The 44,776-nt window shown below is 47.0% G+C and carries 45 protein-coding genes and 1 pseudogene (1 of these 46 running past the window's edge); 43 read left to right on the plus strand and 3 right to left on the minus strand.

What is annotated here, in order from left to right:
- A protein-coding gene (locus BUA56_RS13965; RefSeq protein WP_072852773.1) for a trimeric intracellular cation channel family protein crosses the window boundary here: on the minus strand, positions 1-406 show its 5' portion. 260 nt of this gene lie to the left of the window's left edge; only the first 406 of its 666 coding nucleotides appear in the window; its start codon is at positions 404-406; its stop codon lies beyond the left edge, outside the window.
- A gap of 208 nt (positions 407-614) precedes the next feature.
- Between BUA56_RS13965 and BUA56_RS13970 the strand changes: the two genes are divergently transcribed.
- The 30 genes from BUA56_RS13970 to BUA56_RS14115 all read left to right on the plus strand — a co-directional run bounded on the left by BUA56_RS13970 (position 615) and on the right by BUA56_RS14115 (position 31,585).
- A complete protein-coding gene (locus BUA56_RS13970) occupies positions 615-1,166 on the plus strand; it encodes a DUF2284 domain-containing protein (RefSeq protein ID WP_072852774.1) in 552 nt (183 codons plus the stop codon).
- 21 nt (positions 1,167-1,187) lie between these two features.
- Positions 1,188-1,466: a YabP/YqfC family sporulation protein gene (locus tag BUA56_RS13975; RefSeq protein ID WP_072852776.1), complete on the plus strand. Its 279-nt coding sequence runs from the start codon at positions 1,188-1,190 to the stop codon at positions 1,464-1,466.
- 15 nt (positions 1,467-1,481) lie between these two features.
- Entirely contained in the window at positions 1,482-2,720 is a 1,239-nt protein-coding gene (gene yqfD / locus BUA56_RS13980) for a sporulation protein YqfD (RefSeq protein WP_072852778.1), read from the plus strand.
- Positions 2,713-3,711, plus strand: a complete 999-nt coding sequence (locus BUA56_RS13985; RefSeq protein ID WP_072852780.1) for a PhoH family protein — start codon at positions 2,713-2,715, stop codon at positions 3,709-3,711. The genes yqfD and BUA56_RS13985 overlap by 8 nt, the downstream gene beginning before the upstream one ends.
- Before the next feature lie 18 nt (positions 3,712-3,729).
- The gene (gene ybeY / locus BUA56_RS13990; protein ID WP_072852782.1) at positions 3,730-4,227 is read left to right on the plus strand and encodes an rRNA maturation RNase YbeY; all 498 of its coding nucleotides are present in this window, start codon (positions 3,730-3,732) and stop codon (positions 4,225-4,227) included.
- Positions 4,228-4,241: 14 nt separating this feature from the next.
- Positions 4,242-5,399 carry a DUF3048 domain-containing protein gene (locus BUA56_RS13995; RefSeq protein WP_072852784.1) on the plus strand — a complete coding sequence of 386 codons (1,158 nt, stop codon included), beginning with the start codon at positions 4,242-4,244 and terminating at the stop codon, positions 5,397-5,399.
- A gap of 60 nt (positions 5,400-5,459) precedes the next feature.
- Positions 5,460-5,942 (plus strand): hypothetical protein, encoded by a 483-nt coding sequence (locus BUA56_RS14000; RefSeq protein WP_072852786.1) that lies wholly within the window; start codon positions 5,460-5,462, stop codon positions 5,940-5,942.
- A 103-nt stretch (positions 5,943-6,045) separates the two neighbouring features.
- The gene (gene proB / locus BUA56_RS14005) at positions 6,046-6,891 is read left to right on the plus strand and encodes a glutamate 5-kinase (RefSeq protein ID WP_072852788.1); all 846 of its coding nucleotides are present in this window, start codon (positions 6,046-6,048) and stop codon (positions 6,889-6,891) included.
- Positions 6,892-6,910: 19 nt separating this feature from the next.
- Positions 6,911-7,132, plus strand: a complete 222-nt coding sequence (locus tag BUA56_RS14010; protein WP_072852790.1) for a DUF896 domain-containing protein — start codon at positions 6,911-6,913, stop codon at positions 7,130-7,132.
- Positions 7,110-7,658: a 5-formyltetrahydrofolate cyclo-ligase gene (locus BUA56_RS14015; protein WP_072852792.1), complete on the plus strand. Its 549-nt coding sequence runs from the start codon at positions 7,110-7,112 to the stop codon at positions 7,656-7,658. The genes BUA56_RS14010 and BUA56_RS14015 overlap by 23 nt, the downstream gene beginning before the upstream one ends.
- Before the next feature lie 22 nt (positions 7,659-7,680).
- The gene (locus BUA56_RS14020; protein WP_242946775.1) at positions 7,681-8,937 is read left to right on the plus strand and encodes a glutamate-5-semialdehyde dehydrogenase; all 1,257 of its coding nucleotides are present in this window, start codon (positions 7,681-7,683) and stop codon (positions 8,935-8,937) included.
- 128 nt (positions 8,938-9,065) lie between these two features.
- Positions 9,066-9,956 (plus strand): M14 family zinc carboxypeptidase, encoded by an 891-nt coding sequence (locus BUA56_RS14025; RefSeq protein WP_072852794.1) that lies wholly within the window; start codon positions 9,066-9,068, stop codon positions 9,954-9,956.
- Positions 9,957-10,027: 71 nt separating this feature from the next.
- Positions 10,028-11,467, plus strand: a complete 1,440-nt coding sequence (gene miaB, locus BUA56_RS14030) for a tRNA (N6-isopentenyl adenosine(37)-C2)-methylthiotransferase MiaB (protein WP_242946776.1) — start codon at positions 10,028-10,030, stop codon at positions 11,465-11,467.
- A gap of 5 nt (positions 11,468-11,472) precedes the next feature.
- Positions 11,473-14,142, plus strand: a complete 2,670-nt coding sequence (gene mutS, locus BUA56_RS14035; protein WP_072852796.1) for a DNA mismatch repair protein MutS — start codon at positions 11,473-11,475, stop codon at positions 14,140-14,142.
- 4 nt (positions 14,143-14,146) lie between these two features.
- Entirely contained in the window at positions 14,147-16,108 is a 1,962-nt protein-coding gene (gene mutL / locus BUA56_RS14040) for a DNA mismatch repair endonuclease MutL (RefSeq protein WP_072852807.1), read from the plus strand.
- 9 nt (positions 16,109-16,117) lie between these two features.
- Positions 16,118-17,071 (plus strand): tRNA (adenosine(37)-N6)-dimethylallyltransferase MiaA, encoded by a 954-nt coding sequence (miaA, locus tag BUA56_RS14045; protein WP_072852809.1) that lies wholly within the window; start codon positions 16,118-16,120, stop codon positions 17,069-17,071.
- Positions 17,068-18,369, plus strand: a complete 1,302-nt coding sequence (locus tag BUA56_RS14050) for a methionine gamma-lyase family protein (protein WP_072852878.1) — start codon at positions 17,068-17,070, stop codon at positions 18,367-18,369. Before miaA ends, BUA56_RS14050 begins: the two co-directional genes overlap by 4 nt.
- Before the next feature lie 40 nt (positions 18,370-18,409).
- Positions 18,410-19,648 carry a BaiN/RdsA family NAD(P)/FAD-dependent oxidoreductase gene (locus tag BUA56_RS14055; RefSeq protein WP_072852811.1) on the plus strand — a complete coding sequence of 413 codons (1,239 nt, stop codon included), beginning with the start codon at positions 18,410-18,412 and terminating at the stop codon, positions 19,646-19,648.
- On the plus strand, positions 19,645-21,237 hold the full coding sequence (locus BUA56_RS14060; protein ID WP_072852813.1) for an NAD(P)/FAD-dependent oxidoreductase: 1,593 nt from the start codon (positions 19,645-19,647) through the stop codon (positions 21,235-21,237). Before BUA56_RS14055 ends, BUA56_RS14060 begins: the two co-directional genes overlap by 4 nt.
- 99 nt (positions 21,238-21,336) lie before the next feature.
- Positions 21,337-22,041 (plus strand): RadC family protein, encoded by a 705-nt coding sequence (gene radC / locus BUA56_RS14065; protein ID WP_072852814.1) that lies wholly within the window; start codon positions 21,337-21,339, stop codon positions 22,039-22,041.
- A gap of 14 nt (positions 22,042-22,055) precedes the next feature.
- Complete coding sequence (locus BUA56_RS14070; RefSeq protein WP_072852816.1) at positions 22,056-23,045, plus strand: rod shape-determining protein; 990 nt, start codon at positions 22,056-22,058, stop codon at positions 23,043-23,045.
- Positions 23,046-23,061: 16 nt separating this feature from the next.
- Positions 23,062-23,919, plus strand: coding sequence for a rod shape-determining protein MreC (mreC, locus tag BUA56_RS14075; RefSeq protein WP_072852818.1), 858 nt, complete (start codon positions 23,062-23,064; stop codon positions 23,917-23,919).
- Position 23,920: 1 nt separating this feature from the next.
- Positions 23,921-24,448, plus strand: coding sequence for a rod shape-determining protein MreD (mreD, locus tag BUA56_RS14080; protein ID WP_072852820.1), 528 nt, complete (start codon positions 23,921-23,923; stop codon positions 24,446-24,448).
- The gene (locus tag BUA56_RS14085; RefSeq protein WP_072852822.1) at positions 24,433-27,324 is read left to right on the plus strand and encodes a penicillin-binding transpeptidase domain-containing protein; all 2,892 of its coding nucleotides are present in this window, start codon (positions 24,433-24,435) and stop codon (positions 27,322-27,324) included. Before mreD ends, BUA56_RS14085 begins: the two co-directional genes overlap by 16 nt.
- 77 nt (positions 27,325-27,401) lie before the next feature.
- Positions 27,402-28,190: a septum site-determining protein MinD gene (minD, locus tag BUA56_RS14090; protein ID WP_072852824.1), complete on the plus strand. Its 789-nt coding sequence runs from the start codon at positions 27,402-27,404 to the stop codon at positions 28,188-28,190.
- Between the two features lie 18 nt (positions 28,191-28,208).
- A complete protein-coding gene (gene minE / locus BUA56_RS14095) occupies positions 28,209-28,469 on the plus strand; it encodes a cell division topological specificity factor MinE (RefSeq protein WP_072852826.1) in 261 nt (86 codons plus the stop codon).
- Between the two features lie 17 nt (positions 28,470-28,486).
- Positions 28,487-29,617, plus strand: a complete 1,131-nt coding sequence (locus tag BUA56_RS14100; protein ID WP_072852828.1) for an FtsW/RodA/SpoVE family cell cycle protein — start codon at positions 28,487-28,489, stop codon at positions 29,615-29,617.
- Positions 29,614-30,009, plus strand: coding sequence for a methylglyoxal synthase (locus tag BUA56_RS14105; protein WP_072852830.1), 396 nt, complete (start codon positions 29,614-29,616; stop codon positions 30,007-30,009). Before BUA56_RS14100 ends, BUA56_RS14105 begins: the two co-directional genes overlap by 4 nt.
- Positions 29,993-31,036 (plus strand): D-alanyl-D-alanine carboxypeptidase family protein, encoded by a 1,044-nt coding sequence (locus BUA56_RS14110; protein ID WP_072852832.1) that lies wholly within the window; start codon positions 29,993-29,995, stop codon positions 31,034-31,036. Before BUA56_RS14105 ends, BUA56_RS14110 begins: the two co-directional genes overlap by 17 nt.
- A gap of 120 nt (positions 31,037-31,156) precedes the next feature.
- Complete coding sequence (locus BUA56_RS14115) at positions 31,157-31,585, plus strand: twitching motility protein PilT (RefSeq protein ID WP_072852835.1); 429 nt, start codon at positions 31,157-31,159, stop codon at positions 31,583-31,585.
- Between the two features lie 57 nt (positions 31,586-31,642).
- On the opposite strand, the gene BUA56_RS14120 is transcribed toward BUA56_RS14115, so the two are convergent.
- On the minus strand, positions 31,643-31,855 hold the full coding sequence (locus BUA56_RS14120) for a DUF378 domain-containing protein (RefSeq protein ID WP_072852837.1): 213 nt from the start codon (positions 31,853-31,855) through the stop codon (positions 31,643-31,645).
- Positions 31,856-32,013: 158 nt separating this feature from the next.
- Between BUA56_RS14120 and BUA56_RS14125 the strand changes: the two genes are divergently transcribed.
- The 8 genes from BUA56_RS14125 to BUA56_RS14160 all read left to right on the plus strand — a co-directional run bounded on the left by BUA56_RS14125 (position 32,014) and on the right by BUA56_RS14160 (position 38,842).
- A complete protein-coding gene (locus tag BUA56_RS14125) occupies positions 32,014-33,396 on the plus strand; it encodes a biotin/lipoyl attachment domain-containing protein (protein ID WP_084067954.1) in 1,383 nt (460 codons plus the stop codon).
- Between the two features lie 11 nt (positions 33,397-33,407).
- Positions 33,408-34,106 carry a YggS family pyridoxal phosphate-dependent enzyme gene (locus tag BUA56_RS14130; protein ID WP_072852840.1) on the plus strand — a complete coding sequence of 233 codons (699 nt, stop codon included), beginning with the start codon at positions 33,408-33,410 and terminating at the stop codon, positions 34,104-34,106.
- 18 nt (positions 34,107-34,124) lie between these two features.
- On the plus strand, positions 34,125-34,727 hold the full coding sequence (locus tag BUA56_RS14135) for a cell division protein SepF (protein WP_072852842.1): 603 nt from the start codon (positions 34,125-34,127) through the stop codon (positions 34,725-34,727).
- Positions 34,728-34,736: 9 nt separating this feature from the next.
- The gene (locus tag BUA56_RS14140; protein WP_072852844.1) at positions 34,737-35,537 is read left to right on the plus strand and encodes a YlmH family RNA-binding protein; all 801 of its coding nucleotides are present in this window, start codon (positions 34,737-34,739) and stop codon (positions 35,535-35,537) included.
- Positions 35,538-35,548: 11 nt separating this feature from the next.
- On the plus strand, positions 35,549-36,640 hold the full coding sequence (gene aroB, locus BUA56_RS14145; protein ID WP_072852846.1) for a 3-dehydroquinate synthase: 1,092 nt from the start codon (positions 35,549-35,551) through the stop codon (positions 36,638-36,640).
- A gap of 16 nt (positions 36,641-36,656) precedes the next feature.
- Positions 36,657-37,175, plus strand: a complete 519-nt coding sequence (gene lspA, locus BUA56_RS14150; protein WP_072852848.1) for a signal peptidase II — start codon at positions 36,657-36,659, stop codon at positions 37,173-37,175.
- A 7-nt stretch (positions 37,176-37,182) separates the two neighbouring features.
- On the plus strand, positions 37,183-38,097 hold the full coding sequence (locus BUA56_RS14155) for an RluA family pseudouridine synthase (protein WP_072852850.1): 915 nt from the start codon (positions 37,183-37,185) through the stop codon (positions 38,095-38,097).
- 112 nt (positions 38,098-38,209) lie between these two features.
- The gene (locus BUA56_RS14160) at positions 38,210-38,842 is read left to right on the plus strand and encodes a cytidylate kinase-like family protein (protein ID WP_072852883.1); all 633 of its coding nucleotides are present in this window, start codon (positions 38,210-38,212) and stop codon (positions 38,840-38,842) included.
- Between the two features lie 43 nt (positions 38,843-38,885).
- Here the strand turns inward: BUA56_RS14160 and BUA56_RS14165 are convergent, their stop codons facing one another.
- Complete coding sequence (locus BUA56_RS14165; RefSeq protein WP_072852852.1) at positions 38,886-39,620, minus strand: tRNA 2-thiocytidine biosynthesis TtcA family protein; 735 nt, start codon at positions 39,618-39,620, stop codon at positions 38,886-38,888.
- A 162-nt stretch (positions 39,621-39,782) separates the two neighbouring features.
- Here BUA56_RS14165 and BUA56_RS14170 point away from each other — a divergent pair, with 162 nt between their 5' ends.
- The 5 genes and pseudogenes from BUA56_RS14170 to BUA56_RS23360 all read left to right on the plus strand — a co-directional run.
- Positions 39,783-41,072, plus strand: coding sequence for an AI-2E family transporter (locus BUA56_RS14170; protein ID WP_072852854.1), 1,290 nt, complete (start codon positions 39,783-39,785; stop codon positions 41,070-41,072).
- Between the two features lie 7 nt (positions 41,073-41,079).
- Positions 41,080-41,529 (plus strand): D-aminoacyl-tRNA deacylase, encoded by a 450-nt coding sequence (dtd, locus tag BUA56_RS14175; RefSeq protein ID WP_072852856.1) that lies wholly within the window; start codon positions 41,080-41,082, stop codon positions 41,527-41,529.
- Positions 41,530-41,546: 17 nt separating this feature from the next.
- Entirely contained in the window at positions 41,547-43,961 is a 2,415-nt protein-coding gene (locus tag BUA56_RS14180; protein WP_072852858.1) for a peptidoglycan DD-metalloendopeptidase family protein, read from the plus strand.
- 41 nt (positions 43,962-44,002) lie between these two features.
- Positions 44,003-44,461, plus strand: coding sequence for a MarR family winged helix-turn-helix transcriptional regulator (locus BUA56_RS14185; RefSeq protein WP_072852860.1), 459 nt, complete (start codon positions 44,003-44,005; stop codon positions 44,459-44,461).
- A gap of 102 nt (positions 44,462-44,563) precedes the next feature.
- A pseudogene (locus BUA56_RS23360) lies at positions 44,564-44,776 on the plus strand (IS1182 family transposase); the annotation flags it as partial.

Genomic DNA, 44,776 nt, shown 5'->3' on the forward strand with positions numbered 1-44,776 from the left:
AAGCCGCCAGAAACCGATAGTCTCCGTACCCGGCTTCTATGGCTGTGTTAATGCCTACAACGGTGAATGCGCCCAAACCTACCGCGTCAAAAATATTCATGACCTTTTCATAAGTGGATCGGTATCTGCCCTCCATAATTCTGGGATGAAAACGGATCACCAGAAAGAGCAGAAGTACCGTAATCAGGGACATCCATACATATACAGGATTGCGGAACAGACTGGGCGGAATATTGCCAATAGTAATATCCCTTATCATCCCCCCGCCTACCGCGGTTATGACTCCAAGTACAATAATTCCCAAAAGATCCAGGTTTTTTTCTATAGCCACCATGGCGCCGGAAGAGGCAAAAGCAATGGTGCCTGCGGCCTCCAGAGCAAAGAGCATTGTCCAGTGAATTTCCATCCGTACTTCCTCCCAAACTGTGTTACTAGCAGAATTATGATTACGTTCACACCATATCCGCACCTGGCAAATAGTCCCGGAGGGCAGCACTGTGTGAACAGTACCATTATTTTACCACAGGAGAAGTCTCAGAGCTACCGGTTCTTGCAGTTTTATAACAATTCAGATACAATAGCCTTAAGGTACAATGGAAGGAGATTTTTATACAATGAATATGGAAGCATTTGAGACTTTTATCAGCCAGTTTCCCATCTATCAATATGTGTTTATCCCCACAGAGGAGCTGGCGTTTTCTCCCAGAATCCGTACGATATGCCGGCAGGAATGCCAGCGGTATGGAACTACCTGGGCCTGTCCTCCCGGAGTAGGTACTCTGGAAGCGTGCCGGGAGCGGTGCCTGTCCTATCCCCAGTGTTTTTTCTTTTCCACAGTGGCCGAGGTCGCTGATATTATGAATATGGAGGAAACCCTGGGTACCAGGAGGGAACATGAGGATATTGTTGCACAAATAGAAGCCTGGATCAAAGAACAGGGGAACCGCTGCATGGCCCTGTCCACAGAATCCTGTGACATCTGTGACGAGTGTGCCTATCCCGACAGCCCCTGCCGTTTTCCGGAGCTGATGCACCCCTGTGTGGAAAGCCATGGAATTGTAGTGACTGAGCTGGCAGAGCGTTTTGAGATGGATTACACCATCGGCTACAATCAAATTCTCTGGTTTGGCATTATTTTCCTTGAGGATACATATATTAGAGAATAATAACCACAAGGGAGGCTTTTTGTGAAGCATAAGAAGCCTAAAAAATTAGCCGGCGACATAGTGAACACTCTGCAGATTCCAAGGGACTTGGCTTACCGCGATGTGGTGGTTACTATTGTGGGAAGTTCAGAGCTATACATAGAAAATTATAAAAGCATTTTGGAATATGAAGACTGGGGGATCCTGGTTCAGACAAAAAAAGGAAAAATCCGGGTGGAGGGAAGAAACCTGAAAATAGAGTATTATACCAGCGAAGAAATGAAGATACAGGGATGTATTCTTCACGTATATCACGAATAAACGGAGGTATGATATTTGAAAAAATGGAAATATTACGGAAAGGGTTATCTGCATATCCGGCTGATGAGCAAGGAACCGGAACGCTTTTTAAATCTGTGTGCCAATCATAATATTCCCATCTGGGATCTGACCCATGTGGAGAATTACTATGAAATGAATATAACGATTCAGGGCTTTTACCAGCTAAAGCCGCTTTGCAAAAAAACAAAGACCAGAATCATGATTAAGGGAAAATATGGACTGCCTTTCTTTTTTTACAAAAACAAAAAGAGAAAGGCCTTTTTTATTGGGATTGCCCTCTGTCTGTTCCTGCTCTACGGCATGTCTTTATATATCTGGAACATACATGTGGAGGGGAACCTGTCCAACAGTACCCAGTCCATTCTCCTCTATCTGGATGAGCTGGATGTCCATCACGGAATTGCCAAAAGAAAACTTGACTGCGCCTGGATATCTGCCCAGATACGAAAGGAATTTCCAGATATTATCTGGGTATCTACGAAGATTCAGGGGACGCGGCTGATTCTCCATGTGCAGGAAAATACAGACCGGTATGTGGAGGAGGAGGCGGCAGATACCTCCCCCTGCGACCTTGTTGCTGAGAAGGGAGGCACCATTGTTTCAATGGTCACCCGCCAGGGAACGCCGCAGATGGCCAAAGGTGATGTATGCAAAGAAGGAGATATTCTTGTACTGGGCCGGCTGGATATAAAAGACGACAGCGGAGAGACGGCCCAGAGAGAGTATGTGCACTCCGATGCCGATATCTATGTGCGGACACAGTATCAGTATTACCAGGAGTTTCCGCTGTCCTACGATAAAAGGGTTTATACCGGGAAGACAAAAAAGCACTATATACTGCAAATAATGGACACTTACTTTTCCACCAGAGGGCGTGCTCCGTTTACGGATTACCACAGCGTATCATCTACGAACAGAGTGAAGCTTACGGAGAATTTTTATCTCCCCATCACGTACGGAACCATTACAGACTATGAATATACGCCGGAAACCTTAACATACACCAAGGCAGAGGCGGTTAAGAAGGCACAGCGGAAGCTTACTTCTTTTCTGGATAAATTATCTGAAAAAGGGGTAGAAATTTGTGACAATCGTGTTAAAATAGAGATAAATTCCACTTCCTGTATTTCAAAAGGATCCATCGAAGTGATAGAAAAGATAGGAAAGGAAGCTCCCACAGAAGTGGTGGCGCCTCCGGAAGCAGAAGAAAGGACAGCAGAAACGGATGAGTAATATCGTTGAAACCCTGATGGAAATACCCATCGATCATGAAAGAAATGTGTTCGGACAATTTGATGAGTACGTAAAAAAGATAGAAAAGACACTGAATGTAACCGTTATCTCAAGGGACGGCAATCTTAAGATTCTTGGGAGAGAACAGAATACCAGACAGGCGAAAAAGGTATTTGAGCAGCTCACAGAGCTTTCCAGAAGAGGGAATACTATAACGGAACAACAGGTAAACTATACCTTATCTCTTTCTTTTGAAGAGAAGGAGCAAAATGTTGTGGAGATCGACAGAGACTGTATCTGCCATACCATAAACGGACGCCCTATCAAGCCTAAAACCTTGGGGCAAAAGCAGTATGTGGATCAGATTCGGAAGAACATGATCGTATTCGGACTGGGCCCTGCAGGTACCGGTAAGACATATCTGGCCATGGCCATGGCAATCACAGCCTTCCGGAACAATGAAGTAAGCCGCATCATTCTCACCCGGCCGGCCATCGAAGCCGGGGAGAAGCTTGGCTTTTTGCCGGGAGATCTGCAGAGCAAGGTAGATCCTTATCTGCGCCCCCTCTACGATGCGCTGTACCAGATTATGGGGGCGGAAAGCTTTGCCAAGAATATGGAAAAAGGGCTGATTGAAGTAGCTCCCCTGGCGTATATGCGGGGGCGGACTCTGGACAATGCATTTATAATTCTGGACGAAGCACAGAATACTACGCCTGCGCAGATGAAGATGTTTTTGACACGCATTGGATTTGGCTCGAAAGTAATTGTCACAGGAGATCTCTCCCAGAAGGATCTCCCCAGCGGAGCCCGTTCAGGGCTGGATGTGGCCCTGCAGGTGCTGAAAAAGGTTGAGGGTATTTCCTTTTCCCAGCTGACCAGCAAGGATGTGGTTCGCCACCCGCTGGTGCAGAAGATTGTACAGGCCTATGATACGTATGAGAAAAGGCAGAAGCCACAAAAGAATACCCGCAGAGAACGGGAGAGATAAAGGACAGAGGATAAGCGTATGACATTAACAATAGAAAATGAACAGGAACAGGAAATTTCTTTTGATTTTGAGACGATTGCCAGGCAGGTTGCAGAGGCAGCTCTCGACCGGGAAGTGTGTCCCTATGAGGCGGAGATCGGCCTGGTTCTCACCGGCGCGGAAGAGATTCGCCGGGTAAACCGGGAGTTCAGAGGACTGGATAAGGAGACAGATGTTCTGTCTTTTCCCATGATCCCATTTTCATCTCCGGCAGACTATGGTATAATTGAAGCCATGGGAGATGACTGCTTTAATCCCGATACGGGGGAGCTTATGCTGGGAGATATCATGATATCTGTTCCCCGTATGAAGGAGCAGGCAGAGGCCTACGGACATACCCAGCTTCGAGAGTTTGCCTTTCTGATTGCTCACAGTATGCTGCACCTTTTGGGATATGATCATATGACCCCCGGGGAAGCAGCTGTAATGGAAGAAAAGCAGGAAGCAATCCTGTCCGGTTTACAAATCAAAAGATAAATGGAGGAAGTCACATGAAGCGTTATAAGGTGGTTTTGGCCTGTGTTCTTGCATCAGCAGTGCTGTTTGGATGCGGCAAGAAGGAAGAGCCGAAGGAACCGGAGGTAAAGGAAGAAGAACCTGTACAGGAGGAGGAGCCGGAAGAAATTGTTGAAGCAGAAGTGCCTGACAAGGAACAGATTCCAGACGGTATGGTAAAGAGTTACCTGACCGGAGAATACGTTTCTGAAGCCATCGGTACAAGGCGGCCGGTTGCCGTAATGCTCAACAATATCAAAAAAGCTGTTCCCCAGGCAGGAATAGCCAATGCCGGGGTAGTATACGAGGCGCCTGTAGAGGGAGGAATCACCCGTTTGATGGGGATCTTCGAGGACTACGACAACCTCACCAAAATAGGCTCTGTCAGAAGCTGCCGGGATTATTATATATATTATGCCCTGGAGTTTGATGCCATTTATGCCCACTACGGTCAGGCAGCGTATGCCCTGCCGTATCTGGACCTGGAGAATGTCAACAACTTAAGCGGACTATCGGGTTATGGAAGCCAGGTGTATTACCGGACAAAAGACAGAAAAGCTCCCCACAATGCCTATACAAGTTTTGAGGGCCTTCAAAAAGGAATAGAGATTAACGGATATACGCAGGAGTATTCTTCTGATTATACAGGACACTACCAGTTTGCCAAGGTAGGTGAGACTGTTTCTCTGGAGAACGCATCCCCTGCAGCTTATGTGAGACTGCACTATAAGGTTAATGACCCCTGGTTTGAGTATCACCAGGATGACGGTCTTTACTACCGTTTCCAGTATGGGGAACCGCAGATTGATGAACTGACCGGGGAACAATTAGCCTACAAGAATATTCTTATTGAGTATTCTCCCTGGGAATATTACCCGGATGGTTCTTATCTGAATGTGGATACCTTATCCGGGGGCAGCGGCAAGTATATTACCAACGGGCAGGCCATAGATGTGACCTGGACGAAAAATGGCAATGAATGGGGTCCCACCCGTTATTATGACGCATCCGGAAACGAGATTACGCTGAATACCGGAAAAACATGGGTATGTATTGTACAGGATACAGAAGCAGCCAATGTAGAAATCAATGACGGAACCGGTACAGAGCAGCCCGCTCCTTCAGAGGTGGACGAGAATCTGGACGCAGAATAGACGCAGCTGAATAATTAGCAAAATCTGGTCGATACTATAGTCAAAAAGGAGTGATATCTCATGCGTAAAGCATACTATAGTATCGGCATTTTTATTGCCGTATTCTTTCTAAGTGCAGGATTCTATACAAATTACCAGGTCAGTTCTCTCAAAGACAGGCTGATGGTCCTGAACCGCACCGTAGACAGGCTGAATGCCCAGGAGACGGATGCGTCCGGGAGCTTTCCCAGAAAGGATGCCCTGTATACCTTTGAAATCTACGATGCAGCTACCGGAAAGCTGGATCAGCAGCAATTTCAGGTGGTAAGCTATTCTTCTGACCATATAGTTTTAAGACAGAGTCAGGAGGAAGAGAAGAATTTTCTTATCAAAGATACTGATAATTCCGTAACCGTATATCTGGAGGACGGCGAGACGGTTTACGAATACACAGACATAGCCACAGACAGTCTCCCACAAGAGCTCCAGGCAGAAATTAAAGAAGGAAAGACCATCCCAACAGTGGACGAACTATACAGTTTTTTGGAGAATTACTCCAGCTGAACCGGGTCTTCTCTCTGTACTCCGGTCTAGACCGCGCTCCTCTGGACGAACAGAAAAAAATGTTGTAATATAAGAGCGATATGACTTTACAGGGAGAAAAGCTATGAATATACGTGAACGTTTAAAAGATAAAAAAAGAATTGTGATTAAGATAGGTTCCTCCTCTCTGACCCATGCAGAGACGGGGAGACTGAATCTCACAAAGATGGAAATTTTGGTAAGGGAATTAAGCGATCTTCACAATCAGGGGAAGGACATTGTGCTCGTCTCTTCCGGTGCAATCGCTGTGGGCAGCCGGGTAATGGGCATTGACAGAAAGCCGAATTCTGTATCGGAAAAGCAGGCATGTGCAGCGATTGGGCAGGCCCGTCTGATGATGATCTATCAGAAGCTTTTTTCTGAGTATAACCAAACCGCGGCCCAGGTGCTAATGACAAAGAACACTATGGTGGATAACCTGAACCGCCAGAATGCCAAGAATACGTTTAAGGAACTGCTGCACATGGGGGCAATCCCTATTGTCAACGAGAATGATACTATCTCTACCTATGAAATTGAATTCGGGGATAACGACAATCTCTCTGCCGTAGTTGCGGCTCTGATCGGAGCGGATCTTCTGATTTTGCTCTCAGATATTGACGGTTTATTTACCGATGATCCCAATGCAAATCCTAATGCACGTTTTATCGAGGTGGTTGAGACCATTGATGATACCTTACTGGGTATGGGCAAATCCAGCACCGGAAGCAATGTGGGGACCGGAGGGATGGCCACGAAGCTTTCCGCCGCTACCATAGCAACCAGTGCGGGGGCGGATATGGTGATCGCCAATGGAAAGGATTTCCATATTATTCACAAGATAATATCTGGCCGCAATCACGGCACCTTATTTCTGGCCAATGCCAAAGAAGAATTTTATCTGATAGACTATATAGAAAAATTATTGTAAAAGGAGAACACAGTAAACTATGGATCCAATGAAACTAAACCGAATCAATGAACTGGCAAGAAAGGCCAAAGCAGAAGGCCTCACGGATGCTGAGAGGGAAGAACAGGCTAAGCTTCGCCAGGAGTATATCGCACTGGTGCGGATGAATCTCAGATCTCAGCTTGATTCAATTGATTTGGTAGAAAAAGACGGAAGCGTCGTTAATCTGGGGGAAAAGTATGGAAGCAAAAAAGGTCATTAGAAAAGAGATATTTAAGAAGAGAAGTGAAGCGACAGAGGAACAGGTACTGGCAGACAGCCATTTGATTATGGAGAAGCTGTTTTTGCTCCCTGAATTCCAAGAAGCCTCCTGTATCTATGCGTATGCAGACTACAATCATGAGGTTTCCACAAAAGAGCTTATCACCCATGCCTGGGAAATGGGGAAAAAGGTGGCGGTACCGAAAGTACACGGCAAGGATATGATTTTTTACCAGCTGGACTCCTTTGATCAGCTGGAACCAGGATATTTTCAGATTCCGGAACCAGCCAGAGGGGAAGCCGTGGAGTGGGAGGACGCTCTGATGATAGTCCCGGGAGTTGCCTTTGACCGGGCGCGCCACCGGGTGGGGTACGGACAGGGATTCTATGACCGGTATCTCAGCAGGCACACCAAACATCCCACTGTTGCAGTGGCTTTTGATTTCCAGCTGGTGCCCGAAGCACCTTACGAAGAGACGGATATCCTTCCGGATAAACTGGTGACGGAAAAAGAGATCATAGAATAGCAGTAAGCAGGGGGAAAGAACTATGGCGAACACAATGCTGGAACAGATAGGAAGAAAAGCCAGGGACGCAGAAATCATGCTGCGGGGCCTGGAGACATCAGTTAAAAATGAAGTGCTTGTAAAAGCAGCTGATGATCTGCGTACATATACAGATATTATTCTGAAAGCCAATGCGGCTGATGTGGCCAGGGGAAAAGAAAAGGGAATGCCGGAAGGGCTCCTGGATCGTCTGACACTGACCGGGGAGCGGATTCAGGGTATGGCTGAGGGGCTGTACCAGCTGGCAAAGCTGGATGATCCTGTGGGGGAAGTACTGGGAATGAAAAAGCGTCCCAATGGTCTGCTCATCGGACAGAAAAGAGTTCCTCTGGGGGTTGTGGGCATTATCTATGAGGCAAGACCTAATGTTACGGCAGATGCCTTCGGACTTTGCTTCAAAACCGGAAATGCGGCCATATTAAAGGGCGGAAGCGATGCCATAGAATCCAATCAGGCTATTGTAGCCTGTATCCGCAGAAGCCTGGAGTCCTGCGGAGTCACTCCGGATGCATTATCTCTGATTACAGATACTTCCAGAGAGACGGCGGCGGCCTTCATGAAGCTGAATCAATATGTGGATGTGCTGATTCCCCGGGGAGGTGCAGGTCTGATTCGCACCGTGGTAAATGAAAGCACCATTCCTGTGATCGAGACAGGTACCGGGAACTGTCATATCTATGTAGATGAGTCTGCTGACCTCTCTATGGCGGCGGATATTGTCACGAATGCCAAAACGCAGAGAGTTGGTGTCTGCAATGCCTGTGAATCCCTTCTGGTGCACGGCAGAGCGGCCAAAGCTTTTCTCCCTCTTCTGGCAGCCCGCCTGGCCCGGACCCATGAAGTTGAATTGCGCGCCGATGAACGGGCGCTCTCTCTTCTGCCTGGCGCGGTGCCTGCACAACCGGATGACTGGGGCAGAGAATATCTGGATTATATCCTGTCCGTAAAGATTGTAGACTCTCTGGATGAGGCCATTGCCCATATAAATAAGTACAATACCAAGCATTCAGAGGCTATCATCACAAATGATTATGCACATGCGCAGAAATTCCTGGATGAAATAGATGCGGCCGCGGTGTATGTGAATGCCTCCACTCGTTTTACAGATGGCTTTGAGTTCGGTTATGGAGCTGAGATTGGCATCAGCACACAGAAACTGCACGCCAGGGGCCCCATGGGTCTTCTGGCGCTGACCACAACCAAATATATCATCTATGGAAACGGACAGATACGTCCATAGGTGTCATAAAAGAAACCTCCTCTTCATATACTTTAGTGGAAACATTTGTCTGCGGACATTCTTTACATGTTCTGCGGGCAGGCGCACGGCAGAATGCCGTACGTTAAAGTATGCAGAGGAGGCTTTTTATGATTTCTTTAGACAAGCACTATACATATGACGAACTATACGATGCTATGGAACTTCTGGCTGCCGCCTACTCAGATTTTCTTATTTTCCGGAATATAGGACTCAGTCATGACAATCGCCCGATTCCTATGATACGGCTGGGCTTGGGAGAACAGGTTCTCATATGTACAGCCGGTATCCACGGAAGAGAGAGTGTGAATCCGGCTGTTTTGGTCCGCATGATAGAAGAGTACAGCGAGGCCTATGAGAAGCGTACCTTATTATACGATATCTATGACGTACATAAACTCTGTAATACCTATTCTATTTGTTTTGTGCCCCTGGTGAATCCGGATGGCTATGAAACAGCCCTTCAGGGATTTTCCGGGATCCGCCATCCGGTGCTGCGGCACAGCATGCGGATGAAAGAGATTGACTGGAGTGTTTGGAAATACAACGCCAGGTGCGTAGACATTAACAGAAATTTCCCCTGCAAATCCTACGTTCAGCAGCAGCCTGAAGATTATCCCGGGAGTGAGAATGAGACGAAAGCTCTCATTGAACTTTTTCACAGCTATGAAACCGTGGCCTATCTGGACTTTCATTCCAGGGGAAGACTGATTTACTACTACAGAAATGCTATGCCCTTTCTGTACAACCAGAAAAGTTTCCGCCTGGCCCGCCAGCTGCAGAAAATCTGCCATTACGCACTCGGCAAAAAGGAAGAAGAATTCTTATCCGTAATCAGCGGGGGAAACTCCGTAAATTACTATTCTGAAACCTTTCAGAAGCCCGCAATCACCATAGAAACCGTACCGGACGAGGCTTCCTTTCCCCTGTCGGCGGATTATCAAGCCGAGACCTATGCCGAAATCCGTTCCGTTCCTCTTGCGGTTTTGAAAATGTCTTGAAAATACAAGATATGGTTGGTATAATTGCTGATGAACACGAAAGAAAGGAAATTATTATGTCAAATATTTCTATGGATACAATAGATATTACAGGGGAAGCCCCCCTGGAAGAACCTCAAAGACAGTATTATTATATGGCAGCAGCCAAAAAGAAAATTGGGGAAGCTTCCAAAAAGCTGGGGCGCCCCCTGACTTTTTGCGTGAATACTTTTGGCTGTCAGATGAATGCCAGGGATTCTGAAAAGCTTGTGGGGGTTCTGGAGGAGATCGGATATGAGCAGGCGGATTCGGAACAGGCGGATTTCGTTATTTACAACACCTGTACCGTCCGGGAGAATGCCAATCAGAGAGTCTATGGCCGTCTGGGTTATCTCCACAGTCTGAAAAAAAAGAACCCTCATATGATGATCGCCCTCTGCGGCTGCATGATGCAGGAACCCCACGTGGTTGAAAAATTGAAGAAAAGCTATTCCTTTGTGGACCTTATTTTCGGAACCCATAACATTTACAAATTCCCGGAATTGATTGCCACGGCTCTGGATTCCAATCGAATGGTGATTGATATCTGGAAGGATACGGATCAGATTGTAGAAGATCTGCCCAGTGAACGGAAATATCCCTTCAAATCAGGTGTCAATATCATGTTTGGCTGCAATAACTTCTGCAGCTACTGCATAGTACCCTATGTCCGGGGACGTGAGAGAAGCAGGAACCCAAGAGATATTATACGGGAAATCGAAGCACTCGCTGCTGATGGGGTGGCAGAAATCATGCTTTTAGGGCAGAATGTGAACTCCTATGGGAAGACACTGGAAACGCCTATGACCTTTGCCGCACTTCTCCGGGAGATTGAAAAGGTTGAGGGAATTCAGCGGATCCGCTTTATGACTTCTCATCCAAAGGATCTCTCAGATGAATTGATCCAGGTTATGAAAGAGAGCAAAAAAATTTGTCCTCATCTCCATCTGCCGCTCCAGTCCGGCAGCAGCCGGATTCTGGAAAAGATGAACCGGCATTATACAAAAGAGAGATACCTACAATTAGTGGATAAAATCAGAGCCGCTGTTCCCGATATATCCCTGACCACAGATATTATCGTAGGCTTTCCCCAGGAGACAGAAGAAGATTTTCTGGAAACGCTGGATGTTATCAGAAGAGTAAGGTATGACAGTGCTTTCACTTTTATCTATTCCAAAAGAACTGGAACTCCGGCGGCTGCTATGGAGGACCAGGTTCCGGAGGAGGTAGTAAAGGAGCGCTTCGACCGTCTGCTGAAAGAGGTGCAGGAAATCTCAAGGGAGACCTCTTCACGGCTTACCGGAACGGTACAGGAGGTTCTAGTAGAAGAAGTGAATGAACATGACAATTCTCTGGTGACAGGGCGGATGGGAAATAATCTGCTGGTACATTTTCCGGGGGATGCCTCTATGATAGGAAAATTATGCAGAGTTTCGCTGGACGAATGTAAAGGTTTTTACTATATGGGGACAGCAATAAAAGACGAAGGATAAAGGGAATGGAAATTAACAGAGATAAATTATCACCAATGATGCAACATTATTTAAAGACAAAGGATGAATATCCGGACTGTATCTTATTCTACCGTCTGGGTGATTTCTATGAGATGTTCTTTGACGATGCACTGACGGTTTCCAGAGAACTGGAACTTACCCTGACAGGCAAGGACTGTGGAATGGAAGAGCGGGCTCCCATGTGCGGAGTTCCTTTTCATGCTGCGGAGACGTATATAAACCGTCTCATTGAAAAGGGATATAAAGCGGCAATCTGTGAACAGGTGGAGGACCCCAAACAGGCAAAGGGTATGGTAAAGAGGGAAGTCGTGCGGGTAGTCACCCCCGGTACGACTCTGAATACCCAGGCCCTGGACGAGACAAAGAACAATTATATCATGTCCCTGGTCTATATTGACGAAATCTTTGGAATTGCCGTGGCGGATGTCACTACAGGGGATTGCTTCCTCACAGAGGTAAATAAATCCCGAAAGCTTTTGGACGAGATCAATAAGTTTTCCCCGGCAGAAATCATCTGCAATGAACCATTTTATATGTGCGGGATTGATATACAGGATATGCGGAACCGTCTGGGAATCACCGTATACTCACTGGATAACTGGTATTTTGACGACGAATTGTGCAGGCGTGCTCTCCTGGAGCATTTTCAGGTAAAATCTCTGGAAGGACTGGGGTTAAAGGATTATGACTGCGGAGTAATTGCAGCGGGTGCTCTGTTTCAGTATCTTACAGAGACGCAGAAGACTTCGCTCTCCCATATGACTACCATAACCCCCTATATTACAGACTGCTTTATGCTCATAGACAGTTCCAGCCGGAGAAATCTGGAACTGGTGGAAACACTTCGGGAAAAGCAGAAAAGAGGTTCTCTTCTATGGGTGCTGGACAAGACAAAAACCGCTATGGGAGCCAGAATGCTCAGAAGCTTTGTAGAGCAGCCTCTGATTGAAGAGGAATCCATCAACCGGCGCCTGGACGCCATCGGGGAACTGAATGAGAAGGCCATCTCCAGGGAGGAGATACGGGAATATCTCGGACCAGTTTACGATTTGGAGCGTCTGGTAAGCCGTGTCAGCTACCAGTCAGCTAACCCCAGGGATCTCATAGCGTTTAAATCCTCCCTTCAAATGCTCCCTTATATCAGGCAGATTTTAGGAGAGTTCTCCTGTGCGGAACTGGTTTCTGTCAGGGAGGAAATGGACGATCTCCAGGACCTCTTTCAGCTCATTGACCGCGCTGTTTTGGAAGAACCTCCTTTGGCTATGAAAGAGGGAGGCATTATAAAAGAAGGATACAACGATGAGGTAGACAAGTTCCGCCGTGCAAAGACGGAAGGAAAAAGTATGCTGGCAGAGCTGGAGACAAAGGAGCGGGAGAGCACCGGCATCAAAAATCTCAAGGTGAAATACAATAAAGTTTTCGGTTACTACCTGGAAGTGACGAATTCTTTTCTTTCTATGGTACCTGACACTTATACAAGAAAGCAGACACTGACCAATGCGGAACGTTTTATCACACCGGAGCTGAAAGAGCTGGAAGATACGATTTTAGGTGCGGAGGATAAGTTATTCGCTCTGGAGTATGAGCTGTTTGCCCAGGTGCGGGAAACCATTGCAAAAGAAGTGCTGCGGATTCAGAAGACGGCCAAGGCCATTGCGCGTCTGGACGTTTTCGCGTCTCTTTCTGTAGTGGCGCAGAGGAATCAGTATATTAGGCCAAAGATTAATACCAAAGGAGTTGTAGATATCAAAGGAGGGCGCCATCCGGTGGTGGAGAAAATGATCTCCAATGATATGTTTATTCCCAATGACACGTATCTGGATAACAATAAGAACAGAGTGTCCGTAATCACAGGCCCCAACATGGCCGGAAAATCTACGTATATGCGGCAGACAGCCTTGATTGTGCTCATGGCACAGGTGGGCTGCTTTGTTCCGGCGAAGGAAGCAAACATAGGAATTGTGGACCGCATCTTTACAAGAGTGGGAGCATCTGACGATCTGGCAAGCGGACAGAGTACGTTCATGGTTGAGATGACAGAGGTTGCCAATATACTGAGAAATGCAACACCCAAAAGCCTGCTGATTCTGGATGAAATCGGGCGGGGCACCAGTACCTTTGACGGACTCAGCATTGCATGGGCTGTGATTGAACATATCAGCAATCCAAAACTTCTGGGGGCAAAAACATTATTTGCAACCCATTACCATGAATTGACGGAGCTGGAAGGAAAGCTATCCGGGGTAAACAATTACTGCATTGCCGTAAAAGAGAAGGGGGACGATATTGTATTCCTCCGCAAAATTGTAAAGGGCGGTGCGGACAAAAGCTATGGCATTCAGGTGGCTAAGCTTGCGGGCGTCCCGGAAACCGTGATTGAACGGGCAAAGGAACTGGTTGAAGAGCTCAGCGATGCGGATATAACTTCTGCGGTCAAGGAGATTGCAGCGGACTCTGCCCTGACCAGGGGAACCAGAAAAAAAGCACAGGTTACCTATGACCAGATGGAGCTGGATCAGATCTCTCTTCTGGATACGGTACAGGACAATGATATTTTGGAAGAATTGAAGAACATAGATGTTGGAAACCTGACGCCGATTGATGCCCTGAATACCATCTACCGGCTGCAGACAAAATTAAAGAATCGGTGGTGATACTTTGAGAAAAATAGCAGTACTGGATAAGAGTACGATTGACAAAATCGCTGCCGGGGAGGTCGTGGAGCGTCCTGCCTCGGTAGTAAAGGAACTGGTGGAGAATGCCATTGATGCAGGGGCCACCGCTGTAACTGTGGAAATAAAAGAAGGGGGCATTTCTTTTATCCGAATCACAGACAATGGATCGGGTATGGAAAAAGAACAGGTGCCCCTTGCTTTTCTGCGTCATGCCACCAGCAAGATTGCATCGGCAGAGGATTTGACCCGCATATCCTCCCTGGGATTCCGGGGGGAAGCTTTGTCCAGCATTGCTGCTGTCTCACAGGTTGAATTAATCACCAAAACGGTCCGGGAGCTGACAGGAACCCGGTATGTCATTGAGGGAGGAGAGGAAAAAGCGCTGGAGGAGATTGGGGCGCCCAACGGAACCACCTTTTTAGTGCGCAACCTTTTTTTCAACACTCCCGTACGGGCCAAATTTCTGAAAAGCCCTGTGACAGAAGCCAACTATGTCAGCAGCTTTATGGAACAGCTGGCTTTGTCCCACAGTGACATCTCTTTTAAGTATATTAGCAACGGACAGACAAAATTACACACTTCAGGAAATAATAATCTAAAAGATGTGATCTATCACATCTACGGGAGAGACATTACCAGGGAGCTTATGGAGATTCAATGGGAGAGGAACGGTCTTGCCATTCAGGGATATATGGGAAAGCCTTCTGTCTCCAGAGGAAACAGGAATTTTGAAAATTATTATGTCAATGGCCGCTACGTGAAAAGTAAGATTATAATGAAAGCTATAGAAGACGCCTATAAGCCATTTCTCATGCAGCATAAATATCCGTTTGTCTCTCTTCATCTGACTATGGAGGGCGAAGATCTGGATGTAAATGTACATCCCACAAAGATGGAGGTCCGCTTCAGCAGTGGGCAGGAGGTGTATCAGGCTGTATATCAGGCACTGCTGGAACAGCTTACGCACAAAGAGCTTATCCCCGAGGTGAGTTTTGACCGCTCCAGAGAGAAAAAGGAATTGCCTCCGCCCCAGAGCTCCATTCCGGAGCCCTTTGAAAAACAGAGGATAGCCGCCCAAACAGCGGTGCAGCCGCCCGAAGAGACAGCAAAAACAGTACATCCGGCAAAGCACGTCCGGGAAAACACGGTATATGCAGCTGTCCGCCCTCAGACAGGGAGCACAGAGGAAAGACCCAGGGTACCCCGGGAACAGACGCCGCCGCTGCCTGTACAGCCGCAGGCCGCTCCGGAGGAAGCTGGGATATCCCTGGAGACTGCCGAAAGAGGAGAGGCCGGGAAGAAAGATCACGGGGAAGCTTCCCAACAGCTGGAATTATTTGAGGAGAAGCTGCTGTCGCCGTCTGCCAGGTCCCGGCACCGTATCATCGGACAGTTATTTGATACGTACTGGCTGGTAGAGTATGACAATAAATTCTATATTATTGATCAGCATGCTGCTCACGAAAAGGTGCTGTATGAGCGCATTATGAAGGATTTGCAGAATAAGGAGATCCATTCCCAGTACCTGAGTCCGCCCCTTATCATAGAGCTGAGCATCCAGGAGGAGGAACTCCTGCGGGCTAATATGGAGGTTTTTGCCTCCTTCGGTTTTGAGATTGAATCCTTTGGGGGGAGAGGCTACAGTATCCGGGCTGTTCCGTCGAATCTTTACGGTGTGGCAGACGCGGAGCTTTTCCTGGAACTTTTAGATCATTTGGAGGGAGACACCAAGCGTTCCTCTCTGGAACTTCTGACCCACCGGCTGGCAACTATGGCATGCAAAGCAGCTGTAAAAGGAAACCAGACGTTATCCTGCAGCGAAGCGGATCGGCTGATTGAGGAACTGCTGACTCTGGATAATCCGTATCACTGTCCTCACGGAAGGCCGACGATTATTGCCATGACCAAATATGAACTGGAAAAGAAATTTAAACGAATCGTGTAGGTGAAAAGATTGAAGAAACCGCTGATTGTTCTCACAGGCCCCACAGCCGTGGGAAAGACGAAGCTTTCCCTCTCACTGGCGAAAGCTGTAAATGGAGAAATTATATCTGCAGATTCTATGCAGGTTTACCGGTATATGGACATTGGATCCGCCAAGATACATCCGGATGAGATGGAGGGAATTCCCCACCATCTTATTGATGTGCTGGAACCCTCCGAGGATTTTAATGTAGTAAGATTTCAGACCATGGCGTTAGAGGCCATGGAGGATATCTACGAAAGGGGAAAACTGCCTGTTCTCACCGGAGGAACTGGATTTTATATCCAGTCTGTGGTGAAAGGGATAGACTTTACAGAAAATGATGACGATACCGCATGCCGCCGCAGGCTGGAAGCTCTTGCCGATGAGCGGGGCAATGAGTATCTTCACAGCTGTCTGTGCCAGGCAGATCCGGCTTCCGGGGCTTCTATACATCCTAACAACAGAAAGCGGGTTATCCGGGCGCTGGAGTACTACGAGAAGACCGGCCTGCCCATATCGGCGCACAATGAACAGGAACGGCAGAAGGAGTCACCTTATCAATATGCCTATTTTGTCCTGAATGAGGAGAGAGACCGCCTTTATCAAAAAATAGAACAGCGTATCGATCAGATGATGGAACGCGGCCTTCTGGAGGAAGTGAAAGCACTCCACCGTATGGGATATACGAAAGATATGGTCTCCATGCAAGGGCTGGGCTATAAAGAACTCCTGTCATACCTGGACGGCACATGCAGTCTTGAGGAGGCTGTCTATACTCTGAAACGGGATACCAGGCATTTTGCCAAGCGGCAGCTTACCTGGTTCCGGCGGGAGCGGGACGTAATATGGCTGGAAAAGGAAGCCTTCGGCGGAAGAGAGGATAAGATACTGGAATATATGCTTTCAGTATGCGAAGAGAAAGGAATTTGGAAAAGACCATGAAACAAGAAATAGAAGAAATATATGAGAAACTGGGAATCTCCCCGCAAGTCCGGAGGTTCGGACAGAGGACGGAAGCGCTCCTAAAGGAACGGTTTGCAGGCATAGACGAGGTGGCAGAGTATAATCAGATGAAGGTAATACACGCCATGCAGAAAAATCGGGTCAGCGAGGCCTGTCTCTACGCTTCCAGCGGTTACGGGTATAATGATCTGGGAAGAGATACCCTGGAGGCTGTCTATGCAGATACCTTTCACACAGAATCGGCTTTGGTGCGCCCGCAGATTGCCTGCGGCACCCATGCTCTGGCCGTGGCCCTCTCCGGCAATCTGCGGCCCGGGGATGAACTTTTGTCTCCTGTGGGAAAGCCTTATGACACGCTCGAAGAGGTAATCGGGATCCGCCCTTCCAAAGGGTCTCTGGCCGAATACGGGGTCAGCTACCGGCAGACAGAGCTTCTCCCGGACGGCAGTTTTGACTATGAAGCCATCCGGGCTGCCATAAACAGCAGGACTAAGCTGGCAACCATTCAGCGCTCCAAAGGTTATCAGACCCGCCCTTCCTTCTCCGTGAAGGCAATCGGGGAGCTGATTGCTTTTATCAAATCAATGAAACCGGATATTATCTGTATGGTAGACAACTGCTACGGAGAATTTGTGGAGGCAATAGAACCTTCTGACGTGGGGGCAGATCTAATAGTGGGTTCCCTGATCAAGAATCCGGGAGGGGGACTTGCTCCTATTGGTGGGTATATAGCAGGAAAGGAAGAATATGTGGAGAATGCGGCCTACCGCCTCACCTCTCCCGGGCTGGGAAAGGAAGTAGGGGCTACATTGGGGGTAAACCAGCCCTTTTATCAGGGCTTTTTTCTCGCCCCTACGGTTGTGGCAGGCGCACTGAAAGGCGCAGTGTTCGCGGCAAACCTTTACGAGCAGCTGGGCTTTGATGTCCTCCCAAACGGCAGTGAAAGCCGCCATGATATAATCCAGGCAATTACCTTCCATAAGCCGGAGGGAGTCATCGGTTTCTGCAAAGGAATCCAGGCAGCTGCCCCGGTAGACAGCTATGTGGATCCGGAACCCTGGGCCATGCCCGGCTACGACAGCGATGTGATAATGGCTGCCGGAGCATTTGTACAGGGTTCTTCCATAGAACTCAGTGCGGATGGTCCCATAAAGCCTCCGTATTCCGTCTATTTTCAGGGGGGACTTACCTGGCCGCACGCAAAATTGGGAATTCTTATGTCCGTTCAGAAGCTTCTTGAGGCAGGCGTAGTCTCACTGCCTGAGAACCTGTTCTAGATTCCTTTTATTGAAAGCCCATAGAAAGGAGAAAAACACTTTGAGCAAAAGCAAGCATGCTGAGTCATCCGTTGTTGTGATTGGGGGAGGAGCCTCCGGCCTGATGGCGGCTGTTACGGCAGCCCGGATGGGGGCAAAGGTTACCCTTCTGGAGCATAACGACAGGCTGGGAAAAAAGCTTCTGGCGACCGGCAATGGCAGGTGTAATATGACCAATATTCAGCAAAATCCCAGAGCTTACAGAGGAACCTGCCCGGAATTTGCCGATATGGCGTTATCTCATTTTTCAGTGGGAGATACGATCCGGTTTTTCTCACAGCTGGGAATCTACACAAAGAATAAAAACGGCTGGATCTATCCGGCAAGCCTTCAGGCCTCCAGCGTTCTTGAGGTGCTGGAGATGGAAGCCCGATATCTGAAGGTCAAATGTAAAACCAGAGAGAACGTAACCGCTGTCCTTCCGGCTGAGGACGGATATCTGGCGGTTACAGAGGGATGGAGTTATCCATGCCGCAAGGTAATACTCGCATGCGGATCCAGCGCCTCGGGGATTGAGGGAGCGGACGGCAGCGGCTACTCTCTGGCGGAAAAGCTGGGACTGCGTCTGATACCGCCTCTTCCTGCCCTGGTTCCCCTGCGCTGCAGGACTAAATCTTCCGATTACCGGAAATCATTTTCCAGATGGTCCGGAGTGCGTGTGGAGGGCCGAGTGGTCTTACGGGCCAACGGAGAGAATTTTCTCAGTGAGACAGGGGAACTTCAGCTGACCGATTACGGTGTATCCGGCATCCCTGTCTTTCAGCTGAGCCGCTACGCGGTCCGGCTATTGCAGGAAGGACAGACCCCGGAACTGCTCCTGGATTTCTTCCCTGATTTTTCCAAAAAACAGCTGGAGGGCTTTCTCAGGAAACGGCAGGAGGACTGTCCTTATAAGACACGGAAGGAATCCCTTACCGGCCTGTTTCCCAGAAAGCTCATTGAAGTGCTTATGGACGGATCACCGACTTTGGAGGAACTGGTTTCCCGCATTAAAGAGTATCTCCTTCTTCCAACCGGCGCCGCTTCCCTGGAGCAGGCGCAGGTCTGTTCCGGCGGCGTAGATACCAGACAGCTGCATCCCGAAAGCATGGAAGCAAAGGAATATCCGGGACTTTATATCTGCGGCGAACTTGCAGACATAGACGGGGCCTGCGGCGGATATAATCTTCAGTGGGCATGGACCAGCGGTGCCCTGGCAGGCAGAGCTGCGGCCGAAGCGCTGAGAAAGGAGAGTTCATGATAGAGATACGCCAGCTGAAGCTTCCCGTCCCTCATACTGAGCAGGAGCTTATAAAAAAGGCAGCAAAGCTGTTAAAAATCAGTCCGGATCAGATCCTTTCTTATACCATCCGGAAGCAGTCTGTGGATGCCAGGAAAAAGGAGCAGCTGCAGTACGTATATACCATTGATGTAAAAGTAAAAAAAGAGCATAAAATCCTCCAAAAGGTTGACAATAAAAATATTACGTTAACTAAAAGAACCCGGTATGAGGTGTCCCCCTGCGGTACGCTTCCTCTCAGGAGCAGACCGGTAATCGCAGGCAGCGGGCCTGCAGGACTTTACTGCGGATATCTTCTGGCAAAGCATGGATACTGTCCTCTGATTCTGGAGCGGGGAGAGGAGGCCGGCCGGCGTCTGGAAAAGGTAACAGCTTTCTGGAATACGGGAGAATTGGATGCACAGTCCAACGTACAGTTCGGGGAAGGCGGTGCTGGAACCTTTTCCGACGGAAAGCTCAATACGCTGGTGAAGGATCCTCTGGGAAGAAACCAGAAGGTGCTGGAACTATTTGTAGAGGCCGGAGCTCCCAGTGAAATCCTCTATCTGCAAAAACCTCACCTGGGTACAGATCTTCTGATTACTATTGTACAAAATATCCGAAGAATGATTGAGGATATGGGGGGAGAATTTCGTTTTTCTTCCCAGCTGACCGGTTTTTCGGCTGAGGACGGCTGTCTTGCGGGCATAGAGGTGAACCACGGAGAATGGATACCGGCAGAGGTGCTGGTCCTTGCTGTAGGACACAGTGCAAGAGACACGTTTTCTATGCTGTACGAACACGGACTGCAGATGAATGCCAAGTCCTTTGCCGTGGGGGTGCGCATAGAACATCCCCAGACGATGATAAACAAAGCCCTCTATGGGACAGAGTACAATCCCTATCTCGGCCCCGCAAGCTATAAATTGACCCATCAGCTCTCTGCAGGCAGAGGAGTCTACAGCTTCTGTATGTGTCCCGGAGGATATGTGGTGAATGCCTCTTCGGAGGAAAACCATCTGGCGGTGAACGGTATGAGCTATCATGCCAGAGACGGCAGGAATGCCAACAGCGCAATGATTGTCACAGTTACCCCGGAGGATTACCGGGATTCCCATCCGCTGGCAGGTGTTGCATTTCAGAGAAGCTTAGAGTCTGCTGCCTATACCATGGGCCAGGGAAAAATTCCGGTGCAGCTGTTTCAGGATTTCAGAGATTCCAGGACCAGCCGCTGTCTGGGAGACATAGATCCGCAGATAAAAGGGGCATGGACCTTTGGAAATCTGAGGGATATCTATCCCGACTGTATCAGCAGTTCTCTGGAAGCAGGAATTTTGGCTTTTGAACGGAAGATACCGGGATTTTCAAGGCCGGACGCACTCTTAAGCGGAGTGGAAAGCCGAACCTCCTCCCCGGTACGCATTGACAGAAACGAAGAATTTATGAGTAATTTCCGTGGAATCTATCCCTGCGGAGAGGGAGCCGGATATGCCGGCGGAATCACTTCGGCAGCCATGGACGGACTGAAGGTGGGAGAGGCGATTATTAAAAAATTCAGAAATTTAGAGTAAGGCGTATACATTGTTTTTGATCTGTGATACAATAAAATTTGCTTTAAAGCAGGCAGTTTCCTTCCGGACATTTACTTGAAGAGAGTGTAAGGAGGAACTATGCAGGAAGCAACCGGAATACAAGGGATTCCCCCTATGGACAGGCCTTATGAAAAGTGCAGGCGCTTAGGTCCTGCCGCTCTTACGGATGCAGAGCTCTTGGCAATTCTTATCCGAACCGGCTCACAGGGAATCTCATCTATATCACTAGCAACTAAGATATTAAGTCTATCAAAAGATAAAGAGGGTCTCTTAGGAATCCATCAGCTGTCTCATGAAGAGCTGATGGATCTCAAAGGGGTTGGCCCCGTGAAGGCACTGCAGATTAAATGTATAGGGGAGCTTTCAAAACGTATTGCCAGTGCGGCGGCCAAAAGGGGACTTTCCTTCCGTACACCCAGTACGATTGCAGACTATTATATGGAACAGCTGCGTCACGAAGAACAGGAACTCATGGTGTGTATGATGTTGGATACCAAAAATCATCTGTTGGGTGAAGAAATCATATCGAAGGGGACAGTCAACGCTTCGCTGGTGTCTCCCAGAGAATTATTTTTGGCAGCACTTAAATTTCATGCTGTCAATATTATTTTAATCCACAATCATCCAAGCGGTGATCCAACGCCCAGTGAGGACGATATTTTACTGACAGAAAAAGTAAGGGGAGCGGGAGAAATCATTGGCATTCACCTGTTAGATCATATTATAATCGGGGACTGCCAGTATATAAGCTTTTGTGAACGGGATATCCTTAAAAAATACTAGAAGGGAAGTATGGTATGCCAATTCATAAAACTTTTGGCGTAGATCTGGGGACGAGCACGATTAAGATCTATTCCGCCCAGAAAGACACTATAACGAAAGAAAAGAACATGATTGCGATTAGAAACGGGGAACAAGTGCTGGCTGTGGGAGATGACGCTTATGAAATGTATGAAAAAGCGCCTTCCAACATCTACGTTGAGTCTCCCATGTCTTTCGGTAAGATCGCTAATATAAATCACACAGAAATTGTACTGCAGACACTGCTGCAGCGGGCAGAACATGCCTCTTTGCTGGGCAACACACTTTATCTTACAGTTCCTGCAGACATGTCTGAAATCGAAAAAAGAGCCTACTATACCATTGCCAGCGGCAGCCGGAAGAACAATGTGCGTATGGTAGAAAAATCTATAGCAGATGCGATTGCTCTCGGAATCCCCCTGAATCACACGAAAGGATCTATGGTCGTAAATATCGGTGCCCAGAGCACAGAGATTTCTGTGGTGGCAGAAGGACGGGTTATTTTAAGCAAGATTGTAGAGATAGGCGGCAAACAGCTGAATGAATCCATCTGCAACACAGTGCGCCGCAAATATAACCTACATATCGGCACAAGAACAGCAAAACGTCTGAAGCTGTCCCTGGGCTATCTGGGACTGGATAAAAAAGAGGCCCGGAAGATAGTGGGCATAGACAGCCTTTCCGGTCTTCCCAGAGAGGGAGTAATCTCCTCTAAGGCCGTGCACGAGGCTATTACCGATCTGATTCGGACAGTGGGGGAAGAGATTAAGTTTTTTCTGGAACGCACACCTCCTCAGATCTATCACTCCATAATAGAAGAGGGGATTTATCTCACAGGAGGGACTACCCGGATTCCGGATATTGAGTGGTATCTGCGGAGAGTGACCGGTTATAAAATCCATCTTTCGGGTCTTTATGATCTGTGCACCATCTGCGGAGTCAAGGAGATCATTAACAGCCGCTCTTTACAGAAATGGGCAAAATAATAATAGAGGTTTTAGCATGAAGAAGAAACGCAGTATTAAAATAAAAAGCAAACATTTAATTGTTATCATGTCACTGGTATGTATCAGTCTGATGCTTCTTACCTTTACGGCAAAACTTCCCACCGGCCCGGTGAAAAGAGTGGCCGGATATATCATTGTTCCCTTCCAGAACGGACTCAATGAGGTGGGGAATCTGCTGTCCGGTGTACAGGACGGCTTTCAGAAAAAGAGCAGGCTGGTAAAAGAAAACAAAAAGCTTCAGGAAAAGGTAGAGGAGCTCACCACAGAAAACAGTCAGCTGATCCAGAACCAGTATGAGCTGGAGCGGCTGCAGAAGCTCTATGATCTGGATCAGCAGTATGCAGAATATGATAAAGTAGCTGCTGAGGTAATCTCCAAAGATCCGGGGAACTGGTACGATACCTTTGTGATTAATAAGGGAAGCGATGACGGGATCAAAAAGGATATGAATGTAATTACCATCGGCGGTCTTGTGGGGATTGTCACAGAGACGGGTTCCAACTGGTCAACGGTACGCTCCATTATTGATGATTCCAGCAATGTCAGCGCCCAGGTGGCCACGACCTCGGATACCTGTACGGTTACCGGCAATTTAAAACTTATGGATTCCGGGAAGCTGGGATTTATCCAGCTGCGGGATGAAGAGGGAAAAGTCCAGGTGGGGGACAAGATTGTCACATCCCAGATCAGCGATAAGTTCTTAAAAGGAATCCTCATCGGATATATCAGTGAGCTGGAGGAAGACTCCAACCACCTGACGTACACAGGAACATTGATTCCGGCAGTGGATTTTGCACATATACAGGAGGTTCTTGTGATTACCGATCTGAAACAGCAGAAAGGGGAGTCCTGATATGAGACGAAGAATCGTAATATTGCTGCTGATTATTGTCAGCTTTATTCTACAATCTACGGTTTTCCAAAGTCTTTCTATCGGCTCTATTGCCCCCAATCTTCTTTTGATTCTTACCGTTTCGTTCGGATTTATGAGAGGAAAAAAGACCGGGCTGTGGACAGGATTTGTCTGCGGCCTGATGATCGATATGTTCTATGGAAACCTGCTGGGCTTCTATGCACTGGTCTATATGACGGCCGGTTATATTACAGGATTCTGTTACAAAATTTACTACGACGAAGATATCAAAGTACCCATGATATTGATTGCCATCTGCGATATCGGCTATAATATTATGGTTTACTGCCTGCAGTTTCTGCTGCGGGGACGTCTTGACTTTTTTTACTATCTGAGACGAATTATGATACCGGAAATGGTATATACCATTTTAATCACTTTGGTATTCTACCGTATCCTGTATAAAATCAACCACAAATTAGTGGAACTGGAAATGAAAGAGAGAGATTCAACTTGGTTAAGAAAATAAAAAACTTTCTGAAAAAAATATCTGTCCACAGAACCACCGTCCTGATGATTGTCTTTGCCGGTATGTTTTGTATCCTGATTCAGCGGCTGTTTCAGCTGCAGATTCTCAGCGGGCAGGAATATGCAGAAAACTTTAACCTGAGAACTACCAAAGAGCTGACTTTGAATGCCACCCGCGGCAATATCTATGATCGAAACGGCAATGTCCTGGCATCAAATAAGCTTTCCTATTCCATAACCCTGGAAGACAACGGAACGTATGACAGCACCCGGGAGAAAAATCTCACCCTGAACAGCGTGGCTTATGAAGTCCTTCAGATTCTGCAGGCGAATGAGAATTCCATTGACCATGATTTCCATATTATATTAGATGAAAACGGAGAATATGCCTTTGACGTCACAGGAACCTCTCTCCAGCGGTTCCGCGCCGATGTGTACGGCCATGCCTCCATTAACGATTTGAAAAAAGCAGAGGAAGAGGCTACCCCCAATGAGATTATGGCTTATCTCTCGGGCAATGAGCGGTTTGCCCTGACAGATGCGAAGAAGCCGTATACTTCCGATGAGCTGACAAAGTTCTCGCTGCCTGAAAGCTTTACACCGCAGGAGACACTGGACATAGTGACCATACGCTACGCGCTTTCTACCAACAGTTTCCGGAGATATGTTCCTGTTACCATTGCCAGCAACGTGAATGAAAATACGGTAGCCATAATTATGGAGAACAAAGACAGGCTGCAGGGGATTGACATAGCCCAGGACACAATCCGTGCGTATGAAGACAGTATTTACTTTGCACCTATCATAGGCTATACCGGCAAAGCTTCAACCGAAGAGCTGGACGAGCTGAAGAAGGAGAGCGATAATTATAATAGTACTTCAATTATCGGAAAAACCGGGATTGAGCAGTATATGGAGACTTACCTTCAGGGCACCAACGGCTCCAGAAAGGTTTATGTGGATAATCTGGGAAAGGTTCTGAAGACAGACGATGACTCTGTGGTAGACCCGCAGTCCGGCAAGGATGTGTATCTCACCATTGACAAAGAACTGCAGATTGCCGCTTATAAAGTGCTGGAACAGCATATCGCAGGAATTGTCTCCTCCATGATTCAGAATATAAAGGATTTTGACCGCACCAATGTAGATGACACGGCAACCATCCCTATTCCTATCTACGATGTCTACTTTGCACTGATCAATAACAGCGTAATAGACATCGGGCATTTCACAGAGGAGGGGGCTTCCGAGACCGAACAGGAACTCTACGCCCGTTTCGAGGAAAAGCAGGCATCTGTCTTTGAATCCATCCGTCAGGAACTGACCGGGGAAGCACCGGCAGCCTACAAAGATCTGGATAAAGAGATGCAGGAATATATCAGCTACATTGTCAATGAGCTGCTGATGACAAAAACAGGGATCTTGTCTGAGGATGCCATAGACAAGACCGACGCCACCTACATTGCCTGGACCACCGATGAGTCCATCAGTCTTCAGGAATATCTTACGTATGCGGCAAGTCAGAACTGGATTGACATTTCCAAAATTTCTACCGAAGGCGCCTACCTGGATTCCAGCGAAGTGTATCAGGCGCTGGCTGCATATCTGGAGGAAGCTTTGGCAAAGGATACCGCCTTCAGCAAACTGCTGTATAAATACATGCTTCAGTCAGATACTATCTCCGGCAGACAGGTCTGCACGATACTGTATGATCAGGGAGTGCTTTCCACCGATGACGGCGATTACGAGGCGCTGATCTCCGGAAGGCTTACAGCGTATGACTTTATGAAAAGCAAAATCAATAATCTGGAGATTAAACCGTCGCAGCTGGCTCTGGATCCCTGTTCCGGTTCTCTTGTGGCAACGGACCCCAACACCGGTGAGATACTCGCCTGTGTTACTTACCCAGGCTATGACAATAACCGGCTGGCCAACCAGATGGATACTGCGTACTACAATGCGCTGGCCGCGGACCTTTCGCAGCCGTTCTACAACAAAGCCACCCAGCAGCGCACAGCGCCTGGTTCTACCTTTAAGATTGTAACAGCGGTAGCGGGACTGGAAGAGGGGATTATCACCGATGACTTCGGTGTGGACTGTACCGGAATATTTAACAAAGCAGGCTACAGCATCCGATGCTGGAACCACGGTGGCCACGGCTGGCTGGGACTGCAGTCGGCGATTAAAGAGTCCTGTAACGTATTCTTTGATGAAGTGGGATATCGTCTGGGGCTGGACAGTGAAGAAAACTTCTCGGAAAGCCTTGGCCTTGAAAAACTGGAACAGTACGCTTCACTGTTTGACCTGGATAAGAATTCCGGGATCGAGATTTCTGAGGCATCCCCTCAGATTTCCGATAAAAATGCGGTGCCCTCCTATATCGGTCAGGGTACTCATAACTATACAACCTCTCAGCTGGCCCGCTATGTAACGACAATAGCCAACAGCGGCACCAGCTATAATATATCTTTGCTGGATAAAGTAACCGATTCCGACGGGAATGTAATCGAAGACTTTACACCGGAAGTACAGAGCACCATCGACCTGAAAGACAGCGAGTGGAATACCATTCATGCCGGCATGCGTCAGGTGGTACAGAATAATGAAGCCTTTAACGGCATGAACTACAGTGTTGCCGGAAAAACAGGTACAGCTCAGCAGAGCAAGTCAAGACCCAGCCATGGTCTTTTCATTGGATATGCACCAGTAGAGGAACCTCAGCTTGCCCTTGCGGTCCGTATTGCCAACGGTTATTCTTCGGCAAATGCGGCATCTGTGGCAAGAGAAGTTATAAGCTACAAATTTGACTTGCAGGATGAAGCTTCACTACTGACAGGTACTGCATCAAGCTATGTGGGTACATCTCAGACCGATTAAAATACGTTGGGAATTAAATTATTTTAAATGTACCATAAGATGACAGAAAAAGGGATAGTATAGTAGGAGGATGGTATATGAGTGAAATAATTGTCGTCACATCAGGCAAAGGAGGGGTCGGGAAAACCACTGTTGTTGCCAATATTGGCACCGGCCTTGCACAGTTGGATAAAAAGGTAGTTGTCGTGGATACAGACATCGGCCTGCGTAATCTGGATGTGGTTCTGGGACTGGAAAACCGTATTGTTTATAATCTTATCGATGTGATAGAGGGAAACTGCAGATTGAAGCAGGCTCTCATTAAAGATAAGCAGTACGGCAGCCTTTATCTGCTGCCTTCCGCCCAGACAAGAGATAAGACGGCAGTGACACCGGAACAGATGATAAAGCTGACCCAGGAGCTTTCCAAGGAATTTGATTATATCATACTGGACTGCCCCGCCGGCATCGAACAAGGCTTTAAGAATGCCATAGCGGGCGCTGACCGCGCCATTGTTGTGACAACGCCGGAGGTTTCTGCCATTCGGGACGCGGACAGAATTATAGGGCTTTTGGAGGCGAATGAGATGGAAGATATCCAGCTTATTATCAACCGCCTTCGTCCGGATATGATAAAGAGAGGGGAAATGATGTCCATAGATGACGTCACGGATATTCTGGCAGTGTCTCTTTTAGGGGCTGTGCCGGATGATGAGGAAGTGGTCATAGCCACCAATCAGGGAGAGCCGCTTTGCGGCAAGGAATCTTTGTCCGGTCAGGCGTTCTCTAATATCTGCAGGCGTATCCAGGGGGAGGAAGTGCCTCTTCTGGATTTTGAAGTGAAAAAGGGTGTATTCCGACGCCTGGGCAGTTTCTTTAAAAAGTAAATAAAGGAGGACATTTCATTGTTTCTATTATCAAGAAATAAGCGTTCCAGCGCCGTTGCTAAAGACAGGCTGAAGCTTTTACTGGTTTCAGAAAGAATTGACTGTACTCCACAAATGATGATAATGATAAAAAACGATATGATTCAGGCCGTCAGTAAATATTTCAATATAGATGATGAGAGAGTAGAGATTAAGTTTACCAGGAATCCCTCTGCCCTGTCGGCCCGGATTCCACTTTCTGCTCAGCAGAACGGGATGCGAAACAGGAAATTGATATAAAATACTAAGGTGACTACATGTTAAAACAATACAAATTAAAAGATTACAACTTCAGATTAGTTCTATGGCTGATTGCCATCAGCGGAGTGGGTATTCTCCTTGTGGGAAGTGCCCAGCATTCACTGCAGAGCCGCCAGGTAATGGGAGTGGCAATGGGGCTTGCCGTGATGCTGATTCTTTCCCTGATGGATTTTAGCTGGATCCTGAATTTTTACTGGATCATTTATTTCGGGAATATTATTATGCTTCTGGCCGTACGGCTTTTCGGCAGTTCCGCCGGAGGAGCAACCCGCTGGATTGACCTTGGATTCATCCGCTTTCAGCCCACGGAGCTCTCGAAGATTCTTTTAATTATGTTCTTTGCAAAATACTTTATGGAACACGAGGATGACTTGAATACGTTTCGGACGCTGGTGCAGTCATTAATACTTCTCGCTGTGCCCCTTGTCCTTATTCTTATTCAGCCTGACTTGAAAAATACAATTACGGTTGTTATACTTTTTTGTATTCTATTGTATATTGGAGGGCTAAGCTATAAGATAATCGGCGGTGCTCTGCTCATCACCATACCTCTGGCTGTTATTTTTCTGACCATTGTTGTACAGCCGGACCAAAAACTGCTCAAGGATTATCAAAGAGATCGTATTATGTCGTGGCTGTATCCTGAAAATGAAGAGTACGCAGATGATATTGCGCAGCAGGAAAACTCTAAGATTGCCATTGGATCCGGTCAGCTGACCGGGAAGGGCCTGGACAACAACGAGGTCTCCTCTGCCAACAAAGGAAATTTCGTTTCCCAGATACAGACAGACTTTATCTTTGCCGTAGCAGGGGAAGAACTGGGCTTTATCGGCTGCTGCTGCATTGTAGGACTGCTGCTGCTTATTATCTTTGAATGTGTATTCGTGGGACGAAGGGCCAAGGACCTGTCGGGTAAGCTGATTTGCTGCGGGGTGGGCTCCGTTATCGGCCTGCAGAGCTTTATCAATATCTGTGTGGCTACCGGCCTGATGCCCAACACCGGGACCCCTTTGCCGTTTGTAAGCTATGGACTGACTTCCATTGTCAGTCTGTATATTGGTATGGGCTTGGTTTTAAACGTAGGACTGCAAAAAAGTAAAACATATATAGGAGGTCAAATATCATGAATATAGGACTTATCGCGCATGATTCAAAGAAAAAACTGATGCAGAATTTCTGCATAGCTTACAGGGGCATTTTGAGCAGGCATACGCTGTATGCCACAGGCACTACCGGCCGTCTGATCGAAGAGGCATCCAATCTGCCGGTTCACAAATTTATCGCCGGACACCTGGGGGGAGAACAGCAGCTTGGCACGCTGATTGAGCAAAATCAGATGGATCTCATTATTTTCCTGAGAGACCCCGTGGCTCCGAAACGGCATGACCCGGATGTCAACCGTATTTTCCACCTTTGTGACACCCACAACATACCACTGGCCACCAATCTGGCTTCAGCGGAATTACTGATTAAGTCTTTGGACAGAGGAGAGTTAGACTGGCGTGAAATGTACAGATAAAAACAGAAAAAGATCCCGCAGGGAGCTGCGAAGGCGCAAAGTGCGCCGGACTATATTTTTAAGTCTTTTCCTGGTGATCGTGGTATTGGCCGGTGCGTTAAGTATCATGATGTTTCAAAAGGACAGAGCGCTGGATGAGGTACTCCCCTACAGCCTGCAGACAGAAGTATTCGGAAAATCCGGAGATGACACTGCACAGGTGGCTGAGGGAATGGCCTATAACCTATGTGTGGCATCGGGAGATATATCTTTGGAGGGAATCACGCCTCAAAACAGCGAGCGATCCGCTTTGCTGGATGTGGATGGAAAACAAGTGATGTTTTCCCAGTCCATGTTTGAGAAAACATATCCTGCCAGCATTACGAAGCTGATGACTGCCATACTGGCGCTGGAGCACGGCAATATGAATGATGTTGTTACCATTGAAGAGGAAGACGTCACACTGGAAGAAGGGGCACAGCTCTGCGGCTTTAGAGCAGGAGATAAGGTTTCTATGGATGAGCTGCTTCACGGGCTCCTTGTGTATTCCGGTAATGACGCGGCCATGGCCATTGCCCGTCAGGTAGGGGGCAGTGTGGACGCGTTTGTACAGATGATGAACGAGGAGGCTCTGCGTCTCGGGGCCACCGGAACGCATTTTGTAAACCCTCACGGACTCCACGATCCGGACCACTATACGACTGCGTATGATATTTACCTAATGCTCAATGAAGCGATTACCTACAAAGAATTCACCGCCATATCCCAGATGAGTTCCTATACCCTTACGTACCAAAAGGCCAACGGAGAGGAAGGGCGGATTACCCTAGAGGCCACCGATAAATATCTTACCGGAGAGATTTCAACTCCTAAGGATGTGACGATCCTGGGCGGCAAAACAGGAACCACCAGTCAGGCAGGTGCGTGTCTGGCCATTGTATCCCAGAATGCCTATGGAAAGCCATACATTTCCATCGTGCTGAATGCCAAAACGAAAACTATTTTATATGATCAGATGACTTCTCTGCTCCAGAAAATAAATTCGTAAATTTTCATAAAATTTCAGATTTGCCATTGTTTTTTTTGTTTAAATACACTATAATTGTACCTAACAGAACTAACATTTTGGCATAAATACATATTACGTAGGTTCAAGGAGGAAATTGCGATGGTTCAATTAATTGTAGGCAAAAAGGGAAAAGGAAAGACAAAAGAACTATTGGACAGGGTAAATAAAACGATCAAATCAGCCAACGGCAGCGTGGTATATCTGGACAAGAATGTAAAGCACATGTACGAGCTGAATAATAAAGTAAGGTTAATTGATGTATCTACCTTTCCACTTAAGAATCCTGATGAGTTTGTAGGTTTTATCTGCGGTATTATTTCACAGGATCACGATCTGGAGGAAATGTATCTGGACAGCTTTCTGAATATTTCAAAATTAGAACAGATGGAGGATGGTGACATCGCCGGTACAATCAGACAGATTGAAGCCATTGGCAAAGAGTTTTCTATTACGTTTACCCTGAGCGTTTCTAAAGATGCCGACGAACTGCCAGAAGATTTGAAGGATAAGATTATTGTATCATTATAATACACATAATAAAAAACAAAGGACTGCTGCAAAAACCTGCGACAGTCCTTTGTTTTTTTATTCCTGGCCCATATTGCCGATTCTGCCGAAGAGGCTGATTAAGTATAATCCGCAGAGTCCTACGACAGCATAAATAATCCTTGAAATCCAGGACATATTTCCAAATAAAAATGCAACCAGGTCAAAGCGGAAGAATCCGATTAACCCCCAGTTCACTGCACCGATAATTGCAATTACAAGTATTGTATAGTCGATTCCTTTTGAACGCATAATGACTACCTCCTTATTCTTTATCCTATATTTTTACCAGAAAAACACATTTCATACCATTTTTTTCTTTTGAAATTCCATGTTGTACTTAAAGTTGGAAAATGGTACAATGTTAACTGATGTAAAAGTATTGTACCAGACAGAAGGAGACTATCAATTTGTCAGTCAGAAATAAAATACTTGAAACACTGAAAAAGATTATTACAAGCGCAAAAAAGCTGCTTACGCTAAATATAGGCACTTTAATTTTCGGTGCACTTTTTATCTATATGCTGATCACGGTTCTTCTCTATGTCACCTCCACCCACGTCACCTCATACCAGGTGACAGCAGGTCCCCTGGCTAAGAATCAGACCTACACGGCACTGGCTCTTCGAACAGAGGAAGTGGTAACGGCAGACAGCCCCGGCTATGTCACCTACTATGCCAGAGAAGGAAGTAAAGTACGTAAGGCAGGCACAATATACTCTGTTGGAGATACTAAGACACAGTCTGCGGATATGGAGCTGAATGAGGAAGATCTGGAAAAAATCAGATCACAGCTTGCCAAATTTGCTAACAATTTCAGCTCAGATACTTTTCACGACGTATACAGCCTGAAATATGAGATTGAGGGAACTATTCTTCAGTCCGCAGGTATAGGGGCCTCGGGGGAGGATACGGGTTCTGTGTCCGCAACCTTTGGCACACAGACCATATACAATGCCCCTTATGACGGGGTAGTCCTGTACTCCACGGACGGGTACGAGAGCTTAACTCCTGAGGACGTGTCAGGGGACAGCTTCAGCCAGATGTCCTACCAGCAGAATCATCTGCTCTCAGATTCCCAGGTAAAGGCAGGGGAACCGGTGTACAAGCTGGTCACAGATGAAAACTGGACCCTTATGATTCCGCTGACCGACAAACAGGCCGCAGAGCTGGCAGACAGGACGGCCATTAAGGTCAAGTTTCTGAAGGACGGGGCCACTCAGGTGGGAAGCTTTTCCATAGTGGAAAAAAAAGACGGAAAATACGGACAAATCGATCTGAGCAACGGCATGGTGCGCTATGCCTCGGATCGCTTTCTAGAGATAGAGCTGGTAACCAACACAAAGACCGGGTTAAAAATACCCATGTCCTCTGTAGTCAGCAAGGAATTCTACCTCATTCCGGAGGAATTTAAAACCCAGGGGGACAACCAGCAGGAAGCGGGCTTCCTGGTCCGCAGAGAAGGAAAAGGCGGAAAGACTACCACAGAGTTTATCAGTACCACCCTCTATGAGCTAAAAGACGGCAGCTACTATGTAGAAACGTCTGATTTCAAAAAGGGGGATGTCATCGTAAAGCAGGATTCCAGCCAGAATTATGTCATTGGCGAGACTGCAGAACTGGAAGGTGTATACAGTATGAATAAAGGATACGCCGTCTTCCGCAAAATCTCTGTTCTGGATCAGAACGATGAGTACTGTATTGTAGATAAAGATACTTCCTATGGAATTGCCCAGTTTGATCATATTGTACTGAACGGCAATTCTGTGAAAGAAGAAGATATATTATATTAGGAGATGATACCATGGATGTAAAAGAGAACTATAAAGCAGTAGAAGAGAAAGTACAAAGGGCTTGCCAAAAAGCGGGCAGAGACAGGAGTGAGGTTACCCTTATAGCAGTCAGCAAGACAAAACCTGCAGGCCTTATCGAGGAACTGCTTCCCCTTGGCGTAAAAGATTTTGGTGAGAATAAGGTGCAGGAGCTGACATCTAAATACGAGGCGCTTCCCAAGGATCTGCACTGGCATTTGATTGGTCATCTCCAGAGAAATAAGGTGAAGTACATCATCGATAAAGCATGTCTCATTCACTCTGTGGATTCCCTCAGACTGGCCGAGACCATTCATCACGAGGCTGAGAAAAAAGGGCTGGTTATGCCGGTGCTTATTGAGGTAAACGTAGCCGGGGAAGAGAGCAAGTTCGGAGTTTCTGTTGAAGAGACACTTCCCCTTATACAGGAAGTGGCAAAACTGCAAAATATTGCCGTAAAAGGACTTATGACGATAGCGCCGTACGTTGAAGATCCAGAAGATAACAGGGAAATTTTCAGGAAATTAAAGAATTTAAGTGTTGACATCAAAGGGGAAAACATGAATAATGTTACTATGGATGTCCTGAGCATGGGTATGACAGGAGATTATGAGGTGGCGATTGAAGAAGGGGCTACCTTGGTCCGTGTAGGGACAGGCATCTTTGGTGAGCGTAATTACGCAGCAGTATAAAAGAATGGAGATTAAATAATGGGCGTTTTAGATAAGTTTTTAGATGCAATCAAATTAAATGATGATTACGACGATGATGAATTTTTTGATGATGCAGACGACTTCGAAGAGGAGAAGCCAAGAAAACGTTTCTTAAAGAAGCTGGAGGAAGAAGATGACGATGAGTTCTATGATGACCCGGCACCGGTAACCTCTTTTCATAAAGCCAAAAAAGCGGCCAAAGCAGAGAAAGCGGCAACTGCTGCTCCCAGCAGTGCAAGGCCTGCCAAGCAGCCTAAGGCAGCTTCATCTAAGGTTACGCCTATGCGTAATACTAAAAAAGTATCAAGTGCAATGGAGGTTTGTGTGATTAAGCCAACGTCAATGGAGGACACCAGGGAAATCGCGGATACTCTGCTGGCAGGATGTACCGTGGTATTAAATCTGGAGGGACTGGACGTGGAAGTGGCCCAGAGAATTATTGACTTTACTTCCGGATCCTGTTATGCCATCAACGGCAGTCTTCAGAAGGTATCCAGCTACATCTTTATTTTAACACCTGCTGATGTGGATATTACCGGCGATTTTCAGGAAATCTTAAGCGGTGCATTTGACTTTCCGTCAATCCGCACCGAGTTCTAAGGATAATCTATGGAAAAAGAAGAACAATTCATAAAGCGAATCCGGGAATTATGTCAGAATGCTTATCAGAGAGATGTTGTAACATTTTCTGATTTCCTGGATTTGAACGAACTACATATGGTAAATCATATTAACTACCGGGAACTGGGGGTAACTCTGAAGACCTGCGGTGGGTATGAATTAGCAGAGCGTCAGATGGCAGCATTCATCCCTGATGCTCTTTCTTATGTATTGCGTCCCTCTGAAGGGACAGTCCGGGGCATCTGCCTGGGGAATGGATGGGAATACCCAATGGACTGTCTTTGCATCCGGCCTCTTGCAAAGAGATACGCGGAACCGCTCACACACAGGGATTACCTGGGAGCAGCTGTCAATCTCGGCATCCAGAGAAGTAAGCTGGGTGACATTCTGGTGGATGAAAAGGAGGCTTATTTGTTCTGCCACAGATCACTTACGGAATTTATTTCCGGGGAACTGTGCAGAATCAGGAATACAGGTGTGACAGCCCGGAAGATTCCGGACCTGTCCGGCCTTCCGGAGAGAAAACGGGAAGAAATTACAGGTACTGTGGCATCTGTGCGTCTGGACGCAGTTCTGGCACTGGCTTTTCACACATCCAGAAGCCAGATGCTCCCCTTCATTGAAACCGGAAAAGTATTTGTAAATGGGAAAATGGTGGTTTCCAACGGCTATCAGCTAAAAGAAGAAGATATTATTTCCGTGCGGGGAATGGGGAAATTTCAGTATTCCCGGGTATTGAAGCAGACGAAAAAGAACAGGTACAGTATCTGCCTGTACCGATACAGATAGGAGACAAGAGCATGTATCAGGAATTAAAAGTACAGCGGAAGGGTGAATTTGCGTACTCTATTTACTTTGAGAAAAGCTTACAGAAGCTTCCGGAGAAGCTGCTGGCATTGGGGAAGAGTTTTCAGAAGATATGTATTGTAACAGACAGTAATGTTGCACCTTTGTATCTGGAGGAAACTGCCAAAGGGCTGAGAGACAGCGGCTTTGAGGTTACTGCCTATATCATCCCGGCAGGGGAAGAGAATAAGACGCTGGTTCAGATTCAGAAAATATATAAACATCTGATTGAAAATCACTATGACCGAAAAGATCTTCTGCTGGCGTTAGGCGGCGGTGTGGTGGGCGATATGACCGGTTATGCAGCAGCCACCTACTTAAGAGGAATAGCGTTTGTACAGGTTCCAACCACCCTTCTTGCTCAGGTAGACAGCAGCATCGGCGGGAAAACAGGAGTGGACTTCGATCAATATAAGAATATGGTGGGGGCATTCCATCAGCCGGTGATGGTGTATATGAATGTCTCTGCCCTTTTGAGTCTTTCCGAGGAGCAGTTCTCCTGCGGAATGGGTGAAATTTTAAAGCACGGCCTGATTCGGGATTACTCCTATTATGCCTGGACGGTATTTCACAGAGAAGAGATTTTAAAGAGAGTCCCTGAGGTCTTAACAGAGATGATTTACCGCAGCTGTGTCATTAAAAAAACAGTAGTGGAAAACGATCCTACGGAAAAAGGAGAGCGGGCTGTCTTGAATATGGGACATACCATAGGGCACGCCGTAGAAAAACTTAAGAACTTTTCCATCCTGCACGGCCAGTGTGTGGCCCTTGGAATGGTAGCATCCGCCTACCTGTCCTTTCAGAAGGGATACATTACAGTAGAAGAATTTGCAAAGATGCAAAAGGATTTAAGAGCTTTCGGCCTTCCGGTAAGAGTCGGCGGACTCTCCCCTGAGGAGGTGCTTTCCGCAACAAAATCCGATAAAAAAATGGAGCACGGCCGGATAAAGTTTATACTGATGGACAGGATGGGGCATGCTGTGATAGACACCTCGGTTACAGATAAGGAGCTTCTGGATGCGATTACCGTAATCGACGCTGTTTAGGAAAGGACAAATTGTTATGGAACATCAGAAAAAAATTAGAATACAGGCTATCTTGGCCGGGTTTGCTGCCCTTTTGCTTCTGGTGGGGCTGGATCAGTGGACCAAGGCCCTTGCAGTGGAGCATTTGGCCGGGCAGAGGGATATTGATCTGATTCCCGGTGTCCTCACGCTTCATTATCTGGAAAACCGTGGGGCTGCTTTTGGCATTCTTCAAAACCAGCAGTGGATCTTTGTACTGATCGCCGCAGTGTTTTTCCTGGCGGCCACAGCTGCATACTGGAAAATGCCCAAGACCAGACATTACCTGCCTATGCATATATTGGCCGTAACAGTTACTGCAGGAGCTGTGGGCAATGTACTGGATCGGGTACGTTTAAATTATGTGGTAGACTTCGTCTATATCTCACTGATCAATTTTCCGGTTTTTAATGTGGCAGATATCTATGTGACAGTCTCTGCCGTGCTGTTTTTCATCTATGTGATTTTTTATTACAAAGAAGAAGACTTTCAGTTTTTAAAGAAAAGGGAGCGGTAAACCGTCCATGGAAAAGTATAACTATAAAGTAGAGGAATTCGAGGCAGGAGAGCGGGTTGACAAATATCTTTCCCTTCTGCTTCCCGGGTATTCCCGGTCTTATATACAAAAAGTCATTAAGGAGGGCTGTGTTCTGGCAAATGAACAGCCTTTAAAAGCAAACTATAAAATCCAGCCCGAGGATACGATCACGATAGAGATACCAGACCAGAAGGAGCCTGACATTCAGCCGGAAAACATCCCGCTGTCGATTCTCTATGAAGACAGTGAACTTTTGGTTGTGGACAAGCCCAAAGGTATGGTAGTGCACCCCAGTGCAGGACATTACTCCCATACACTGGTGAATGCACTCCTTTTTCACTGTCAGGGTCAGCTGTCCGGGATTAACGGGGTTCTCCGTCCGGGTATCGTTCACAGAATCGATATGAATACAACGGGGGCTCTTGTGGTGTGCAAAACAGATCGTGCCCATCAAAGCCTGGCCATGCAGCTAAAGGACCACTCCATTACCAGAAGATACCGGGCCATTGTTCACGGCAACCTAAAGGAGGATGAGGGCACAGTAACCGGAGATATCGGCCGGCATCCCACCGAGAGAAAAAAAATGGCAGTTACCCAGAAAAACGGTAAGCCGGCAGTTACCCATTACCGGGTACTGGAGCGCTTTGGTTCGTTCACATACATCGAATGCCGGCTGGAGACCGGGCGCACCCATCAGATACGTGTGCATATGAGCAGCATACGCCATCCTCTTTTGGGAGATGATGTATATGGTCCTAAAAAATGCCCCTTTCCTGGTCTCCGGGGCCAGACACTGCACGCAATGATATTGGGCTTTCTGCACCCCGTTTCTTCTGAATATATGGAGTTTACAGCCCCTCTACCTGAATACTTTTCTGAAATTCTGGATAGATTGAGATAATGTATATACATTTTGCATAAAATGCGATATAATATATATAGATTACTAGTGTACTAACCTTGGAAAACTTGTCGGTACACGGAGGGAAATGACAGGAAAGGAGTGTGTGCTTATGGTAAACACAGTAATTACAATCGGGCGCCAGTATGGCAGCGGCGGAAGAGCAATCGGACAGCGGTTAGCAGAAGAGCTGGGCATTAAATATTATGACAGTGAACTGCTGGACAGAGCTTCCAAGGACAGCGGTTTATGCCAGGAATTGTTTCAGAATCATGATGAGAAACCTACAAACAGTTTTCTCTACTCTCTGGTAATGGATACATATTCCTTTGGCTATTCATCAGCCGCATTTACGGATATGCCCATTAACCATAAAGTCTTCCTCGCTCAGTTCGAGACGATTAAAAAGATTGCGGAAGAAGAATCCTGTGTCATGGTAGGCCGCTGCGCAGATTATGCACTGTCTGATTATCCGGGCTGCCTGAGTGTCTTTATCCATGCGGATCTGGATAAGAGAATCCGAAGAATTGCAAAAAAATATGAGCTCACGGATGCGGCTGCCAAAGATAAGATCCACAAGACAGACAAACAAAGATCCAGCTACTATAATTATTATACCAGCAAAAAATGGGGAGATGCCAATGGCTACCATATGTGTCTGGACAGCGGGGTCCTTGGAATGGAGGGCTGTGTGGAGTTAATCAAGAAAGCGATTGAAGTAAAAAACGCGCATCAGAAAAAGTAAAGCTAAGATGAAAGAAGAGACGGGATGATAACCGTCTCTTCTTTCATCTTATGCGGGGCATCCGTTGTGGCCAACCCTGTATATTGCCGTTTAAAACAGCGGTAAACATTCGTTCCTTTGCTCCCGGATGTTCCTTACTCAATGTCTTCACCAGTTCTTTGGCATATTGTCTTTTTGTATAGCCGTCCACCGGGCAGGGACTCTTTTCCACAGGCAGACGGTACTTATTCCAGAATCCGATGACATCCGCTTCATCCACAAACATCAGGGGACGGATGACCGTTAGATCCATGCGATCCAGATAAGTTCTGGGAGAGAAAGAATGAAATCTTCCCTCAAAAATCAACGACAGCAGCATTGTCTCAACAATATCATCTTTATGATGGGCATAAGCCACTTTGTTGCATCCCAGTTTTTTTGCAGCTTCATTCAATGCTCCTTTTCTCATCTTGGCGCAGAGAGAACAGGGGTTGCTCTCCTTTCTCTCATCGAATATAATTTGTGCAATCTGAGTGGGTACCACTGTATAAGGAACCTCAAGCTCTCTGCAGAGATTTGCCATAGGTTCTGTGGAGAACCCAGGGTGGCCCAAATCTACGGTGACTGCCTCTATCGTAAATGAATTGGGGTAAAAACGCCTCAGACCGTGGAGCGCATAGAGCATGGTCAGACTGTCCTTTCCCCCGGAAATTCCTACTGCAATTTTATCTCCCGGATCTATAAGCTGGTATTCATCCACTGCTTTTCTTGTATAACTCAATAATTGTTGTAATTTCATCTCTTTTCCTCCAATTAGCCATAAGTATTATATCTTACCCGACAGAAAAAAGAAATACATTTTTTACATTTTTGCAACACAAAGTCATAAATTTGTGATATACTTTTAGCGTCTGCGGGAAGTGTTTTTACTCCCGGGGATTATTATCAATTGGAGGCTGTTATGAAATTTCGTTGGGACAATAAATATCTTCATTGGGGAATTACCGCATTTCTTGTAATATGTGCAAGTTTGCTTTTTTATTTTGGAATCTTTCATATGAATACTCTGCTTCATGGGATTCATATTATCAAAAACATTATGATGCCTGTTATCTGCGGGGCCGTCATAGCCTATCTGTTAAGCCCTATTGTAAACTTTTTGGAGCACAAGTGCATCTTTGAACCCCTGGAAAGGAAAAAGATCAGCCTGAACAGGAGAAAGCAGAGAGTCATCCGCTATGTCTGTGTGTTTCTGGCTTTGATTTTTGCGGGGACCATTATTTATACCCTGATTGCTATGATTGTGCCGTCTATCATTGACAGTATTATTAATATCATCAATAACTCCCCCAGGTATATTCAAAATATTGAACACTGGATCGAAAGACTTCTGGAAGACAATCCGGATTTGGAGGCCACGGCATTTGATATGTTTACCCGCCTTTCCTCCAAGGCAGAGGTATGGCTGACCCAGGATCTTCTGCCCCAGCTGAAAGATCTGCTCCAGCAGCTATCTTCCGGGATTTTTGATGTGTTAATATTTCTGAAAAATATTTTAATCGGCGCTATTATCTCTGTCTATCTGATTGCGGACAAAGAGGGATTTATCGGCCAGGGGAAGATGTTTTTGTATTCCATATTACCTCTGGATAAGGCCAATCATATGATTTCTAATCTTCGTTTTGTGCATAAGACATTCGGAGGCTTTATCAGCGGGAAAATTATTGACTCTTTTATAATTGGAATCCTGTGTTATATCGGCACCAGCCTTATCGGCACCCCTTACGCTATCCTGGTAAGTGTGATTGTGGGAATCACCAATGTGATTCCTTTCTTCGGACCATATCTGGGAGCCGTGCCCTGTGCATTCCTGATTCTGCTGGTCAATCCTATGCAGTGTTTATATTTTATTATCTTTATTCTGATCCTGCAGCAGTTTGACGGAAATATCCTGGGTCCAAAGATTCTCGGAGAATCCACAGGTTTGTCCAGTTTTATGGTAATCGTTGCTATCCTGCTGTTTGGGGGCGTTTTCGGCATTCTGGGCATGTTTATCGGGGTACCTGTTATGGCAGTGATATACGCGGCATTTAAGTCCTGGAGGAGTAAAAAGCTCACCGAAAAGTCGCTTCCTCCGGATGAGGCATCTTACATGGAGATGGACTGTATCGATGAAGCTACCCTTCAGCCTGTTCCCTGTCCGGAAACGGCAAAAGGCAGGAGAGAGGAAAAAATGAAAGAGGAGAAATAACACAGCTATGAAATTAGTAATTCAACGGGTAAAAGAAGCTTCTGTGACGGTAGGCGATACCTGCATCGGCTGTATCGAACAGGGGTTTCTTGTATTTGCAGGCATCGGCAGGGAGGATACCCCTGCTGTTGCGGACCGGTTTATTAAGAAGATGACCGGGCTGCGCATTTTTGAGGATGAAAACGGTAAGACCAATCTATCCCTGAAGGATGTGGGCGGCCAGATACTTTTGGTCTCCCAGTTCACGCTCTATGCCAACTGTAAAAAAGGAAACCGTCCCAGCTTTACAGAGTGCGGGGAGCCAAAAGAGGCGAACAGACTCTATGAATATATGATCCAGAAGATCAGAGAAACAGGAATCCCTGTGCAGACAGGGGAATTTGGTGCAGAAATGAAGGTTTCACTCATCAATGACGGACCTTTTACGATACTGCTGGATGATAAGACCTTTGAGTAAAAGAAGGAGACAGAGAAATGAAGCGTAAGAAACTATTACTGTACGGACTGGTTGTCAGTCTTACTTTCTCAGCTATATCACCGGTTTACGGAGAGGTTCCAGGGAAAGCAGAAGAACAGACAGCGTCCGGGGAAGAGCCTTCGCTTTCGGAAGAAATATCCGGAGAGGAGGATAATGCAGCTGGGGACGGGGAATCCTCCCCCGCGCCTCATGATTCACAGGAAAAAGAAGCCTCTGAGGAAACCATCGGCGGAGAATTTCAGGCAGAATCCAAGACTGCTGCAGAGGCGCCGAAAGCCCCTCCCCAGGAGGTGGTACCTCCCGATGAGGATGCGCAGACAACCAAAAAAGGATGGGCAGAGGAAGATGGTATCTGGTACTTTTACCGGGAGGACGGGACCAAAGCCACCGGCTGGCTCACCGAAGGCAGTCTGCGGTATTATCTGCAGGAAGACGGGAGTCTGAGTCTTGGGCTTACAAAGATAGATCAAACACTTTATTATTTTGATCCCATAAAGGGACATCTGCGGACCGACAGCAGCAGCTGGCATATCTTTGAGGGGGAATGGTATTACCTTCAGTCCGGCGTTTCTGTGACAGACTGGAAATTTATTGGCAGCCACTGGTATTATTTCTACAGCGACGGAAAAATGGCTGTGGGAAAATTAGAACTGGGCGGTTCTCTCTATTTTTTTAACAAGGACGGGAGTATGGCCGTGGGATGGTTTCTGGATACAGACGGCAGCTGGTATTACCTGAATGCCAATGGGACTGCCAAAACGGGCTGGCTTCAGTTGGGCAAGACCTGGTATTACCTTAACAGCAGCGGTCAGATGGCTGTAGGCAAGGCAGTTGTAGGCAATACCACATACCTATTTAAAGACAATGGAGCCATGCTATCCGGAGGGTGGCATCTTTTCCAGGGAGTCTGGTATTATCTCCGGCCGGACGGCGGTGCCGCCACAGGCTGGCAGAAGATTGGAAATACCTGGTATTATCTTTCCGACAGGGGAGAGATGGCCACGGGCTGGGTTAAATCCGGCACTCACTGGTATTACCTAAAAGCGGACGGAAGTATGGCCACGGGCTGGCTTTTGGACGGGAAGTACTGGTATTATCTCAACGGCAGCGGGGCTATGCAGACCGGATGGTTCCGGCAGGGGAAAGCCTGGTATTATCTTAACGGCAGCGGTATGATGCAGACCGGCTGGGTTCAGGTTGGCAATACCTGGTACTATTTTAACAGCAGCGGACTAATGCAGACCGGCTGGCTGAAGCTTGGCAGCACCTGGTATTATCTCGACGGCAGCGGGGCTATGCAGACCGGCTGGCTGAAGCTTGGCAGTACCTGGTATTATTTAAACGGCAGCGGGGCCATGCAGACCGGATGGTTTCTGGACGGCAAGACCTGGTATTATTTAAACGGCAGCGGGGCTATGCAGACCGGATGGATTAAGTCAGGCGCTGACCTGTATTATCTTGACAGCAGCGGGGCTATGAAAACGGATTGGATAAAGCTTGAAGGGATCTGGTATTATCTGACTCCCAACGGATCCGCCCAGACCGGAAAAGCTGTAGTTTCCGGAAAGAATTATACGTTTAAAGAGAACGGAGCCATGGTGACAGGGTGGTATGCAGAGGATGGAACCTGGTATTATTACGACAGCGACGGGCAGATAGTGACGGGCTGGCTTCTTCTGGGCAAGACTTGGTATTATTTAAAAGAGGACGGAAAGATGGCCACCGGCTGGCTGAAGCTTGGCAGTACATGGTATTATTTAAACGGCAGCGGCGCTATGGCTACGGGCTGGCTGAAGCTTGGCAGTACCTGGTATTATTTAAACGGCAGCGGCGCTATGCAGACCGGATGGCAGACCATTGGAAAATATAAATATTACTTTTACGCCTCCGGTGCTATGGCTTCCGGGTGCTGGGTTGACGACTGCTACCTTACAAGCTCCGGCGCTATGGCTGTGAAACAGTGGATCGGAGATAAGTACGTGGGAGCAGACGGCCATTATGTATCCTCCGTTATGCTTTGGCCCTGCCCGGCGTACACAAGGGTGTCCAGTGATTTTGGGTACAGGGACAAGCCAACCAGCGGCGCAAGTTCATATCACCAGGGCGTCGATTTGGCTGCCCCTAAAAATTCACTGATTTTGGCTGCTGCAAGTGGAACGATCGTAAATGCTTCTTCTCACTATCAGATGGGAAATTATGTAGAAATTGATCACGGAAACGGATTACATACAATCTATATGCACATGGAGAGCCGGGCTTCCAGCGCGAAAAAAGGAACTAAGGTTTCAGCTGGTGACGTCATTGGATACGTAGGGCAGACGGGAGTGGCCACCGGGTATCATCTTCATTTTGGCGTCAGTGTAAACGGAACCTACGTTTCGCCATGGAATTATATTCCAGATCCCCGCTAATGGCTTGTATGTATGTCAGTCAGAGAAAGGAGGGCAGTCTGATGAACAGCATTGATTTGAGAAATGAAATATGGGACTATACCCGATCCATCACCGGATATATGGGAAAGCTTTTTAAGCCTATCATTGACGATACAGGGCTGACTATGATTCAGATCCGGATCCTTCTGGAACTCCATCATACGGAAGAGCAGACGGTGGGCACTATCGGCAAGACCATCGGACTGGCCAGCGGCAATGCCTCGTCCATGTGCAAACGGCTGGAAAAGGACGGATATATTGCCCGCTGCAGAGACACGCTGGATGAACGTGTGGTAAAGCTTACCCTGACGGCCTCCGGCATCCGCATGGTTCGGGAAATCGAGCAGGCTGTCTCTGAAAAGTATGACCCGTACATTCAGCAGCAGCCTCAGGAGGAACTGAGAGAAATTCGATGCGGTATGGAGAAATTGCTGCATCTGCTTCAGTGCCTGTGTGAATTAACACCGGAAGACGATTAATGTTTAAAAGAGGCTGTGAAAAAACAGTCCGAATAAAAAAAGAGGATTTTCAATACACTTTAGTGGTTGAAAATCCTCTTTTTGTGGTAAAATTTATCTGCTATGAAAAACAATACCACAACTTATTCTATACCAAAACAAGGCACTTTGCCAATGTTTATTTCAGATTTTCTTGATATTTGTGACCCTGTTTTAACTTTTGACAAATTCATGGAGGGAATTGATCTAACTAAGTATCTCGACAAACTGCCGGCGCGTGAGACCGGACGGGTCAGATATAATCCTGTCAACATGTTAAAAACAGTTCTTTTCGGG

The sequence above is a fragment of the Lactonifactor longoviformis DSM 17459 genome, assembly GCF_900129135.1.
Classification (GTDB): Bacteria; Bacillota; Clostridia; order Lachnospirales; family Lachnospiraceae; genus Lactonifactor; species Lactonifactor longoviformis.

What these genes read in the sequence shown, in the direction of transcription:
- BUA56_RS13970 (WP_072852774.1), top strand. Translation starts at nt 615, where the DNA reads ATGAATATGGAAGCATTTGAGACTTTTATCAGCCAGTTTCCCATCTAT.
- BUA56_RS13985 (WP_072852780.1), top strand. Translation starts at nt 2,713, where the DNA reads ATGAGTAATATCGTTGAAACCCTGATGGAAATACCCATCGATCATGAA.
- ybeY (WP_072852782.1), top strand. Translation starts at nt 3,730, where the DNA reads ATGACATTAACAATAGAAAATGAACAGGAACAGGAAATTTCTTTTGAT.
- BUA56_RS13995 (WP_072852784.1), top strand. Translation starts at nt 4,242, where the DNA reads ATGAAGCGTTATAAGGTGGTTTTGGCCTGTGTTCTTGCATCAGCAGTG.
- BUA56_RS14000 (WP_072852786.1), top strand. Translation starts at nt 5,460, where the DNA reads ATGCGTAAAGCATACTATAGTATCGGCATTTTTATTGCCGTATTCTTT.
- proB (WP_072852788.1), top strand. Translation starts at nt 6,046, where the DNA reads ATGAATATACGTGAACGTTTAAAAGATAAAAAAAGAATTGTGATTAAG.
- BUA56_RS14010 (WP_072852790.1), top strand. Translation starts at nt 6,911, where the DNA reads ATGGATCCAATGAAACTAAACCGAATCAATGAACTGGCAAGAAAGGCC.
- BUA56_RS14015 (WP_072852792.1), top strand. Translation starts at nt 7,110, where the DNA reads ATGGAAGCAAAAAAGGTCATTAGAAAAGAGATATTTAAGAAGAGAAGT.
- BUA56_RS14020 (WP_242946775.1), top strand. Translation starts at nt 7,681, where the DNA reads ATGGCGAACACAATGCTGGAACAGATAGGAAGAAAAGCCAGGGACGCA.
- BUA56_RS14025 (WP_072852794.1), top strand. Translation starts at nt 9,066, where the DNA reads ATGATTTCTTTAGACAAGCACTATACATATGACGAACTATACGATGCT.
- miaB (WP_242946776.1), top strand. Translation starts at nt 10,028, where the DNA reads ATGGATACAATAGATATTACAGGGGAAGCCCCCCTGGAAGAACCTCAA.
- mutS (WP_072852796.1), top strand. Translation starts at nt 11,473, where the DNA reads ATGGAAATTAACAGAGATAAATTATCACCAATGATGCAACATTATTTA.
- BUA56_RS14050 (WP_072852878.1), top strand. Translation starts at nt 17,068, where the DNA reads ATGAAACAAGAAATAGAAGAAATATATGAGAAACTGGGAATCTCCCCG.
- BUA56_RS14060 (WP_072852813.1), top strand. Translation starts at nt 19,645, where the DNA reads ATGATAGAGATACGCCAGCTGAAGCTTCCCGTCCCTCATACTGAGCAG.
- radC (WP_072852814.1), top strand. Translation starts at nt 21,337, where the DNA reads ATGCAGGAAGCAACCGGAATACAAGGGATTCCCCCTATGGACAGGCCT.
- BUA56_RS14070 (WP_072852816.1), top strand. Translation starts at nt 22,056, where the DNA reads ATGCCAATTCATAAAACTTTTGGCGTAGATCTGGGGACGAGCACGATT.
- mreC (WP_072852818.1), top strand. Translation starts at nt 23,062, where the DNA reads ATGAAGAAGAAACGCAGTATTAAAATAAAAAGCAAACATTTAATTGTT.
- mreD (WP_072852820.1), top strand. Translation starts at nt 23,921, where the DNA reads ATGAGACGAAGAATCGTAATATTGCTGCTGATTATTGTCAGCTTTATT.
- minD (WP_072852824.1), top strand. Translation starts at nt 27,402, where the DNA reads ATGAGTGAAATAATTGTCGTCACATCAGGCAAAGGAGGGGTCGGGAAA.
- BUA56_RS14100 (WP_072852828.1), top strand. Translation starts at nt 28,487, where the DNA reads ATGTTAAAACAATACAAATTAAAAGATTACAACTTCAGATTAGTTCTA.
- BUA56_RS14105 (WP_072852830.1), top strand. Translation starts at nt 29,614, where the DNA reads ATGAATATAGGACTTATCGCGCATGATTCAAAGAAAAAACTGATGCAG.
- BUA56_RS14115 (WP_072852835.1), top strand. Translation starts at nt 31,157, where the DNA reads ATGGTTCAATTAATTGTAGGCAAAAAGGGAAAAGGAAAGACAAAAGAA.
- BUA56_RS14120 (WP_072852837.1), bottom strand. Translation starts at nt 31,855, where the DNA reads ATGCGTTCAAAAGGAATCGACTATACAATACTTGTAATTGCAATTATC.
- BUA56_RS14130 (WP_072852840.1), top strand. Translation starts at nt 33,408, where the DNA reads ATGGATGTAAAAGAGAACTATAAAGCAGTAGAAGAGAAAGTACAAAGG.
- BUA56_RS14135 (WP_072852842.1), top strand. Translation starts at nt 34,125, where the DNA reads ATGGGCGTTTTAGATAAGTTTTTAGATGCAATCAAATTAAATGATGAT.
- BUA56_RS14140 (WP_072852844.1), top strand. Translation starts at nt 34,737, where the DNA reads ATGGAAAAAGAAGAACAATTCATAAAGCGAATCCGGGAATTATGTCAG.
- aroB (WP_072852846.1), top strand. Translation starts at nt 35,549, where the DNA reads ATGTATCAGGAATTAAAAGTACAGCGGAAGGGTGAATTTGCGTACTCT.
- lspA (WP_072852848.1), top strand. Translation starts at nt 36,657, where the DNA reads ATGGAACATCAGAAAAAAATTAGAATACAGGCTATCTTGGCCGGGTTT.
- BUA56_RS14155 (WP_072852850.1), top strand. Translation starts at nt 37,183, where the DNA reads ATGGAAAAGTATAACTATAAAGTAGAGGAATTCGAGGCAGGAGAGCGG.
- BUA56_RS14160 (WP_072852883.1), top strand. Translation starts at nt 38,210, where the DNA reads ATGGTAAACACAGTAATTACAATCGGGCGCCAGTATGGCAGCGGCGGA.
- BUA56_RS14165 (WP_072852852.1), bottom strand. Translation starts at nt 39,620, where the DNA reads ATGAAATTACAACAATTATTGAGTTATACAAGAAAAGCAGTGGATGAA.
- BUA56_RS14170 (WP_072852854.1), top strand. Translation starts at nt 39,783, where the DNA reads ATGAAATTTCGTTGGGACAATAAATATCTTCATTGGGGAATTACCGCA.
- dtd (WP_072852856.1), top strand. Translation starts at nt 41,080, where the DNA reads ATGAAATTAGTAATTCAACGGGTAAAAGAAGCTTCTGTGACGGTAGGC.
- BUA56_RS14180 (WP_072852858.1), top strand. Translation starts at nt 41,547, where the DNA reads ATGAAGCGTAAGAAACTATTACTGTACGGACTGGTTGTCAGTCTTACT.
- BUA56_RS14185 (WP_072852860.1), top strand. Translation starts at nt 44,003, where the DNA reads ATGAACAGCATTGATTTGAGAAATGAAATATGGGACTATACCCGATCC.